Consider the following 57,494-nt stretch of genomic DNA (forward strand, 5'->3'; position numbering starts at 1 on the left):
TGCCACGGCAGCAGGCGCTTGAACTCGTCCACCAGCCCGTCCGCGACGATCCTAATTCCGCTCACGATCCCGACCACCTCTCGCATCAGTGAGAGGCCCTGAATCACAGGCGGAGTCAGGCCGTCAACGACAAGGGTTCAAACTGATAGATGCTCAGCATGCTATCCAACGATGTAAATCTAAATTACGATTCTGCTCAATTTTTACCCTGTCTCATTGTTAGAAGTAATCTACTATAATCTTGTATTATTTTTCTCAGTCGATTAGATAAAATTAAATCGGAAAATAAGAATAAAAAGTCAACGGTGGGTGTAAGATTTCACGGCGCGTCCAATCCAACGTAAAAAATAGGTCGACCGCCACGATAATGATTTGCGCATTAACTCGCGTGACGCAATTGTAGCGGCGAGATGCAGGCGCGCATCTGCCAGAAAAGCCTCGGCTTCTTGAATTTTATTTGAAAAATTATGAGACTCTTTCGCTCGAAACTGAATTTCTTTCGTCAAAGCATATTCTTTTTTCGTGACTTTTTTTGAAAGCCTATAGAATTCTATCTTACTGCGTTTCAATTTTTGAGAAACACATTTTAATTTCTCGCTTTTATCCAATATCTGATTTTGCAATTCCGCGGTCAAGTGCCTGTGTTCTATCTCGCTCGCCACCATGTCGTGGCTAATTTTTGCGACGGTAAAATTCTGAACTGCAGCGGCTTCTGCTTGCTGGGCGAGATCACGATCGCGCAGCCGGATTTCAACATTTAGGCGATCGACCGAGCGAATATTGGAGATATCGAGGGAGCCGCTCCAGTCCCGCAAGCGCTCTATCTCTGACGGCTTTTCAGCGAATTCATAGAGACAATTCAGCGCAAAATTTTGCTGGTGAAGCTGGCCGCTGCGTTGTGCGAGTTCGGCGATCCGTAGCGCAATCGGCAGATCAGACGATACGAGGTCTTCCGAAAACACTTCGCGATATAAAGGCTCGTCGATCACAGCGAAATGCTCAAGGACTTTAGATGCCTCGAAATTCGAGCGTAGTCTGTTCTCCTCGCTTGGTGCGCTTGCATTGGCATTATCGGCGCGGATACGAAAGGCACTCAGCGGCTCGGACAACATGCTGATGTTATGCCCCGCAATCAGCATCCGTATCCACATGTCGAGATCTTGAAGATTCGTCAGGCGCGGGTCGTACGTTCCGGCGTCGTCGTAGGCTTCGCGGCGGATCATCGCCGTCGGTGCGCACAGACAATTTCCGTGAAAGAAGAACTGCCTCAGCCACGTGCGGCGGCTGAAGTCTGGGAAACGAAGCGGCAGCGTGAAATCGTTAAAGGGGGGCGTCGGTAGCCCGCCCTCACCGACGGTGCGTGGCTGGCCGAACACCAGTGAGACCTGCGGATTCGCCTCGAGAAATTCAACTTGGCGGCGGAGGCGCCCCGGCAATGCCCAGTCATCAGAGTTCAAGATCGCGAGGTACCGGCCGCTGGCTCGCGCGATCGTCGTATTCATTGCCGTCGAGATACCGAGGTTGCGCGGATGCGCTTCCAGCTTGATGCGCGGATCGACAAAAGTCTTAAGAATTGACAGAGTGCCGTCGGTCGAGCCGTCGTCGGTTACTACGATTTCGAAGTCTTGGAACGATTGATCGAGTACGCTTTCAATCGTTTGGCGAACGTAAGCGGCGTGGTTGTAAGTTTTGACGAGAACCGACACCATTGGATTAATGCGTGTTGTCGCCGGCAACGATGCAAGTGGGCGGAGGGGCGCCGCCTCGACACGGGTCATCTCGCTGCGCTCCTCCCACCAGAGTGGCCGGACGCACGCATCGTTGGCTTCAAAACCGTCCGCTGCGAGATCAGTGGAGCAAGACTCCATCTCATTCCAGAACTCACGCAGTTTCTGCTTCGTCCAGAGGTAATGCTGGCCATAGCCTTCTGCGACATCGATGGTCCCAAGCCGTAATGCCTGCGCGGCCTCGCGACTCGCATTCCGTTCGAAGCCGAGATGCTTGTAATGCCAGAGCATTAGTGTGTCGCGCGAGGGGAACCGCAACTCACCGTCTGGCTCGGCTAAATGTCGTCCGGGACCGAAGCCTGTCTCACGCAGGGCGTTCGGGTCGAATATGCTGAGCTTGTTGAACGCGATCCGCGCCCTGCCGTTTGTCACCCGCCGGACAAGGAGACCATCGTCGGAGGGCATCTTCGGCGCATTCATGTCGAAGCCGAGGGCGGGGATCAGAGTGACCCCACATTCCCTCTGCTCGGCGAGATACTCCACCATTGAGCGATCGCGCAGATGCAGGTGTTCGTCGATGGCCGTGACGATCACCCAGTCCGCATGGCCGCGACTCGCCTTCCATGCTTCGTCTTGCATGACTTTGTGTGACAGCACGAAGGATTGTGCCTCCACGCGCTGGAAGCTCCTCACTTCGACGTTCGGATGGCGTGTCAGGATCTCGCGAGATCCATCCGTGGAGCCGTCGTCGTAGATGATGTAGCGGTCCACGAAGGGATCGTAGTGGCGAAAAAAGAAACCGAGCATGTCGGCCTCGTCCCAGCACACCGTGTAGAGGTGAACGACGGGCTTCCTCACGTGACGGGCGATCCCTTGTAGCCGCCGATCTCCCGCCGAACGATACGGGCCGGATTGCCGAGAACGAGCGTTGCTTGAGGAACATCGCGGGTTACGACAGAGCCAGCTCCTACGACAGCATTATCGCCAATCGTGATGTTCGGGAGGATCGTCGCGCCTGTGCACACCACTGCGCCCCGGCCGATCGTCACGTGGCCGGCCATGACAACGCCGGGCCCAATCGACACGAAGGCACCGAAACGGGCGTGATGTCCAACGCTGGCGCCGCGATTGACGAAGACGAACTCCTCGAATTCAGAGCCGCCGCCGAGGCTGCAGCCGGCATTGACGTAGCCGCCTGGTCCGATCTCGATCCGTCGCGGTTTCGGCACGCTCGGATCGACCAGAGTAAAGGGCCGCGCGAGACCAGCCTGCGCCGCCTCCCGCGCAGCGACCTGGCGGTGCGCCGGGGTGAACAGGGGCACGAGGAAGGGCAGCGTGCGCAGGACCTCGTCGAGATCGCCGATCGCGAGGGCGGGTAGATCGTCGGGCAGATGGCAGTCGCCGCTCCGATTGCGAATACCGGCCCGGATGGGCAGCGTTGCGCGATACAGACTCTCGACGACATCGATGAGGATCGGTGAGCCGGTGCCGAAGAGAAGGACGCCAGTCATCGGCTGTCGGCTTCGACGAAAGCCAGCACGGCATCGGCGATCCGATCCACTGCCCCTTTGGCGATTTCGGGCTGGATCGGCAGGCTCAGGAGGGTTTCGCTCAGAGCGTCCGTAGCGTGAAGGGACGAGGCTTCGCAGCCCAGGAAAGCGGGATGCCGATGCAGGCCTGGATTGTAGTGAATCGCGCTGCCGATCCCGGAGGCCGCAAGGTGAGCCATCAGCCCGTCACGATCTCGATATGTCAGAGCGAACTGGTGGTAGACGCAGCCTTCTAAGTCTGGCGGAAGGCCGAGGGCTGGGCAGTGTTCGAGACGTGCGCGATAGTGCGATGCAATCGTCCGACGTTCCGTATTGCTAGCCTCAAGATGTGGCAGAAGTGTCAGTAGGATCGCAGCTTGAAGCTCGTCCAGGCGTGCATTGAAACCGAGGGTACGGCTAATCCGTTCGCCCGGTGCGAAACCGTAATTCCGGAGCGATCTCAGGCGGTCCGCAAGGCCCGGATCACTCGTCACGATAGCGCCGCCATCGCCGATGCAGCCGAGATTTTTGGTCGGATAGAACGAATACGCTGCCGCATGACCGAACGTGCCGAGGCTCCGTCCATCCAAAGTGGCGCCATGCGACTGGGCGCAGTCCTCAACCACAACCAGCTGATGCCGATCCGCGAGCGCCATCAACGCTGGCATATCGCAAGGGTGGCCAAACAGGTGCACCGGCACAATGGCAGCCGAGCGGCCGTTGATGGCATCCGCCACCGCCGCTGGATCGATGCACCGGGTCCGTGGGTCGACCTCGACGAACTTTGGCTGGGCACCGCAGTGGAGGATGGCCTGAGCGCTACCGGCGAAGGTGAGCGCCGGTAGGATTACCTCGTCTCCCGGTCCGATCCCGAGCGCGCGCAAAGCGAGCGCAAGCGCATCCGTGCCTGAAGCGACACCGATGCAGTGGCTGCTGCCGTTGTACCGCGCGAAGGCTGTCTCGAATGACGCTACGGCCGATCCTAGGATGTAGCTGGTTCCACTGAGCACCGAGGCGACGGCAGCATCAATTTCGCGCCTGAAACGAGCGATGCGCTGAGGCGGCGCAGCCTGCGGAATCATGCGTAACAATCGGTCCTCATCAGATGCGGCTGGGCGCGGCTATAGTGGCGTGTGTCCTCGTAACGCGCCGACGCACAGACGAGAATGAGGGTTCCCGGTACGAACTCGCGAAGATGAATGATTACCCCAGCTCTAACCCAGAGGGCTTGATCGTGGGTGCACAAGCGGATGTGGGATTGCTCACGACCATTATCGACCTCAACGAGAACCGATCCAGAGAGAGCCACAATCAACTCGTCGCAGGAATTTGCGTGTCCTCCGCGAACAACCTCAGGTGCGTCGACCTTTATGAAGAAAACACGCTCAAGCGGGAAAGGAAGGTTTTTAAACTCTTCGAAAGCGACCAAGTCTCCGCGCGCATCAGTGTGAAGACAGTGCGCGAGCAATTGTGCACCTTCAATCAAGCGCATGATGCCTCCAATTTATGATTTTTCTGGGAGTATCATTAGCAGTTAGACCAACCATTTCAAGGTCAGGATAAATTAGTATCAAAAATTGCCGGAATATCCTGGTTGTAGATGCCTAGTAATCCTGCCCTGTTCCGGCAGGGTCTGCTCAGCGAACGGTTTTAGACCGGGCCTCGTTGAGCGGGGCTCACGCTGGGTGGCGGTCGAGAAAGGCCCATGGTTGTGTCTTCGGGTTCGGACGTTGACGCGGATGGGATGGCTGCTCCCGTGCCGATGCGGCCAGACTTCGATGCCGAGGCCCTGGGTGCCCGTTTCGAGAATGTGCGCGCGCCCCGGATCAGATCCGTCGCCCGCTGGCGCTGTCTGTGATCTAAGCGGGTAGCCCGCGCACCGCGTTCACCGACCACTTCGATGCGATCTGCCCGACCCGCGACACGGGAGCCAGGCTCGTCATGCCCCGCTGCACCACCCAAGCGATGAACCGGCACGCGGTCGAGATCGCAAACGCTGTCGGGCCCGGAGCGCACGCTGTGCTCCTGCTCGATCCGGCCCGGTGGCACAGGCCCGAATACGCTCATCGTGACCGGCACCCTCACTTTGCTGCCCCTGCCGTGGCGCGCCACTGAACTGAACCCGGTGGAAAGCCTCTGGCAGGGCCCGCGCGAGAATTCGCTCGGCAATCAGATCTTTGCTTCCTGCGAAGCCATCCTCGACCCTTCCTGTGACGCCTGGAACAGGCTCATCGAGTAGCCCTGGCGCATCAGGCCAATCGATCTGCGCGCCTGGGCCAACGGCTTCTGATCATTCAGGGTTCGTATGAATTTCGTGCGCTCATAACGTGCGTGCGAGCAAGTCGGGGCTGTCGATATAGTTCGGGTCACCGAATTCGGCGATGAAGCGCGCCCGCCAAGCGTGGCTCGCGTCGTCCCGCTGGATGCGGAGATCGACCTGTCCAAGCACGATGCGAGGACGAGGCGCAACGCCGAGCGCGTCGGAGACCCGATCGACCGCTTGCTGAGGATCGTGTGTCAGCTCCTCGTAAGACACTGTGACGGGGACGATGCCGGTGCGCGCGAAGAACATGTCCCAGCGGGCGTTGCGCTGGCAGACTTGCCCGATATAGGTACGGATCGCCTCCCCGTCGTAGCTGATCTCGCCTTGCACGTCCTCTGTGGAGCGAAACTGCCGAGACTGCATCGACCGCACCCAGGAGATCGCTTGTCCTGTCACATCGTCCCGGCGCAGCCGCACGAAGGTGATGTTGGGCAAAACCTCAGTCAGCTTCAAATGCGGCGTAACGCTGTCAAAGAGACCTGGGAAGAGTTTTAGGGCGTAGATCCCATTGGGTGTCGCGCCCATCGTCAAGATACGTTCGATCTGCTGCATGGGATCGTCCGGGTAGGTCGGATCGTCACGCTGCCGTCGCACGGGACCGTTGAAATACTCGCGCGGATGACCGAGAGCGCCGGTGCTGGTCAGGAGTTCGCAAAAGTAATTGCTGCCTGAGCGCGGGGCCCCACAGACCGCGTAGCCGCGTGTCGCGGCCTGGGGAGGCCCCACGATGGGCGTGACGCGCGCAGCGTTCCGCTGGGACAACAGGCGAGCGACAAATTTCATCAAAATAGGCTCAAGCGGGATCCTGGAACACATCGACATAGTTCGGGTCACCGCGCTCAGCCCGAAATCGGTCACGCCACGCAACGCTGGACGAGTCACTCTGTTGCCGGAACGTTGACGAGGTAAGATCGACGCTCGGACATTTTGGGAGGCCAAGGAAGGCCGTGACCCGCCCGATCTCACGATCAGGGTTTGCCAAAAAATCCTCATAGGTGACGTCGAGGGACGGCAAGCCGGTGCGGGCGAAAAACATGTCCCACCGGGCATTGCGCTGACAGATTTGGCGCAATCTTTGTGCGATCGCATCTCCGTCGTAAGCAACTTCGCCATGACTCGCGTCGGTGCTGCGGAATTGCTGGGTCTGGTTCGCCCGGACCCAGGAGATCGCCTGACCCAGGACGTCCCCACGCTTGAAGCGGAGGAAGCTCAAGTTCGGTAAAACCTCGGTCCAGCGCAGGTGCGGCGCGACGAGGTCGTGCAGGCCAGGGAAGGTCTTAAGGGCATAGATCCCATTGGGCGTCGCTCCCATCGTCAAGATACGATCGATCTGCTCGTGCGGATCGTCTGGATAGGTGGGATCATCGTAGGTGCGCCGCGCGGTACCGTTGAAGTATTCGCGTGGGCGTCCGAGTACGCCCGTGCTGCTGAGAACGTCGCAGAAGAAGTTACTGCCGGAACGTGGCAGCGTGCAGACCGCATAGCCTCGTAGCGGACTGGAAGCCGAAAGAGCGACCGTGTGGGGTGCTCGTACAAGAAAGAGACGGCGTAACAGCTTCATTTTGCCGTCGTTACACGCCCTCTCGGCTTCGCGCCAGATCCGAAGCGAGCAGAGAACCGCTGTCACGACATGAATGCGCGCCTATCAAATCAGGATATAGGCTAAGAATTACGGCAGATTACGAGATGTAATGTTATAATACATTCATCAGCCGATTGAAAATCTTCAGTCGCCGTCTCGGCACGAGCTCATTGAACACAGACGTTCCTGCCGCAACTGGAGCGCCATCCGACCGGGATGAACCGCTGGGACCTACCCCTCGCGGTTTAGATGTGATTCCTCGCGCGGCTTTCGCAGGAGTGGCGCATGCCATCGGCCCTATCCGTCGCTCTGCGCGACCGTGGGGTCGCCACCGTCGAGAGAGGCGCGTCTCGCCGTCAGGGCGCAGCGGCCCTCGCGTCGGCCCGGTACGCGACGCAGATCGACCGACTCCGGCGGCGGTCCAACGCGTTCAGCGCCAGCTCGACCAGCGGAGTGGCTCGGAAATGCGCCGATCATGACTGCCTTTGAAGAGGCGTCGGTGGTGGACGTGTTGATCAGCGTAAGCCGCGCGCGGCCATCTCCTCTGGCGCGTGCTCCGCTGCGGTTTGGCGCGCGATGACATCGGCTAAATTGATCGGCCTGTAATCGCACGCATCAGCGCCGACATCACAGGAACGGCTGGTATCGGCCAGGCATGCATGGGTGTGCCCGTACAGGTGTCTTGTCTCTCGCCAGAAACCCGGCCAACTCCGATGCGGATAGTGAGACAGAAACAGGCGCCGCGGCTGTCCCTCCGCGTCCGTCACCGTAATGCGCGCGCTCTCCATCGGCGGCTCGTACCACGGCAACTCCAGCACCCGGTTCGTATCGTGGTTTCCGCGCACAAGCCGCTTCATGCCGTTCAAGCGAGCGAACACGGCCGCGCAGTGCGACCTGCTCGCATCGGCCGCGAAATCGCCGAGATGCCAGATCTCGTCTTCGGGCTTAACGACCGCGTTCCAACGCGCGATCAAAGCCTCGTCATGTCCCTCGACAGAACCGAAGAGACCGCGCCGCCGCTGCACGAGAGCCGCGTCCCCAAAATGCGTGTCCGCCGTGAAGAATGTCGCCATGCGTCCTGCAGAAAAACCACGTCCGAAGGGTCGAGCGTCGAATCGATAATTCTCCCGACGTGGCGCCGACCACGGCGCTCTCAAGTGGGCGCGGCATTGCACCACTCTATCGCGATTTGGTCAGAAAGGGCTCCGTCGGCGACAAGCTCCAGGCCGAGAGCCATGGCAGTGTCGTTGGCGGAAAAGCGGCGAGGCCTGGTGGGGAGTGCTTGTGATTCACAGAGCCGGATCACGTCTTCCTGGAGCAATCCCGCTGCAGCAGTCCGGTCCAGGTGCGACCGGGTAAGAAATCGGTTGCGGCATGAAGCTTGACCGCGACCTCATGCGTTGCCGGGGCAGATTGATCCGCCGCTCCATCAGCGAGAAACCGATGCCTGCCTCTGAAAAGTCCATGGACCATCCCTTGTCGAAGGGGCGCCGGGCGGCTCGATGCGCGACCACCGCCCTCGGCGCCGCTTTGCTGGGAGGGACGCTGCTCGCCGGGATGACCTCGGCGCTCCAGGCGGCGGAAGCCTCTCCCTCGGGCGCATCGCGTGGTCCAGCGCTCTCCAAGGTGGCGGGCTTCGATCATCAGGTCACCGGCGTGACCGTGTCGAAGGATGGTCGGATCTTCGTGAACTTCCCGCGCTGGACAGAGGATTCCGAAGTCTCGGTCGCCGAGTTGAAGGACGGGAAACTGACGCCGTTCCCCGACGCAGGCTGGAACGCCTGGCGCAATGCCAAAAAGGATGAGATTTCGGCCAAGGACCATTGGGTCTGCGTCCAGAGTGTCGTCGCCGGCCCCAACGGGAACCTCTGGGTGCTCGATCCGGCCGCCCCTGCCATGGGCGCCACCGTCAAGAACGGCCCCAAGCTCGTTGAGATCGATCTTCGGACCAACATGGCGGCCCGGACCATCGCCTTCGACGAGGTCGCGGCGCCGCAGGGGTCCTACCTCAACGACGTACGGTTCTCGCCCGACGGGAAGACCGCCTATCTCACCGATTCTGGGGCGAAGGGCGCCCTTTTGGTGGTGGACCTCGACAGCGGCAAGGCACGCCGCGTCCTCGACGGCGATCCGACCACGCAGCCCGATGCGAGCGTGACCGTGACCTATGACGGCAAGCCCCTGCGGCGACCCGACGGACGCGGTGTCGAGTTCGCCGCGGACGGGATCGCCCTCTCACCGGACGGCAAGACGCTGTATTGGCAGGCGATCAAGGGCAAGACGCTCTACAGCCTACCCACCGAAGCGCTCGCTGGCGGCCTGACGACGGCGCTGATGCCGTCCGCCCTCGCCGACCAGAGTTTGGCTGGGCGCGTCGAGATCGTCGGTGAGAACGGACCTGCCGACGGCCTCATTATTTCTCGCCGGGATGGCCGGATGTACGTCACCGCGCCGCAGGAGGATGCGATCAAGGTGCGCGACCTGTCGGCGAAGGGCGCCCCACTGACCACCTTGATCCAGGACCAGCGCCTGCGCTGGCCCGACACCTTCGCTGAGGGACCGGACGGAACCCTCTATTTCACGACATCGCACATCCAGGATTCGGCGTTTTACAAGCCTGACGCGCCGATCGCCCTGCCGACCGAGTTGTGGAGCATCAAACCGGTAGCGCCCGATGCCACCGGCTCCACCAAGCCGGCGCGCTGAGAGACTCGGACGGAAATCGGGCGAGTCCACCATGGTAGACTCGCCCGACCAGAAGCACATTATCGCGTCCGGCAACGACCTCGTCACGGAATCGGTTGCCGCTCTGCTATGTGAGATATTCGACGTCCCGCATCGCGCCGCCCTATCCCTCGCCTGAAAGAATCCATCGTGAACGCGTTAAAAATGATTTTGGCCAAAATCGAAAACTGGATTGACCAGACCATCGCAAGCGTCACGAAAAGGGATGCGGATATCGCCCGCCGCAGAGCCGAATACGTCGAAGAGGTGCGCCAATTCAGAGCGCAGAGGAGCGCGGCCGGGGAAATAGTCCAGCACCCAAGCAGGCAGGATCACAACGCCACGTGATGCGAGCAAGACGGTCGGGCATGATCCGACCGCTCTCCAGGACCACGCAGACCAAGCGAATCCGCTGCGCGAGGCATTTCTATTTCAGCCTCCCTGCAGACTCTCGGCACAGCCCTCCGGGATCTCGCCGAACCGACCGAGGATCGTGACGCCCGCCAGAACGCGGCAGTGCCCGGCACCTGTTATGCTGGGCTCTTCCGGGCGCCTCTCGCTACGATCCCCACCATCGCTTCCGGTAACCCAACGAACCTCGCTGCCCTTGAGCAAAACGTCATCGAGGACAACACCCTGCTTCCAGGTGAGTGGGTTGGCGGCCAGCTTCATATCGAGCCCCCCAAAGCCAAGCGACTGGTGCTCCGAAGGCGTACGTGATCACGCTCCGAGTGGGCGATGAGATCCATGAAATCACGGTCTCGCAAGGCGACGCCGGGTAAAAGTGCTTCCGTCCCGGCGCAGTTCCCGGCCCCGGCCGCAGGTCACACGGAGACCCGGCCTACCGGACCTGCCCCGGTGCGCTGGCGCGGCTTCGCAGCGCTGCTGTGCCTGGCACACACCGATTGTGGGGGACGGTCATGCGGTCGCCGGAGCGCATACTCGCGCCCCGGCGGGTACCCGCCGCTGTGCTATGCCGGCGACATCACGCCCGAGATGGTGGCCGAACAGGGCGTGTCGCTTAAGGATCAGCCCTTCAGGGCCTTGTTGCAATTCGAGTAATAGCCGCCGCCCTTCTCGATCCACTTCATGCCCCCGTTGCCGGCACCGTTCGCAGCCACCTTGTTCGCATTGTACTGATCCAAGCACGTCTGCATCCGGCCCTTACCGGCAGCTTGGCTGGAATATTTCGGGTCCACGGCGCGCGGAAAGACGGCCGGGCCAGCCATCGGTGCTGGTGCGGGCTTCGCGGCCATGGGCGCTGGGGCCGGCGCAACCGGTTTCGCGACTGGGGCTGGTGCCGGAGCCGCAGTCTTAGTGGGAGCTGGCGCCATCGGGTTTGGAGCGGTCGCAGCAGCCGGTGCTGGCGCAGCTTCAGGCCCGCATTGGGCTTTGCGGAAGTCGTTCCACTTCACCGAACCAAGCGTGCCAGCCTGCTTGGCGGCCGCGTACTTCGTCGAGCATTCTTTCGATGAGAGGGCAGCGGCCGGCACGGCGGTAGCAACAGCGTAAGGCAGGAAGGATAGTGCAATGAGCGTGCGGCGCATGAGCGTTCTCCGGCGAACGCTCAAAGAAAAATGAACTTCGCTTCAGGGATTATATGGATGAACTTAATTTTTGAAAGCGAGAATGCCTGGGTTACCGAACACCTAACGGTCGCGTACGCGGCGCGCCGCTTGGTCTCTCCCGCGTCAGCCTGGACCATGCGCATTCATCTGTCTCTCAAGAGTTCGCTTTCTGCGACCTTCGGATTTCTCGCGCTCATATGCGCAGGCCAAGGCGCGCTTTCCGTGGTGAAGCTCGCGAGCATCCGCCAGTCGGTCACAGAGGTCGCTAGCAATTGGCTTCCCTCCGTCGTCACCATCAACGAGATCAAGAGCACCGTCGACGAGGTTCGAATTAAGGAGCTTCGCATGCTCGCCCTGTCGGACACCCCGGCGCGTGTCGAAGAAAACGAGGGGAAGCTCGCCGTAGCGCATGGGGAACTCGCCAAGGCTCGTAAGGTCTACGAACCACTGATTTCATCTCCGGAGGAGCGGGCGTTCTACGAGGCTTTCGCCACCGCTTGGAGTGAATACGAGCGAGTCGACACGCAAATGCGGCACTTGATGGCGACCGGCAATCACCCTGCTGCCACCGACCTGATGAGCGGGCGTGAAACCGTCGCTCTCTTTGACAGAATTCGAACCGCCCTCGTGCGCGATGTTGCGTTGAACGAGAGCGGAGCACAAAAAGACGCGGCCGCGGCAATGTCCGAGGCGAACTCCGCCGCGTTCGCTGCCTACGTGGCGGTAGCCCTGGCGCTCGCCGCCGCACTTGCGTCCGCAGCGTTTGCCTTGCTTCGGGTCTCCCGCCCAATCCAAGAAATGACCCGCTCCATGAACGTTCTGGTGAGTGGCGACACTCACGCTGAGATCCCGTTCCGGGCGCGTCGCGACGAGATCGGTGAAATGGCTTCGTCGGTTCAGCTTTTTAAGGACAATATGATCCGCACCCGTGCGCTTGAGGCCGAAACGGCTCAAGCCCGTCTGGCAGCCGAGGAGCAACGTAAAGTCGGGATGCGGCAGATGGCCGATAGCTTCGAGCAAGCAGTGGGAGGCATCGTCGGTATGGTGTCCTCCTCCGCCACCGAGCTACAGGCTACGGCGCAGGCAATGACCGCTACGGCTACTGAGACGGCGACCCAGGCCACGACGGTCGCTGCCGCCGCGGAGGAGGCCGCTGCCAACGTCAATACCGTGGCGGCTGCCGCTGAGGAACTTGGCTCATCGGTGCAGGAGATCGGGCGCCAAGTGTCCGGCTCCTCCGACCTGGCCCAGATGGCGGTCGGTGAGGCCGACCAAACCCTGCAGCTCGTTCAGGCGCTGAGCGAGGCATCCGCCCGGATCGGCGATATGGTCGGATTGATCTCCAGCATCGCGGGCCAGACCAATCTCCTGGCGCTCAACGCAACCATTGAGGCGGCTCGCGCAGGCGAGGCAGGACGCGGCTTCGCCGTGGTGGCTGCCGAGGTCAAAGAACTCGCCAACCAGACCGCCCGCGCCACCAGCGAGATCAGTAGCCAAATCACGACGATCCAAGGCGTGAGTGACAAGGCGGTTACGGCAATCGGCTCGATCGCCACACGCATCCGCGAGATCAATGGGGTGGCTACCTCAATAGCTGCGGCCGTCGAACAGCAGGGCGCCGCGACCCAGGAAATCGTACGCAACGTGGCCCAGGCCTCCACCGGCACGAGCGAGGTGACGGGCAACATCACGGGCGTGGCGCAGGCATCCGAGGAGACAGGGGCGGCGGCCAGCCAGGTTCTGTCGGCCGCCTCCGAATTGTCGCGTCAGTCCGAGCATCTTACGGCTGAGGTTGGGCGTTTTCTCTCGACCGTGCGCGCTGCCTGATCGATCCATGGCTCCCTTGCGCTGCTGTGCACCCCTGAGGGGCGTGCAGCAGCGCAAGGCTGATGCCTTCGACAAGCGCGAGGCCGCGAACTGAACCGATCCGAGGTTCTAGGGAAGGCGCGGCGGGCGTTGAGAGAACCGACACGTGGCCTAAGTCGCTAGGAGAACTCTGCCCCCCACTTGCACCCCAACAGCAAAAGGCCGGAATGCAGCGGACCCGGTGGTTCGGGTTGAGTAATTGATTTGAATGGTGCTGCTGGACAGGATTGAACTGTCGACCTCCTCATTACCAATGAGGTGCTCTACCACTGAGCTACAGCAGCTAACCGCCGGTTGGTGCGCGGGGCATCTCGACCGGACGGGAGGGGAATTAGCCGATCGAAGACGGCTTGGCAATCGCATGAAGGGGAGATGACGGCAGTTTCGTCATTCTCCGTGCGAGAACGTTTCCCCGCCAGTCGGATCAGGGGAGAAGTCCGGAATCACGCTTGGACGCCGCGCGGATGATCGCCGCCAGTCCGGCCTCCGCGACGGCCTCGGCCGCATCCGAGGGCGTGAACCAGTGATCCTCGCGCTCGTGCTGCTCGGGCCAGTGCTTGAGCTGCTTGCGCACCTCGAGGGGAAACACCTTGACCTGGCACAGCACCGCATCGCGGCTCTTCAGGCGCTTCTCATAGAGGTAGAAGCCGAGTGGACGCTTGCCGATGGACCCGATCAGGCCCGCTTCCTCATAAGCCTCGCGGGCCGCCGCCTCGAAGGGCTTGCGCCCCTTCATCGGCCAACCCTTCGGAATGACCCAGCGACGGCTCTCGCGCGAGGTGATCAGCATGATCATCACAGACCCGCCCGACGTGCGCCGATACGGCAATGCGCCGACCTGCCGCCTGGGCTCCTGTTCCGATTCTCCCAAGGCTGCGCTCATCGTCAGGCAACGTTCCGACGTATGGCGGGTTCGATGCGATCGTCTCGACAGGAGGCCACGTTCAACGAGTCTCACTCGGTATCATCGGCCTGGGCTCGCAATCGTCACGGAGGGGGCGTCGACACGCATAAGGGGAAATCCCCGTCGGGCTCAAGCCGAAACTTATCCGGCAAAACTTCAGCGGGCGGGCGCGTTGGGTCGTTAGCCTGAGTATGGCTTTCGTCCGGCACACGACAGGGCGGAAACCCGGCCGTCGGTCGCGAACCCGCGATCCGGAACGATCGTTCCGCCGCACCGGATGCCCGATCGTCGCGGATCGCCACTCACCCGGCGTTGCTGAGGTTCTCGATCAAGGCGTTGAGATCGGCGCGCATGGCCTGAACCTCGGGCTCCGACATGTTGAGCTGACACATCACGGATTCCCGCACCGCCGTGGCGTCGGCGCGCAGGGCCGCGCCCTGCGGGGTCAATGCGATCTCGACCTCACGCTCGTCACTGCGGCGACGGTTGCGCAGGAGAAGGCCCGCGGTCTCAAGACGCTTGAGCACCGGGGTCAACGTGCCCGAATCGAGGCGCAGGCGCCGGCCGATCTCCGAGACGGTGACGCCGTCGGTCTCCCACAGCACCAGCAACACCAGGTATTGCGGATAAGTCAGGCCCATTCGCTCCAGGAACGGGCGGTAGGACTTCGTCATCCGGTGTGCGGCCGCGTAGAGCGCGTAGCAGAGTTGGTTGTCGAGCAGCAGCGGATCGATGAGGGCCGCTGTCTTCTTCTCGCGGGGAGCGTCCACCATGCACACCATGCTACCTGATCCCCGGAACCAGCCAATGCGCCGGTCGAGTTACTGAATTCTGGACCGTCTCAGCTGAGTGAAGATAGCCGACACGTGAGGGGTCGGTATACGCCTGATTCGCCCCAATGCCTTGCAAAGGGAGAGATATCCCAGAGAGGCACGATCCGGACCAGCCAACCGTCGGTGTCGGTGTCAGGCGGGCGGCGCCCCGGCGAGCGCTTCCGGGATAACGGTTGCCGGCGGTCCCGCGGCGACGACGCGCCCCGCCTCGAGCACATGGACGATGTCCGCCTGGGCCAGGCTCGTCAGCCGATGAGCGATCAGGATGATCGTCCGCTTGCCGGACAGCGCCGCGATCGCCGCCATGATCGCGGCCTCGGTTTCGCCGTCGAGGGCGCTGGTGGCCTCGTCGAAGACGATCACGTCGGGATCATGGTAGAGGGCGCGCGCGATCCCGAGACGCTGGCGCTGGCCGCCGCTGAGGCGCACCCCGCGCTCACCGACTCCAGATTCGTAACCGTGCTCCAGCGCCGCCACCACGTCGTGGATGCCGGCGATCCGCGCGGCACGCTCCACCGCCGCCTGGTCCACGGCCTCGGAAGCCACGCCGAGGGCGATGTTCTGCGCCACGGTACCGTCGATCAGGAACACGTCCTGCGGCACGTAGCCGATGCGGTTCTGCCAGGCCGGCAGCGTGTCGGCGTCGAGCGGTGTACCGTCCACGGTGATCGTGCCCGCATTCGGCGTCAGGATGCCGAGGATCAGGCCGACGAGGGTCGACTTGCCCGAGCCGGTGCGCCCGACCAGCCCGACGGTGGTGTGGGCCGCGATGGTGAGGTCGATCCTGTGCAGGGTCGGCCGGCCCGGCGCGTAGTCGAAGCGGATGCCCGTCAGGCGGATCGCCTCGGCGAACGGCAGGCGCTCCGCATTGCGCGGGGTCGCTGCGCGCTCACCCGCCAACTCGTCCACCACCACCCGGACCGCGGGAAGATAGAAGCGTAGCTGCGCGAGTGAATTGAAGATGTTCTGGAAGGCCGGCAGCATGCGGTAGCCGGCAAAGGCGAACAGGCCGAGCAGAGGCAGCAGCCCGGCGGTGTCGAGTCCCTGCGCCAGCGCGAACAGCACCACGACGATGACGCCGCCGAAGGCGAGCGATTCGATGACGTAGCGCGGCAATTGCCCGGTGAGCAGGCTCGCGGCGGTGGCCCTGGCATAGGCGCGCGCCGGGGCGTCGAAGCCGCTGGCGAACTCATCCGCCCGGCCATAGAGCTTCAATTCGGTAAGCGCGCCGAAGGTCTCCTGCACTACCCGGTAGCGGCGCTCGTTGTCGGCCACCGCCCGTGCCCCGATCCGGGCGAGGCGGACCCGCATGACGAGATACAGCAGGACGTAGAGGCCGCCGAAGCCGCCGCCGAGGATCAGCGCGAGGCGGGGCGCATAGAAGATCAGGAAGGTGATCACCGCCAGCGCCGAGAAGCTGCGCGAGGCGATGACGGTGATGGGGGTGAGCACGCCGACCACGAGGCGGTCGGTCTCCGAGAGGACGTTTTTCGCGAGTTCGGCGCTGTTGGCGTGGGCGAAGAACAGCCGCTCGCGGGCAACGTAGCGGGCGAGCAGGCGCCGGGCGAGGCCGTAGCCGGTGAGATTGGTGAACAACAGCTGGGCGAAGGTCAGCCCGGCATTGACGACGCTCGTCGTCAGGATCGCGACGAGCGCGGCCACGCCCGTCGTCAGCAGAAAGGTCCGGTCATCGGTGAGATCGAGGGTGTTGCGAATCTGGGCGAGGTAGGGGATGCGCCCTGCAGCGCTGGGATCGCCGACCAGGGTCAGAAACGGCACCACCGAGGCGACGCCGACCACTTCGAGCAGGGCGGCGAGCGCCAGCCCCAGGGCGAGCAATCCCAGCCGACGCCTTTCGGGCGTCCGGAGGATGCGGACGAGATCGATCAGCGCGCGCATGGCACGAGGCCGTTGGCAGCGGGGCGGGAGGTGGCGGCTTGGGCGTTGGACATCAAGGCCAAGCGCAATAGAGGCCATGCTGCCCGGTGTCCACGAAGGCGGCACGGCGGGCGTGCCGCCTTCCCGGTCAGGGGCCAGAGCCCAGCGCGGCGCGGGTGACCGCGTCCGCACCGATGTCGCGGGTGCCATTCATCCCGAGGCTGTCGATGAGGCGCCCGCGCGCGCGGCTGACGCGGCTCTTCATGGTCCCCACGGCGACGCCGCAGATCTCCGCGGCCTCCTCATAAGTGAAGTTCTGGGCCCCCACGAGGACGAGGGCCTCGCGCTGGCTGAAGGGCAACAGGTTCAATGCGGTCTGAAATTCGCGCATCTCGACGCGAATCTCCTGCTCGGGCAGGCTCGTCAGGCGTTCGGCATGGACGCCGTCGGCGTCTTCCACCTCGCGCTTGCGCTTGCGCTGCTCGGAATAGAACAGGTTGCGCAGGATCGTGAACAGCCACGCGGTGAGGTTGGTGCCGCGCGTGAAGCTCTCCGCCTTGGTCCAGGCGCGCACGAGGGTGTCCTGAACCAGATCGTCGCTCCGGTCGAGGTCGTAGGTCAGCGAGAACGCGAAGGCCCGTAGCGCCGGGATCGCGCCGAGCAGGAGATTGCGCATCTCGTCGTCGGCCCCGTTCGGAGTGCCGATGGGCCGCATCGCCTGAGCCGTCATGAGGACACTTCCGATTCCGTACGGGTGGACAGGTCGGCGAGGAGGGCTTCGAACCGCGCCGGCATCGGCTGGTTCATCACGTCGCCGTAGAGGACGCGCAGATTCCGGCCGATCCGCCGCCGGGATTCCGCATCGATGCCGGCCCTGCCGCTCTCCACCTCGCGGGCCTTGGCCACAGACCGGCCGCTTGTCGTCCTGGCGGTGGGATGCGGATTGCTCTGGTCAATACTCATCGCTGCTCATCGCTTCGCGGCTGACGGCTGGTGCGTCTCGCCCACGCCTCCCGTCGGCGACGGGAGCATGCGGAGACGGACCGCCGGCATTTCGGGAGCGGTCCTAGCGATGCGCGATTTAACGCACTCTGACGAAAGCATTCAGCAGATCTTAATCTGCCGAGTGCAGCGCAAAGAAGTCCAGAAACATTGCAGAAAAGAAGCAATCTTTCGGCTCGACAAACCGATACTCGGCTGCAGTGCTTCAATGGCAAAGCTTCGCTGTCGATTGCCTGAACGAAACCGTTGATTCCGATGGTCTCGGCCGGTCTGTGCGCAAAGCGGCACGTGCGGAGCGGTGCGGCTATTCGGTGCGAAGGCGCGGCGGTTTATCGAACGTTTACCAAGCGCGCCCTAGGGTCGGGGGCGGGCACGAGCCTCGCGCCATGCCAGCCCTCTGAGTCGGAATGCGATGAGCCACTACACCGAGACGCTGGTGATCGGCGGCGGCCCGGCCGGGCTGACGGCGGCCTATCTCCTTGCCAAGGAGGGGCGGTCGGTGACGGTCCTGGAGCGCGATCCGGTGCAGGTCGGCGGCATCAGCCGCACGGTGTCCCATAACGGCTTCCTGTTCGATATCGGCGGGCACCGGTTCTTCTCGAAGTCCAAGGCCGTGGTCGACCTGTGGGACGAGTTGCTGCCGAACGATTTCATCGAGCGGCCGCGCCTGTCGCGGATCTTCTACAAGGGCAAGTACTACGCCTATCCGCTCAAGGCCTTCGAGGCCTTGCGCAACCTCGGCCTCATCGAGAGCATCGCCTGCGTCGGCTCGTACCTTCTTGCCCGCGCGCGGCCGATCCCGGAACCGAAGACCTTCCACCAATGGGTTCGCAACCGCTTCGGCGAGCGCCTGTTCTCGATCTTCTTCAAGACCTACACCGAGAAGGTGTGGGGTATGTCCTGCGACGCGATCTCGGCCGATTGGGCGGCCCAGCGCATCAACGGCCTCGACCTCGGTGCCGCGATCCGCGACGCCCTGGTGCGTTCGCTCGGTCTCACCAAGCGGCCGCGCGCCGGCGAACCGGTGATCAAGACCCTGATCCAGTCGTTCCGCTATCCCCGCCGGGGACCCGGGATGATGTGGGAGGCCGCGGCCGAGAAGGTGGTGGCCAAGGGTGGCCGCATCGTGCTCGACCGGGGCGTCGACGGCCTGCGCTACGATGCCCGCGCCAATCTCTGGACGGTGACGGCGCTCAGCGGCGCCGGCATCCGCGAGACCTACACCGCCCGCAACGTGATTTCCTCGGCGCCGCTCCGCGAACTCGTGGCTTCGATCACGCCGACCCCGATCAGCACCTTCAACGCCCGCGCGTTGCAGTACCGTGACTTCCTCACCGTGGCGCTCATCGCCCGCACCGACCGCGATTTTCCCGACAACTGGATCTACATCCACGATCCCTCGGTGCAGGTCGGCCGCGTGCAGAACTTCCGCTCGTGGTCGCCCGAGATGGTGCCGGATGCCGGCCATACCTGTCTCGGCCTCGAGTATTTCTGTTTCGAAGGCGATGGCCTCTGGACCGCGTCCGACGCGGATCTCGTCGCGCTCGCCAAGCGCGAGATCGGGCAGATCGGGCTGATCGATCCCGACGATGTCGTGGATGCCTGCGTGGTCCGGCAGCCCAAGGCCTATCCTGTCTACGACGAGGACTACAAGGCGCATGTCGACACGATCCGGCGCGACCTCGAACACGCCTATCCGACGCTTCACCTCGTCGGCCGCAACGGCATGCACAAGTACAACAACCAGGACCACGCGATGATGACCGCGATGCTCACGGTCCAGAACATCCTCGCCGGGACGCGCCGTTTCGATCCGTGGTGCGTGAACGAGGATGCCGAATACACCGAGGCCGGCGTGTCCGGCGCCCAGGACGCGCTTGGCAGCGAGCGCCTGGTGCCGTGCCGCGCCGCCTGACCGGGGGCTCGGCGAGGCGATGCAGGACGCGCGGTCCTCGACCATGTCGCCTAGCCTAGAGGATAGCAAACCCCGACCGCGGTGGCTCGCCGCCGTGCTCGCCGTCTGTGCGAGCGATGCGGTGATCGTCGCGGCTTTGTTCCTGCTGGCGCGGCCCTATACCGGCATCAGCCTCGATGCCCGGCTCTATATCGGCCGGGGGCTCGCCGACCTCGATCCCGGTGGGGTCGGGCGCGACGTGATGTTCTTGAACGATGGCCAGTCCGGCTTCAGCCTCTACACGATCGTGCTGCGCCACCTCGTCGGATGGCTTGGCGCCTCGACTGCGGCGATTGCCCTGAGCCTGGCCGGGGTTGCGGCCTGGTTCGCCGCTGCCGCGGTTCTGGCCGGCCGGCTCGCCCGCGGACGCGCCAAATGGGCGATCCTCGTCGCCCTCGCGGTGCTGCCGGCCTTTTACGGCTATACCGAGGTTCTGCGTGCGGCCGAGGCCAACGCCGTGCCCCGGCCCTTCGCCGAGGCCGGCGTGCTGTTGGGTCTGGCCGCCCTCGCGTCGGGGCGCCGCGTGCTCGCCTGCGCTGCGATCGGCCTCGCCTGCCTGTTCCATCCCATCATGGGCCTTGCCGGCGTTGCCGTGCTCGGGCTCTTCCTCGTCGTCGCGGACCGGCGCTGGCTCCTGGCCGCCCTGCTCGGCGCCGTCGGCGTGGCGATCGCTGCGGCACTCGGGCTGCCGCTGTTCGGGCGGTTGTTCACCGGCATCGATCCGGAGTGGCGCGCCGTCCTCGATGCCAAGTCGCCGATCCTGTTTCCGTCCCTGTGGCCTGGCGAGGCCTGGGGCCGCATCGCACTCCAAACAGCCACCCTCCTGATCGCCGCGACGCTGGTGGAGGGCCGGGCGCGCCTGCTCCTCGTCTGCGGCCTCCTCGTCGGTCTCGGCGGATTGGCCCTCACCCTGCTCGCCGGAGACCGCTGGGCATCGCTCCTCGCCGTGCAGGCGCAGCCGTGGCGGATGCTGTGGCTGACTGTCGTCCTCGCCACCGCCGCCCTGGCCGTCTGCGCCTTGGCGCTGTACCGGCGCGGGCCGGGCTTTCAGGTGGTGCTGGCACTGCTGACCCTCGGATGGATGTTCCTCGACGCCCCGGTCATCGCTTCCAGCGCCGCCGGTCTCGCCGTGCTGGCCTACGCGATGGCGTGGCGCGGGCTGATCGATCCCTCGCGGATCGTCGCCATCACCGCCTGGGTCGTCGTCGGCGTGCTGGTTGCGTTCAAGATCGGTCTCCAGGCCTGGGCGATCACCGCGATCCTCCAGGCCACGGTCGTCGGCAGCAATCGCGGCCTCGGCATGGTCCGAACCTGCGCCGTTCTGCTGCCCCTCGTCGCCCTCGGATGGGCGTTTCGCGCGCGCGTCGGTCCGCGCTCCCTGGCGGCAGCGGCCCTGGGCGTGGCCCTGAGCCTCGTCGCGCTCGGTGCGTTCGACGATCGCACCGGCTTCCAGAAGACGGTCGAGCGCGGCACTGCGCTGCCCGACCTCGCAGCCCGCGTCGCCACACGCCCTGGCGAGGTGCTCTGGATCGGCGGCGGCCCCGAAGCCTGGCTTCTGCTCGGGCGACCGAACTGGATCACCGCGATGCAGGGGGCCAGCGTGGTATTCTCGCGATCGCTCGCCATGATCTGGAGCGAGCGCATCCGCCGCTTGCTGGCCTTGGATCTCGCGACGCCGGACGACTACACCGCGTTCGTCTCCACCGTCACCGACCCGCTGCCGCGCCTCACGGCGGCCTCAATGGGCCGGCTCTGCGCCGCCCCCGATGCCCCGACCTGGATCGTGGCCCCGCTCGAAGTGCCGCTGGAGCCCGCGCTGGTGGATCGGGCGACGCTGTACCGGCTGCCGCAAACCGACGCGACGTTCGTCATCGCGGAGTCCGGCTTCTCGTGGCGCCGCATCGATACCTACGCCCTGCTGGCGTGTCGCTCCCAGAGCGTCATCGAGTAGCGGAAACGGCGCCCGGTGGTGCGGGCCCGACACGCCGTGCCCCCTGCGCCGGTCGACCGATAGGCGAGGCCGCTTGGCCCAGAGGGCGCAGGCGTCCTGCCGGGCTGTCCGCCTGACCGCACCGGCATCGGTCTGAACCGGCCGGGGTTGCGCTTCCGGGACGTGGCCCCGCGATCCTGATGCCATCCTTATAAGATCGTCCGTGCCTCCCTCTCGAACCCTAATGCGGTTCGCGGCCACATTGTGGAACCAGCGCGACCGGTCCCGTCATCGCCGCGCCGGACGGAAACGGACGCACCATGCTCGACATCGCCTTCATCGCCGCGGGGCTCGCCTTCTTCGGTCTCGCCGCCGCGTACGCCACCCTCTGCGAACGCCTCTAAGGGGGCCGCCATGACCCTCGATCTCACCCTCGGCGCCCTCGTGACATTGGGGCTGCTCGGATACTTGACCTACGCCCTCGTCCGCCCCGAGCGGTTCTGAAGGAACACGTCCCATGACCCTCAACGGTTGGATTCAGATCGCGCTGTTCTGCGCGGTCGTGCTGGCGCTCGTGAAGCCGCTCGGCGCCTACATGACCAAAGTCTTCACCGGCGAGCGGACCTTCCTCTCGCCCGTGCTCGCACCGCTGGAGCGCGGCCTTTATCGGGTCGCCGGCATCGATGCCCGCCAGGAGCAGCATTGGCTGGCCTACGCCCTCGCCATGCTCCTGTTCCACGTCCTGGGCTTCCTCGTCCTGTACGGGCTGCTCAGGTTCCAGGCGGCCCTGCCGTTCAACCCGGACGGCCAGTCCGCGGTCGGGCCGGACCTCGCCTTCAACACCTCTGCCAGCTTCATCACCAACACCAACTGGCAGTCTTACGGCGGCGAGACGACCATGTCGTATCTCACGCAGATGCTGGGCCTGACCCATCAGAACTTCCTGTCCGCCGCCACCGGCATCGCGCTGGCTGTTGCCCTGGTGCGCGGGTTCTCGCGAGCCTCGGCCAAGACGGTGGGGTCGTTCTGGGTCGATCTGACCCGCTGCACCCTCTACGTGCTGCTGCCGATCTGCGTCGTCTACACCCTGTTCCTGGTCTCGCAGGGCATCCCGCAGACGCTCGGTGGAGCCGTTGAGGTCACCACCCTGGAAGGCGCCAAGCAGACCCTCGCGGTCGGTCCGGTGGCGAGCCAGGTCGCGATCAAGATGCTCGGTACCAACGGCGGCGGGTTCTTCAACGTCAACGCCGCCCATCCGTTCGAAAACCCGACCGCGCTGTCGAACTTCGTCCAGATGGTCTCGATCTTCGCCCTCGGTGCCGCGCTGACCAACGTCTTCGGCCGCATGGTCGGCGACGAGCGGCAGGGCTGGGCCATCCTCGGGGCCATGGCGATCCTGTTCCTGGCCGGAACGGCGGTGGTCTACTGGGCCGAGAGCGCGGGCAGTCCGGTCCTCAATTCATTCGGGCTGACCGGCGGCAACATGGAGGGCAAGGAGGTCCGCTTCGGCATCGTCGCGTCCGCCCTGTTCGCGGCCATCACCACGGCCGCGTCCTGCGGCGCCGTCAATGCCATGCACGACAGCTTCACCGCCCTCGGCGGCATGATCCCGCTGATCAACATGGAGCTCGGCGAGATCATCGTCGGCGGCGTCGGCGCCGGCCTCTACGGGATCCTGATCTTCGTCATCGTGACGATCTTCGTGGCCGGCCTCATGGTCGGGCGCACGCCGGAATATCTCGGCAAGAAGATCGAGGGACGGGAGGTCAAGATGGCGATGCTCGCCATCCTGTGCCTGCCCCTGATGATGCTCGGCTTCACGGCACTCGCCACCGTTGTGGCCGCCGGCCTCGCCGGCCCCGCCAATGCCGGTCCGCACGGCTTCTCCGAGATCCTCTACGCCTTCACCTCGGCGGCGGCGAACAACGGCTCGGCCTTCGGCGGACTGACGGCGAACACGACCTTCTATAACACCACTCTCGGCATCGGCATGCTGTTCGGCCGGTTCTTCGTGATCATCCCGGCCCTCGCCATCGCCGGATCGCTCGCGGCCAAGAAGACCGTGCCGGCCTCCGCCGGAACCTTCCCGACTCATGGCGGCCTCTTCGTCGGGTTGCTGGTCGGCGTGATCCTCATCGTCGGCGGCCTGACCTTCTTCCCGGCGCTGGCCCTCGGGCCCATCGTCGAGCACCTCGCCGGCGGCCTCGGCCAGACCTTCCCGGCGGGAGGCTGAGATGCGTCACGTCCTCCTGCCGCGCCCTGCTCCCCGGCGCAGTCCCATGCGCCGTGCCCTGGCCCTCCACCGACCGCGATCGCCGTCCCGGAGCCGGATCGAACGGGACCGGGAGACCATCCGGCTCTCGGACGTCATCCTCGCCATGCTCGGTCTGACCCTGCTCGGTGCCCTCGGACTCATGGCCGGGGCCGGACTCCTCGGCCGCGTCCTGGCGCCCTGAATCGCTCTGCACGGCGCGCCATCGCGCCGCCTCTCAGACGCCTCTCACTCCGGACAACCGCAATGGCCCGCCCAAACGCAACCCGCCTGTTCAGCGCTGCCCTCGTCGGGCCGGCGCTCATCGGCGCCGTCACCAAGCTCGACCCCCGCACCATGATCAAGAACCCGGTCATGTTCGTGGTCGAAGTGGTGGCGGCCCTGACCACCGTCCTGTTCCTGCGCGACGTAGCGATCGGAGGTCCGAACCTCGCCTTCTCGGGCCAGATCATCCTCTGGCTGTGGTTCACCGTCCTGTTCGCCAATTTCGCCGAAGCCGTCGCGGAAGGCCGCGGCAAGGCCCAGGCGGACAGTCTGCGGCGGACGCGCACCGAGACCCTGGCCAAACGCCTCACCGGCGTCGGCCGTGCCTACGACACGGTGCCGGGCAACGACCTCAAGGTCGGCGACGTGGTGTTGGTCGAGGCCGGCGACATCATCCCGTCCGACGGCGAGGTGATCTGGGGCGTCGCCTCGGTGAACGAGGCGGCCATCACCGGCGAATCCGCCCCCGTCATCCGGGAATCGGGCGGCGACCGCTCGGCGGTGACCGGCGGCACCCAGGTGCTCTCCGACGAGATTCGCGTGCGCATCACGGCGGCGGCCGGATCGACCTTCGTCGACCGGATGATCGCCCTGGTCGAGGGGGCCTCGCGTCAGAAGACCCCGAACGAGATCGCGCTCAACATCCTGCTCGCCGGTCTGACCATCATCTTCATCTTCGCGGTGGCGAGCATCCCGAGCTTCGCCTCCTATGCCGGCGGCGCGATCCCGCTGATCGTGCTGGTGGCCCTGTTCGTGACGCTGATCCCCACCACTATCGGCGCGCTGCTCTCGGCCATCGGCATCGCCGGGATGGACCGGCTGGTGCGCTTCAACGTGCTCGCCATGTCGGGACGCGCCGTCGAGGCCGCCGGCGACGTCGACACCCTGCTTCTCGACAAGACCGGCACCATCACGCTGGGCAATCGCCAGGCCACCGAGTTCCGGCCCGTGCGCGGGGTGTCGGAGCGGGACCTCGCCGACGCGGCCCAGCTCGCCTCCCTCGCCGACGAGACTCCGGAGGGCCGCTCCATCGTCGTGCTCGCCAAGGAAAAGTACGGCATCCGGGCGCGCGATATGGCGAGCCTGAACACGACCTTCGTGCCCTTCACCGCGCAGACCCGGATGAGCGGCGTCGACATCGACGGGTCGTCCATCCGGAAGGGGGCGGTCGAGTCGATCATCGCCTCGGTGAGCCCGCAGCCGGCGATCACCCGTGGATCGGGCGCGGCTCTGGCCTACAGCCCCGGTGCGGCGAGCGAGACCGTGCGCGAAATTCAGACCATCGCCGAGGACGTCGCCAAGGCCGGCGGTACCCCGCTGGCGGTGACCCGCGACGGCCAGCTCCTCGGCGTGGTCTACCTCAAGGACATCGTGAAGGGCGGTATCCGCGAGCGCTTCGCCGAACTGCGCCGGATGGGCATCCGCACGGTGATGATCACCGGCGACAACCCGATGACCGCCGCCGCCATCGCCGCCGAGGCCGGCGTCGACGACTTCCTCGCCCAGGCGACCCCGGAGGACAAGCTGGCGCTGATCCGCAAGGAGCAGGCTCAGGGCAAGCTCGTCGCCATGTGCGGCGACGGCACCAACGACGCCCCGGCGCTCGCCCAGGCCGATGTCGGCGTCGCCATGAACACCGGTACGGTGGCCGCCCGCGAGGCCGGCAACATGGTCGATCTCGATTCCGATCCGACCAAGCTCATTGAGATCGTGGAGATCGGCAAGCAGCTCCTGATGACCCGCGGCGCGCTGACGACCTTCTCCATCGCCAACGACGTCGCCAAGTACTTCGCCATCATCCCGGCGATGTTCCTCGTGCTCTACCCGCAGCTCCAGGCTCTCAACGTCATGGGTCTCGCCTCTCCCGAAAGCGCGATCCTCTCGGCGATCATCTTCAACGCACTCATCATCGTCGCGCTGATCCCGCTGGCGCTGCGCGGCGTGACCTACCGGGCGGTCGGCGCCGGCGCCCTGCTGCGCCGCAACCTCCTGATCTATGGCCTCGGGGGCATCCTGGTGCCGTTCATCGGCATCAAGGCCATCGACCTCACCATCACCGCCCTGCACCTCGTCTGAGCCGCCGCGACCCGCCACATCCGAGATCCATCATGTTGAACCAGCTTCGCCCCGCCCTCGTCCTGATGATCGCCCTGACGGCGGTCACCGGGCTCGCCTATCCCCTCGCGATGACCGGTATCGCGGGGGCGATCTTCCCGGCCAAGGCCGCCGGCAGCCTCGTCGAGCGGGACGGAAAGCCCGTCGGCTCCAGCCTGATCGGGCAATCCTTCACCAGCGAGCGCTACTTCCAGGGGCGCCCCTCGGCGACGAGCGCCACGGACCCGGCCGATGCCACGAAGACCGTGCCGGCGCCCTACAATGCCGCGAACTCCTCGGGCTCCAATCTCGGACCGACCAGTGCTGCGCTCGCCGAGCGCGTGAAGGCCGATCTCGCCGCGCGTCAGGCCGAGAATCCCGGTCGCCCGGTTCCTGTCGATCTCGTGACCACCAGTGGATCGGGCCTCGATCCGGACCTCTCGCCCGACGCCGCCCTGTTCCAGGTGTCCCGGGTCGCCAAGGCGCGTAACCTGCCCGACGATCGGGTGCGCGGGCTCGTCGAGTCCCAGGTCCAGGGCCGCCTGCTCGGCATTCTCGGCGAGCCGCGCGTGAACGTGCTGGCTCTCAACCTCGCCCTGGATGATCTTGCGAAGGACAGTTCGGGCCGGAAGTAACGTCAGCGAATGAGCAGACACGCCACCTCGACCCACCACCGGGACCCGGATCGCCCCTCGCCCGACGCGCTGCTCGCAGCCGTACGTCGGGAGGAGGGACAGCGCGGCCGCCTCAAGATCTTCCTCGGCGCCGCGCCGGGAGTCGGCAAGACCTACGAGATGCTCACCGTCGGCCGCGCCCGGCTCAAGGCCGGAACCGACGTGGTCGTCGGGGTGGTGGAGACGCACGGGCGTGCCGAGACCCTGTCCCTCGTCGAGGGCTTCGAGGTGCTTCCCCGGCGCGCCGTCGCGTATCACGGCAAGACGCTGGAGGAGATGGACCTCGATGCGCTCCTCGCGCGCCGGCCTGCCCTGGCCCTGGTCGACGAACTCGCCCACACCAACGCCCCGGGCTCGCGGCATCCGAAGCGCTACCAGGATGTCGAGGAACTGCTCGATGCCGGCATCGACGTCCACACCACCCTCAACATCCAGCATGTGGAGAGCCTCAACGACGTCGTCGCGCAGATCACCCGCATCCGGGTCCGGGAGACCGTGCCCGACGGCATCCTCGACCGGGCCGACGACATCGAGGTGGTCGATCTCAACCCGGACGACCTCATCCAGCGCCTGAAGGACGGCAAGGTCTACGTGTCCGGCAACGCCGAGCGGGCCCTGAAGCACTATTTCTCGCGCGGCAACCTGACGGCCCTGCGGGAACTGGCGCTACGCCGCACCGCCGACCGGGTCGACGACGAACTTCTGAGCCACATGCGGGCCAACGCCATCGCGGGTCCATGGGGCGCGGGCGAGCGCGTGCTCGTCTGCGTCAGCGAGGACCCGCGTTCGGCCGGCCTGGTGCGTCATGCCAAGCGCCTCGCCGACCGGCTGCACGCGCCGTGGACCGCCGTCACCGTCGAGGGGCCGCGCAGCCTCACCATCGACGAGGCTGCGCGCGACCGCATCGCCGACACCCTGCGGCTCGCCGACCGTCTCGGCGGCGATGCCGTCACCCTGCCGGGCGGGCGCCGGGTCGCCGACGACATTCTCGCCTATGCGCGCTCGGCCAACGTCAACCACATCATCCTCGGCAAGGCCGATCGATCGCCGCTGTTCGAACTCCTCAACGGCTCGGTGGTGCACGACATCGTCCGCCGATCGGGCAACATCAGCATCCACGTCATCACCGGCGAGGCGACGAAGGCCGATCCGGTCCCGTCGAAGACCGTCGCCACGGCCCCCGTCACGCCGGCATTCGAGGCGTTCCCCTACGTGCTGGGGCTCCTCGCTACGGCGGCGGCCCTCGGGCTTGCCCTCCTGCTGGAGCCCACCCTCGGCGTCGAGAATGCCGACCTGATCCTGCTGACTGCCATCGTCGCGGTGGCGGTGCGCTCCGGCCTCGGCCCGTCGCTCCTCGCCGTGGTGGCGGCCTCGCTGTCCTACAATTTCTTCTTCTTGCCCCCGGTCTATACCCTCACCATCACCGACCCGACCAATATCGCCGCGTTCTTGCTGTTCACGGTGGTGGCGGTGGTGGTCTCGAACCTCGCCTCGCGGTCGCGACGGGTGGCGGTGGTCTCGCAGAACCGGGCCCGCGCCACGGAACGGCTCTACGGCTTCAGCCGCAAGCTCGCGGGCTGCGGCACCCTCGACGACGTGCTGTGGGCAACCTCTGCGCAGGTGGCGGCCATGCTCAAGGTCCGCGTGGTGCTCCTGCTTCCCGAGAACGGCGTCGTTGCGGTCGCCGCCGGATTCCCGCCCGAGGACATGCTCGACGCGGCGGATCTCGGCGCCGCCAAATGGGCCTTCGACAACGAGCGGCCGGCGGGCCGCGGTGCCGACACCCTGCCGGGGGCGAAGCGGCTGTTCCTGCCGATGCGGACGGGACGCGGCATCGTCGGGGTGATCGGCCTCGATGCGGACGGCACCGGCCCCATCCTCTCTCCCGAGGACCGACGCCTGTTCGACGCCCTCGCCGATATGGGCGCGCTCGCCATCGAGCGGGTCCGGCTTGTGGAGGACCTCGACCGGGCCGAGCGCGCCGCGGAGACCGACCGCCTTCGGCAGGCCCTGCTGACCTCGATTTCGCACGACCTGCGCACGCCGCTGTCATCGGTGCTCGGGGCGGCCACGACTCTGCGCGACCTCGACGACGCCCTGCCGCGTGACGCTAAAAGCGACCTCCTCGCGACCATCATCGCGGAATCGGAGCGGCTGAACCGCTTCATCGTCAACCTGCTCGACATGACCCGGCTGGAGGCAGGGGCGGTGGCCGCGAACCTCACCCTTCAGGATATCGGCGAGACCGTCGATACCGCCTTGCGGCGGATGGGTCCGATCCTCGGAGACCACCGCGTGGTGCTCGACGTCCGGCCGGCCCTGCCGGCCCTGCGTCTCGACCCGGTCCTGTTCGAGCAGGTGCTGGTCAACCTCCTCGACAACGCGGCCAAATACGCCCCCGAAGGATCGACGGTGACCATCGCGGGCGCGGTTCACCAGGGCCAGGTCTGCCTTCAGGTGCTGGACGAGGGTGGCGGTCTGCCCGAGGCCGATGTCGAGCGGGTGTTCGACAAGTTCTATCGCGTTCGCAAGGGTGACAGCGTCCGGGCGGGGACCGGTCTCGGCCTCGCCATCGCTCGCGGGTTCGTGGAGGCGATGGGGGGAACGTTGACGGCCGCCAATCGCCGGGACCGCACCGGCGCCGTCTTCACCATCGTCCTGCCGGTGCCTGCGGCCGGTGAGAGCCAACCGGACATCGCCGCATGAGTACGAGCATTCTGGTCATCGACGACGAGCCGCCGATCCGGAAGCTCCTGCGGATGGGTCTGGCGACGCAGGATTACGCGATTCACGAGGCGCCGAATGCGCGCACGGCCCTCGACATTCTCTCGCGGGAGACGGTCGACCTGATCATCCTCGACCTCGGGCTGCCCGACATGCGCGGGCACGATCTGCTGCGCCTCATACGCAAGGACCATCGCGACCTGCCCGTCGTCGTCCTGTCGAGCCGCGACGACGAGCCGGGCAAGGTCGAGGCCCTCGATCTCGGCGCCGACGACTACGTGACGAAGCCGTTCGGCATGGGCGAGTTGCTCGCCCGCATCCGCGCCGCCCTTCGCCACCAACTCGCCGTTCAGGGCGAGCGCCCCCTGTTCGAGGTCGATGGCCTCAGCGTCGACCTCGTCCGCCGATTGGTCCGGGTCCGTGGCGTCGAGGTGAAACTCACGCCGCGCGAATACGACTTCCTGCGTGTCCTGGTGCAGCATGCCGGCAAGGCGCTCACCCACGCCCAGCTCATGAAGGAGGTCTCGACCTCGTCCGACCCGCAATACCTGCGGGTGTATATGCGCCAGCTCCGGCTCAAGCTGGAGGCCGATCCCGAGCGGCCGCGCATCCTTCTCACCGAGACCGGCGTCGGGTACCGGATGCGGGCACCGGACGATGACATCCGTACCTGAAGAAACGCGCCCCATCGCCGAGGCAACCTCTCCGTACCCATCCCCCCGAACAGCGTCGGAGTGAACACCGTGAGCGATCCTGGCCCACCGAAACCGGGCTTTCCGGCATGACCATCGAGGAATTCCTGGCGCCGGAGCATGTGGCCGTCGGGGTCCGCGCGTCCAGCAAGCCTGTGCTCATGGCCGACCTTGCCCGCCGCGCCGCGCAGGCGCTCGCCGGCGATGCGACGCTCATCCGCACGGCCTTGGACAAGCGCGAGATTCTGGGCTCCACCGGCGTGGGGGATGGCATCGCGCTTCCGCATGCGCGGATCGACGGGGTGGTGCGGCCGTTCGGTCTGCTGATGCGTCTGCGGGAGGCGGTCGCCTTCGACGCCATCGACGAGCGCCCCGTCGATCTCGTCTTCCTGCTGCTCCTGCCGTCGGATCCGCAAGCCGTGCAACGGATGACGCTTGCCTGCGTCGCCCGGCGGTTGCGCGCACCCGACGTCGCTGCCGCGATGCGTGGCGCCCGGGACGCCGCCGCCCTCTACGCGATCATGCTTGGCGCCGAACCCATTCGCTGAGGCGAGGGACCCGGCCGCTCTCAGATCCGGAGTTCGACCCGGTCCGTCGCGATCACCACCGCGTCGGGGCGACGGTCGGTGGCATCGATCGCATAATGCATCGCGTCGTGACGGGTCCGGAACAGACCGCCGGCCAAGCCGTGGATCTCGACGGCGACCCACCGCCCTTGCGGGTCCTGACCGACGATGAATTGGGGCGCCTCGGCAATAAGAGCGGCGACTGGAAGAGCGGCGACTGGGACAGCGAGGGACATGGACCGGCTTGGGGTTTGCGCGATCCATCGTCGGGACCGCGTCTACAAACTGCGCCGGACCGCATAAGGGTTCGAGCCGGAGCCGGCGATGATGAAATAAGGGACCCATCAGGATTCGCCGCACAGGGCATCCGACGGCATACCGCACCCCCGTGTCGTCAGGCACTGCAGGTGCCGGGGCGTACGCACGAAAACGGCGCGCCGCGGCGCGCCGTCTCCGGGGTATCGATCGGTTTAGACTTAGACCGCGCGGGCCTGATGCAGCTTGGCGATCTGTTCGGTGCTGTAGCCGAGGTCGCCCAGGACCTCGTCGGTGTGCTCACCGAGCAGGGGGGAGGACTTGATGTCGACCGTCATGTCCGAGAATTTGATCGGGCTGCCGACCGTCAGGTACGAGCCGAGCTTGGGGTGCTGGACCTCGACCACCGTGCCGCTCTCACGCAGCGACGGATCGACGGAGAGTTCCTTCATCGACAGAACCGGAGCGCACGGGATGTCGAACTTGCGCAGGATGTCGACGGCCTCGAACTTGGTCTTGTCCGCGAGCCACTCCTCGATGGTCTTGAAGATGTCGAAGATCTTGTCCTGACGGGCGCGGGCGGTGTTGTAGGCCGGATCTTCGATCCACTCTTCCTTGCCGAGCGCTTTGCAGATCGGGGTCCAGGCGTGGCCCTGGATCGTGAAGTAGATGTAGGCGTTCGGGTCGGTCTCCCAGCCCTTGCACTTCAGCACCCAGCCCGGCTGGCCGCCGCCGCCGGCATTGCCGCCGCGCGGCACCACATCGGTGAATTCACCGTGCGGATATTGCGGATACTCTTCGAGGTAGCCGAGCGCATCGAGGCGCTGCTGGTCGCGCAGCTTCACGCGGCAGAGGTTGAGCACCGAATCCTGCATCGAGACGGCGACCTTCTGGCCCTTGCCGGTCTTGTTCTTCTGGTGGAGCGCCGTGAGGATGCCGATGGCCAGATGCATGCCGGTGTTGGAATCACCGAGCGCCGCGGCGCTGACGGTGGGCGGGCCGTCCCAGAATCCGGTGGTGGAGGCCGCACCGCCGGCACATTGCGCGACGTTCTCGTAGACCTTCAGGTCCTCGTAGTGATGCCCGTCGGAGAAGCCCTTCACCGAAGCGACGATCATGCCCGGGTTGAGTTCGTTGATGCGGGCCCAGGTGAAGCCCATGCGGTCGAGGGCGCCGGGGCCGAAATTCTCCACCAGCACGTCCGATTGCTTGATCAGCGTCTCGAGGACTTCCTTGCCTTCGGGGGTCTTGGTGTCCAGGGTCAGCGAACGCTTGTTCGAATTGAGCATGGTGAAGTACAGGGCGTCGGCACCCTCGACGTGGCGGAGCTGCGACCGTGTCACGTCGCCGGAACCCGGGCGCTCGACCTTGATCACGTCGGCGCCGAACCAGGCCAGCAACTGCGTGCAGGCCGGACCGGCCTGGACGTGGGTGAAATCGATGATCTTGATTCCCTCGAGCGGCTTACTCATCGCGACGTTCTCCCTATCAGATGATCTGATGACGCTTGTTGATCGGGTTGTCTGACGCTCGGTTCGATCCGAGATGTTTTCTTGGCCCGTCTTCACGTGTTGCGACGACTTTGGGCGTGTTGAGGTGATTGCGTTCGGGCGCTTTCAAGCAACGCGGGCTTCGAGTTCCGCGATGCGCTGGCGCATCTGGCGTTCGTCGCCCCACCGTTTGGTCTCGTCCCGGATGATGGCCGCGACCCCGACCACCGTATCGTCGGCCCCGTGGAGCAATCCGACCGTGAAGGCGATCGACAGGGACCGGCCGTCCTTGTGCAGGGCCGGTACCCGGAGGACGTCCGCGCCGTAACGGGTGATCCCGGTGCGCATGGTCTTGGCGTACCCGTCCCAATGCCGCTGGCGCTGACGTTCCGGCGTGATCAGGTCGAGGGATTGGCCGAGAGCCTCGGCCGGCGTGTAGCCGAAGATCCGCTCGGCAGCCGGATTCCAGACAACGATCGCTCCGTCGGCATCCGACACGACGACGGCATCGCCGGCTGCCGCAATCAATTGACCGAAATCGATTTGCTGTGACATGGGGCTGCCGACCGCTTCTCTGCTGTATTCATCCCTTTCGCCCGATGGGCGATAGCGCGTTCAGCACGTTTCAGCCTGTCGCGGTCGTTTCGTGCCGTACGAGGCTGAGGTCACGACAGCTTAGCCGCGTCGCGGTGGGGCCGGCCTGTGCTGCGGATGTTTGTGATCCGTCATGGCTATGATTTCCTCCACTGTTTCGGACAGCATCTCGGCTGTCCGGCGGCGTATCGTGGCGTCGCTTTTGTGCGCGCTCTCTGTTGGTATTTGGTATGCCAACGCGATATGGGTGTCAACAGAGCCGGTCGAGGGTGACCGATCAGACGCCACCGTGGTCTGGCTTCACGCGCCGAGCGGCGTATCCGTCACGACGAACAAGATCGATTCACCCGAAACGAAAACCCGCGTTCAGGAGGAGACCCGAGATGGACAACGGGCCGAGCATCACGATCACCCAGGTCGAAGGTTACAAGTTCGTCGTCGATTTCGGCCGGATGCTGCCGAGCCTCGCCGTCGACGAAGCCCCGCCGATCGGGGGCGGCGAAGGGCCGTACCCCGAGCAGCTCCTCGTTGCCGGCGTCACCAATTGCTTGTGTGCCAGCCTGATGTTCGCATTGGGGAAATACAAGCAGGATGGCGGCGGCATCACCGCGGACGCCAAGTTCCAACTCGAGCGCAACACGGAGGGCCGTCTGCGCATCAGCGGGATCGAAGTAGCGATCGCATTGGGCGCCGCGACGGAGGCGATGCCACGGATCGACAAGGTTCTGAATCAGTTCGAGCGGTTCTGTACTGTGTCCGAGAGCGTCAAGGCCGGTGTTCCCGTCACGGTGTCCGTGCGCGACAGGACCGGTATGCTGTTGACGTGATGTGGGGAACGCAGCCCAAGACTGCCTCCGACACCCGATTGGGACAGGAAATGCCATGACAACCACCGAGACCACCACCGAACGCGCGCACGACCCGGAGGATCTCGCACGTCTCTTCATCGCGCGGGCCAATGCCGGCGATACCGAGGGGCTCGTCGCCCTCTACGAACCGGATGCGGTACTGGCGGCAGGCGCCGTCGTGGCCACGGGGCACCAAGAGATTCGGCGCTTCTACACCGACCTGTTGGCGCGGCGGTCGGAATTTCCGAGCGTCGAGGCGTTGCCCGCCCTTCGGAACGGCCTCCTCGCCATGACCTTCGCCCGTCTGCCGAACGGTACCATTTCGGTGGAGACGGCCCGTCAGCAGGCCGATGGCGGCTGGCTGTGGGTCATCGATCAATTGAAGATCAAGCCGCTCAGCCCGGCGCAGCGCGATTGACCGGCTGAAACCAGTTCCGGGAGCCCGGATTCGGTGCGCCGGTTTCGATGTGGCTGCGGTTTCGTCTCGGTCGACCGGGCCACCGCAGTCGAGAACGCATCAAGGAGGGCGGCATGATCGATCCCCGGCTCGCCGGCCGGCTCGGCTTCGCACATCGGCTACCGACCAAGGCACCGTTGCCAGTGGGGCGGACCGCGCTCGGCCTCTTCGCCGAGCGTGATGCGGTGCTGGTCGTACCGCCCGGCATCGACCCGCGCCGGCCGGTACCGCTCGTAGTGCTGTTCCATGGCGGCGGCGGCAGTGCCGAAAAAATCCTGCCGATGCTGGAAGCCCATGCCGCTGAGCGGGGTTTCCTGCTCCTGGCTCCCCAATCGCTGTTTCCGACCTGGGACCTCGTGATCGGCGGCCACGGGCCGGATCGCGAACGGCTCGATCTCGCGCTGACGGAGGTCGCGTCGCGCTTCATGCTCGACCCGACGCACCTCGCTTTCGCCGGTCATTCCGACGGAGGGAGTTACGCGCTCTCCCTCGGGCTCGCCAACGGGGATCTCGTCACCCACGTCGTCGTCTCCTCGGCGGGCTTCATGGCGGCTCTCATGCAGACGGGGGCCCCGCGCATCTTCCTCTCTCACGGGACCGCCGACACGCAGATTCCCATCGACGGGAGTGCCCGCGTCCACGCAGCACGGCTCGCGGCGGCCGGCTATGACGTGACGTTCGTCACGTATGACGGGCCGCATGCCTATCGGCCGGAGGTGGTGGCGCAGGCTGTGGATTTCCTCTTCGCCGATGCCCAGCAATCCGTTCCCTCCGAGAGTAGTCGGACCCAATAGGCTGCGACGGTACCGAGGCCGCGTCCTGTCTTGGTCACAGACCGGCTGGGTTCTGCTGCCCAATGTCGCTGGCGCTCACAGGGAACGTCATCGCAGGCCGGGTCACAACACCGTGAGATGCTAAGCATTCTTAATAGGTTGAGCCCTAGCGAGGTGCTTTACGGGAACCGGATATGTTTCGTGCAAGCGTCTTGCCCCTTCTTACGCTTGCCAAATCCGTTACGATTGCCTTGCGGCCGCGGTCTCTCAGCCTGCTCGTCCTCTCCAGCGTTCTTCTGGCTGTGCTGATTGCTGTCTCCGCCGCAGCATTCATCGTCGATCTGCACGACCGCGCCATCGATGACAGCGAACGTAACCTGATCAGTCTGTCCACGGTGCTCGCCGACCAGGCCGATCGGGCGCTGCAGGCGATCGAACTCGTTCAGGAGGCCGTCATCGAGGAAATTCGCCTCGCCGAGATCGTCGATGAGGAGCACTTCATCGCGCAAATCTCGACGTTGGCGATGCATCAGGCGCTCAAGGCCCGGACGAGCGCTTTGCCGCAGGTGAATGCGATCACGCTGGTCGACCAGACCGGAAAACTGCGCAACTTCACCCGCTACTGGCCGATCCCCGATGTCAGCATCGCGGATCGCGACTACTTCAAAGCCATCGTGGCGGATCACGCCATGCAGCGGATCGTCAGCCAGCCCGTCGAAAATCGCGGCGATGGCACATGGACCATCTATATCGCCCGCAAGATTTCCGGCCCGGACGGTAAGTTTCTTGGTCTGGTACTCGGTGCCGTCGAGCTTCAATACTTCACGAAACTCTACCGGCAGATCGCGCCCGCACCGGACTACGTCATCTCGATGTTCCGCAACGATGGCGTGCTGCTGGTTCGGCATCCTCACCGGGACGGTACCATCGGGCGTGGCTTCCAGCGCGCTGGGGCCTCCCTCATCACCGCCAGGGGTGCATCCGGCGGCGTCTTGCGCAACGTCAGCCCCATCGACTCGCAGGATCGTCTGATTGCCGCGCGGTCACTCGCGAATTACCCGGCCATCCTGAGTGTGAGCCGCACCGCAGCGGCGAGCCTCGCGCAATGGTGGCGACAGGCAACGGTTCTCGGGGCGGCGGCTGTGTCGCTCGATCTCGGCCTCTTGGGTCTGGTCATCCTCGGCGTCCGCCAGGCCCGAAGCCAGGAGGATCTGCTGCGCGCCAACACGGCACAAGCCGCGGCGGAAGAGCGTGAGCGGGGCGAACGCGACCTGCGGACCCAGTATGCGCGATTCGGCATTGCCCTCAACAACATGACCCAAGGTCTGTGCCTGTTCGACGGTGACGACCGGCTCATCGTCATGAACGCCCGGTTCGTCGGGATGCATGCGATCCCCACCGCGTTGCATCGCAGGGGGACGGCGAGGGCGGACATCCGCGCGCATCTGGCGATCCAGGGCGGCGCCACCAGCGGCGCGTGGCCGTTCCATCTGCGCGAAGCCACCGACGCCGGCAGCCAATCCGAGGCGCTGGCCTCGTTCACCTGGGACCTGGCCGACGGCCGTGCCATCGGCGTCGTCTATGCGGAGATTCCGGGCGGGGGCTGGCTCTGCACCCACGAGGACGTCACCGACCGCGCCCGGAGCGAGGCACAGATCGTTCACATGGCGCGACACGACGCACTGACGGGCCTCCCGAACCGGGCCTACCTGCGCGAGCGCATGGAGGCGGTGTTGGCGAGCCGACCACGGGGGCAGGGCGGCGCGGTGCTGTATCTCGATCTCGACGGCTTCAAGATGGTCAACGATACGTTCGGCCATCCGGCCGGCGATGAACTGCTCCGGCACGTCGCACACCGCCTGCACGTCGCCAAGCACGATACCGATTTCGTGGCACGCCTCGGCGGCGACGAATTCGCCATCGTCCAATCCTGTCCGGATCAGCCGATGGCCGCGTCTGTCCTGGCTGCGCGGGTGGTCGAGATGCTCGAGGCTCCCTTCACCATTCAGGGCCAGGAAATCGTCATCGGCACCAGCATCGGCATCGCCACCGCCGAGCAGACCGGTGTCACGAGCGATACGCTGCTGCGCCGGGCCGACGTCGCGCTCTATGAAGCCAAGGCTGCGGGCCGGGGCACCTGGCGCTTCTTCGACCTTGCCATGGATGCGGCGATCCAGCGTCGGCATCATCTCGCGCTCGACATGCGGTTTGCCCTGGCGGAGGGGCAGTTCGAACTGCATTACCAGCCCGTGGTCGAGACGCGGACGCACGCCTTGCGGGGGTTCGAGGCCCTGCTGCGCTGGCACCACCCCGAACACGGGCTCGTCAGCCCCGCCGAATTCATCCCTCTCGCGGAGGAGACGGGACTGATCAAGGCGATGGGCGCCTGGGCCCTGGCGAAGGCCTGTGCGGATGCCACCTGCTGGCCCGACCCGATCAAAGTCGCGGTCAATCTTTCGTCCGTGCAATTCGTCCGCGGCAACCTCGTCGACGAGGTGCAGCAGGCGCTCGCGGCGTCCGGCCTCGCGGCGAGCCGCCTCGAACTCGAGATCACCGAGTCCGTGCTTCTCCGAGACAACGACGAGACCTTCGCGGTCCTGCATCAGCTGCGGGCCCTCGGCCTGCAGATCTCGATGGACGATTTCGGAACCGGCTATTCGAGCGTGAGCTACCTGCGCCGGTTTCCCTTCGACAAGCTCAAGATCGACCAATGCTTCATCCGCAACCTCGAGCGTGACGATGGAAGCATCGCCATCGTCCGGGCCATGATCGGGCTCGGCAAGGCGCTCGCCATGAACGTCATCGCGGAAGGCGTGGAGACGGTGGAGCAGGCCAGCATCCTGCAGGCGGAAGGCTGTGACGAGTTGCAGGGCTACCTGTTCAGCAAACCGCTGCCGCTGCTCGCCACCCCCGGCATCATCGAACGGCACGCCTTCGCCGCGGCGAAGGCGGACTGTGAAGGCGTGCCGGATCAGCCGCGGAGGCACGCCGTTCACAGGGCGGCGTGATCCGCCCGGCACAGGGGCAGCGCTCTATGCCGGCATGATCTGACAGACATCGCCAACGCAGACCACGGTGGGCGACGCTGCTGGGATCGCCTCCGCGGCGCCTTCGCACCGCACGATCAGATCGGCGATCCGCGCCAGCACAGCCGCCGCGTCGGCCTTCGTCGCCCAGTCCCGCGCCGATTGGGCGCGTGCGAGCGCTTCGCGCGTCCGACCCGAGGCGAGCAAGGCTTCCGCCAGGTTCTCCTTGATCTGGGCCATCGCGTAGGGCGGCGAGCTCTGTTGCGCCACGCTGTCCTCGGACTTCAGCAGGGCATCGACGGCGAGCCGCGCCAGGGTATCGTCGGAAAGGGGCGCATTCTCGCCAGCGCCGGCCCGGTAGGCCTTAAGCAGCGTCATGCCCACGACGAGATGCAGCCCGGGGGATTGGGGGGCGACGACCTCGATGAGGTGCCGCGCGTAGGCCTTGTGCCCCGCCTTGTCCACGGTGAACTGAAGCCCGAGCTTGTACAGCCCCCATGCGGCTTCGAGTTCGGGATGACACGCGAAGGTCTCATCGTAGGCGTCGATGGCGCCGGCCAAGTCGCCCGCGTTCCGGCAACGCTCGACGGCGGCATTCATCGCGGCGGCTTCCCGGACTTTTTGTGCGACGATCTCGTCACGATGGGCCTTCGCCCGGGCGGCGAGGTCCCAGGTGTCTTCGACGACGGCGTTGAGCGCGTCGTCGATCTCCATCGGATGCCCGATCCAGGCGATCCGGCCCGCCCGATCGACGATGAACGCCGTGGGAATTCCCATCTGATAGGCGGCGCGACACCACGCGCGATGCATCCAGCCCCGACCACCCAGCTCATCGGGTGGCAGGTCGGTGGCGACCGTGTAGCCCAAGGCGTCGCCCCTCTCCTCGACGAAAGCCCTGACCTTCTCCGGGTCCGGCTCCATCACGGCGACACCGAGAATCCGCACCTGCGGATAGGTGGCCTGCAGTGTCGTGAGGTGCGGAATACTGCGCAGGCAGGGGCCGCACCACGTGGCCCAGCACTCCACCACATAGACAGTGCCGGGTTCAAATGCCGGGATGGGGGCGCCCTTCAGGAATCCCGAAACCCGGAGCGCGGGAGCGGGATCGCCGATCAACAATTCCGTCTGTGACATGGGAAACAGGTACTCTTGAGTGGGTTTTCGCACCCGAAGATCAGCCCCTGATGCGGATGCGCAGGACAAAACATTGCGGGTAACCCGTCTCGCTCGACGGATTTTGTTGCGTGCCGAGCGAACCGTCTCGCTCGACGATGTTGTGTAGCGAAATCGGAAAAGGGTCAGCGCGCACCCGTACCTGCGCTATGTGTTGAGTTACCATCAGAATCAGCCAACACCCGAGCGTTGTGTGTAATCCATTGGCGTCACTGCACTTGTAGAAGGATGAGGAGCGCCGCAGCGACGCTGTTTTTTCGCGAGGGCCGCTGACGGTTTTTCGGCCTTGCCCCACAAACCGAGAAATAGAGTGCGAACGGGGTGTCGGTAATGAAGAACGGTTCCAGCCATGCACGCAGGCTGCGCGTCGCCATGCTGTCGACGGCGGCTCTTGGGCTCGTGTTGGCTGGCCGCGTAACACCCGTCTTCGCGCAGGCCGTCCATACCTTCGAAGTGCCGCGCGGCGATCTCGCCACCGTCGTCACCCGCATCGCACGGACGGCTGGCACGCCGATCGCCTTTCCGGCCGGGCTCGCTTCGGGCCGGATGGCGGGACCGATCCAAGGCAGCATCTCCGTACAGGGTGCCCTCGCGCAAGCATTGGCAGGGACGGGTCTGCAGGTTGCGCCCGGCCCGGCCGGCAGCCTCACCATCCGGGCCGCGACCGGGCCGTCCGCAGCGGCGGCCGGCGGCGATGTCGCGGCGATCGACGTGACCGACGAGGCCGCCGCAAACCGTTATGGCGATGTCGGCTTCCAGGCCGGCGATGTCGGCCTCGGTTCGCGTATCCCCAATGCGCCGGCCAAGGAAGTGCCGATCACCATCAACACGATCACCTCGAAAGTGCTCCAGTCGCAGGCCGTGACGACCGCGACCGATGCGGTCCAGAACGTCTCAGGCGTCTCCATCGGCTCATCCTCCGGCGGCGCGACCGCTTTCACGATCCGTGGCTTTACGGTCAGCGATGTGACGGTGAATGGGTTGGGCGCGACAGGGTTCGGCAATTCCGGATTCACGCAAATTCCGATCGACGAGGTCGAGCGCGTCGAAGTGCTGAAGGGGCCGACATCCATTCTCACGGGTGCGACCACGCGCGGCGGCGGCATCAACATCACGACGAAGCGGCCCACCGATCGCGTGATCCAGGATGTCAGCGTTCGGTACGGCTCCTATGGCTACAAGACGCTGGCGTTCGATTTCGGCGGTCCGCTCGCTGGAACCGAGGGGTTGACCTACCGGTTCAATTTGTCTGGCAACAAGGCGGACGAGAACTACGCCGGATATCGCGATGCTCGCGAGTATCTGATCGCGCCAAGCGTGCAATGGACAGACGGAAGCACCACGCTTCTGGCAGGCGTTCGCTACAGTGAGCAGAGTCGGAGTCCGATCCAGTATACATTCATTCCGCGGCTTGGGGCCGATCCGAACAATCCCATTATTCATATTCCGCGCGGCACGACACAGTTCAATCCGAATCTACACTATCTCGATCAGACGATGGCGGTCTTCTCCGAGCAATCGCACGACTTCGGGGACATCCTTGGGATGAACCTCGTGTTCAATAACAAGATACGGTATGAGACGTCAGCGAATGATATCAATTCGTTCGCTTGGCTGGGAAGTCGTGCTCCCAGAGATCCTGCGGGTAATTACAATGCTCGGCAAGTCAATTCAAAATACAGCTTCAACCGCCTTGTTGAACAATTTGATCTGACGGCAACGTATGACGCAGGTTTCGCGCGGCAAACGTCCAAGTTCAGCGTCGATTATAAAACTATTGATCTCAGTCAATCAACGAACAATGCTCCAATTACCAGTATCAATCCGGTGCTCGGACTGCCACAGCAGGCGCTGTTTAGACCCGAAAATTCGATCGGTACGGCCTATACCACGGTCAATGGAACGGGTTTGGGCTATCAATATCTTGAAAAATTCGACACTCTGGATAACCGGCTGCACATCCTCGGGCAGGTGCGCTACGACGATTATCGCTACCGTAACGGTTCTGGCATTACCGGCAATGATCGTGCCTCGGTTGCCAAGCCTACGGGCATATCCTGGACGGCCGGAGGGGCTTTCGACGTAACCCCCTACTTCACTGCCTACGGCAACCGTTCGGCTGGCTTTCTTCCAACCTATTCGGTCAATAACCTGACCGGTCTAACCGCGGAGCCGGAGCAGCAGGATCTGTATGAGTACGGAGGGCGGTTCTTCCTGCTGGACAAAAAATTAACTCTAACCTTGTCCTATTTCGATCTGCGGGCGACAAACGTTTCAATCTGTGACGCCATATTGGGGTGCAATTTTGTCCAAGTGGTGCCTGGTCAAAGTAGCAAAGGCGTCGAATTCGATATACAGGGCGAGATTTTCCCCGGCTTTAATATCATCGGCTCTTTCTCATCGACAAAAGTGAAATACGAAAGCCCGCTGTTTTCGCTTCCTTTCGCCGGCACTCCCCAATACACAGCTAGCCTCTGGGGCTCCTATACGATCCAGGATGGCCCGATGCATGGCCTGACCTTGGGATTTGGAGCACGCGGCAATTCGAACAGCCCCACTAACTATGGGGGCGACACGAGCGCCTTCAATGTCCCGGGCTACGTCACCGCCGATGCCATGATCGGATACGATTTCGATCGGTGGTCCTTGCAGTTCAAAATCAATAATATGATGAATAAATATTACTATCAGCCCAGTTATTCCGCAAATTATATCGGAATTGGCCAAGGTAGAAACTTTCTATTTTCAGCGAAATACTCGTTCCAATAAAATAATTGATGGTACATCTGCAAAATAGGCTCGTTTCGACGGTTATTATCTTATGCCGGCGGCAATCCGTATTCGGACGACCTGATATCCTCTTAGAAGTCAGGTCATAAGGTCTTCGTAATGAAAGTGCTGGGTGCTCTTCTTGCAAGCCTGGGATGTCTTCACGGTGCGCTGGGCTTAGCGGCCGGCTTCGGGCTTGAATTTGCCATCGCGTTGTTCTGTGTGCTGGCCGGCATAGCCACGATGCGAGCCACGGATTTCCGGTTCGCGAAGGTCATCATCGTCTACTTCACCACCGAGGCGCTGGCCGGTGATCTGCTGGCCGTCGCCCAGAATCTGGAACTGGTTCCGGTCCAGCTGGAGATCAGGAAGCTGGCGGCGTTCGTCATCACCGTCTGCGTGTTCTCGATCGCGACCTACGCCGTCACCTTCATTCCCATCATCCGCAAGATCTTCGCCATCGCCGACCGCTACTTCCTGAACAAGGCGCCGGTTCGGCTGCCCATCCTCGGTTCCGTGATCACGGAGGGCAGCATCGGCGCCGCTCTCCTTTGGCTCATCATCGCGATCCAGCAACTGGAGGTGCTCTGGCACGTCAACATCTCCTATGCCACGGCGGCCATCTCGGATGCGCTGCAGAGCTATGATCAGGACAAGTTCTGGCACGCGCTGCTCATCCAGTTTCCGCTCTACATGGGCCCCTACATCGCGGCCTTCGTCGTCTCCGGAGTTCTCGGCAGCGTCCTCGGCATTCGTTGGCGCCGGACCCTCACCACCGATTACGAGCAGCGCTGGCTCTCCGCGCACACCCACTACAAGATGATCGTCGCCGGTGTCGCGGTGGACAACCCGGATCAGCGGATTCAGGAGGACATCCCGCGCTTCATCGATGGAAGCCATGGCGGAAGGCTCGGGCTCTTCAAGTTCGTCACCGGCTTGATCCAGAACTTCAGCAGCCTGATCACCTTTGCGATCCTGCTCTGGATTCTGTCTGGAAACTTCAAGATCGGCGGCTACGAGATTCCCGGCCTCCTGCTCTGGGCGACCTTCCTCTATGCCGCGCTCACCACCGCTGCCACAGCACTGGTCGGGCGCTCGCTCGCGTCGCTCCTCTTCGCCAACCAGCATTACGAGGCGAACTTCCGCTTCGGTCTGGCGCGGCTTCGCGAATACAGCGAACAGGTCGCCCTCCTGGCGAGTGAGCCGGCGGAGCGGAAGACATTCAATGATCAGATGAACCTGATCGTCAAAAATCTCTACGCGATCATCATCAAGCAATCGATGTTGAGTGCCTTCACCCAGACCTTGTCGAACATCAACGCCTATCTACCCTATATCGTCCTCGGGGGCGCATACTTCACCCGGGAGGTGACACTCGGCACGATCATGCAGTCGATGGTGGCGTTCAGCGCCGTGAATGGCGCCCTGACCTACTTCACCTCGTACTACGTGGCGCTCGCGGATTTCGGGTCGTCGGTGAAGCGTCTCACGTCCTTCGATGAGGCCATCGCCATTGCCAGCAACGAGGCGATCTCAGGAAGCGTCCGCCAGTCCGCCGGCGGCACGATCGAGCTCAGGACAGCGTCTGTTCTGCTCCCGAACGGGGAGGCTTTGTCCGAGCCGCTCACCCTGACGCTGCGCCCCAACGAGGACCTCATCCTCACGGGGCCGTCGGGCTCCGGCAAGTCGACCCTGTTCCGGCTGATCGCGGGCGTGTGGCCCTACTGGTCCGGGACCCTCTGCAAGCCCGAGGCGTGCAATCTGCTGGTGCTTCCGCAAAAGCCCTACATTCCGACCGGATCGCTGCTGCAGGCGGTCTGCTATCCCGCATCCCCCGAGGTCTACGATCGCGCGGAGGTCGAGTCGGTGATGGCTGCCCTCGGCCTGGATGCGCTCATCCCAGACCTCGCTCTCGACGACAATTGGGCGCATCGCCTCTCCGGCGGCGAGCAGCAGCGGTTGGGTGTGGCGCGCGCGCTTCTGGCAAAACCGGCCTGGTTGTTCCTCGACGAGGCCACCTCGGCCCAGGACAAGGCCAACGAGGACCGCATCTACCAGCTCCTGAAAGTGCGGCTGCCGAAGACGACCATCGTGTCGATCGCACACAAGGAGCGCCTGGTCAGTCGTCACGATCGTCATCTGCAGATCGAGAAGAACACCGCCGGCCGCTTCACGCTGCACGAAGCGCCGCGGGTCGGACGAACCCCGGACTCAACACACCGAGCGGTCGAGACGCTCGCCTGACCAGTTTCCCGACGATGCGTCCGCGTCCTTCGGTCTGCATCGATCCCGATCCGCCGCCGGGCGCCGTCACGCGAACGCGCCGGCCCCCGAACCGCGCGCGCCGCGCAGAAGTGTCCGCCGTTCCATGTCTTCCCGAAAGCCCTCGTCCGCCCCGCAGCGCCCGGCCGTGGACCGCGATTGGCTGACCCATGCCCTCGCCCTCATGGAGGCGGAGGGCGCACGCAGCGCCGACACGCATCTCCTGCGGGTTCCCCTCGGGGGATGGCCGGGAATCGACCTTTATGTGAAGGACGAATCCGCCCATCCCACCGGAAGCCTCAAGCATCGGCTCGCCCGGTCGCTGTTCCTCTACGGCCTGTGCAACGGCTGGATCGGCCCCGGCACCACCATCGTCGAAGCCTCGAGCGGCTCCACCGCGGTGTCGGAGGCATATTTCGCGGCGTTGCTCGACCTGCCTTTCGTCGCCGTGATGCCGGCGAGCACTGCCGCCGAGAAGGTGACGCAGATCGCCCGCTACGGCGGCCAAAGCCACTTCGTCGTGGATCCCGGTGCCGTCTACGCCGAGGCCGCGCGGATCGCGGCCGAGCGCGGCGGCCACTTCATGGATCAGTTCACCCATGCCGAGCGGGCCACCGACTGGCGCGGCAACAACAACATCGCCCAGTCGATCTTCGACCAGATGGCACGGGAGCGCTTTCCAATCCCATCCTGGATCGTCGTCGGCGCCGGCACCGGCGGGACCTCGGCGACCATCGGCCGTTTCATCCGCTTTCGAGGCCATGCCACCCGCCTTTGCCTTGCCGATCCGGAGGCCTCCGTCTTCCACCGCCATTTGGCGGATGCGAACGTGACCGCGATCTGCGGGCCGGGCGCGCTGGTGGAGGGAATCGGTCGGCCCCGGCTCGAGCCCTCTTTCCTGCCGCAGCTCATCGACCATTGGGTCGCCGTACCCGACGCCGCGAGTCTCGGAGCCGCCCGCGCGCTCACAGCCGTGCTCGGCCGCTCCTGCGGCGGCTCGACCGGGGCGAACCTCGTCGCGGCCGCCCAGTTGATCGCCGAAATGGCGACACGCGGCGAGACCGGATCGGTGGTCACGCTCCTGTGCGATTCCGGCGAGCGGTATCGCAGCACGCATTTGAACGACGCCTGGACCAGCGCCCGCGGCCTCGACGTGCAGACCCCCATGCGGGCGATGGCGGCGTTCCTCGGGAGCGGAACGCCGCTCGACTCCGCGCCCCCGGTCGCCGGCCGGGTCCTCCCGTGACACCCTCCGACGCTCCCGCGATCAAGCCCGGCGGCGCGAGCCCGCACGCCCCCTACGAGGATGCCTTGGCGATCCTGATCGGAACGCTCCTCGTCTCCCTCGGCATCCTGATCTACGCAAAGGTCCTGCTGGTGACGGGGGGCGTCACCGGCATGGCCCTGTTGATCGCCTACGTGACGCCGGTGGGCTTCTGGATCAGCCTCTTCGTCCTGAACCTGCCCTGCTACTGGTTCGCGTGGCGGTGGCAGGGACGCAGCTTCCTGCTCAGGACCATGGCGGCGGTCGGCATCGAATGCTTCGTGGTCCACCAGGGCCCGGCCTGGATCGACATTGCCTGGATCGATCCACTCTGTGCGGCGGTCGTCGGTGGGGCCCTCATGGGCGTCGGCCTCATGGGCCTGTTCCGCCACAACACCAGCCTCGGGGGGATCGGCGCGCTCGCGTTCTACCTGCAGGAGCGCCACGGCATCCGCGCCGGATACGTCCAGATGGCGTTCGATGGCTCCATCATGCTGGCCGCCACCGCCGTCCTGCCCGCGCAGAACATGCTCCTCTCCATCATCGGCGCGCTGGTGATGAACGGCGTACTCGTCATCTACCACCGCTCGGACCGCTACGTCGGCGTCACCTGACCGAGCCCGACAGTCCGGATGCGCTGTTTCCTGAAAATCTCCTTCATGGAAGTGTCGCTTTTCGCGCCTTATCCGACAAACCCATCGGAACCCACAGTAAACACCGCGACAAAGGTCGAGACGCGATGCATGTACCGACGCACCCCTCAGTCAGGTTGCTGCAATCCCGCATGGCGAAGATCGTCGTTCGGGTCGCGGCCGTGGCGGTCCTCGCCGGAGCGCTCGGGGCGTTGCCGGCACTCGCACAGGACACGGCGCCGGTGGCTGTCACGGCCGCCGCGCAGCCTGCCGAAAGCGTAGTGCCGCCGGCCGACATGCCGGCTCCGGTCGCCGAAGAGGCGGCGGTGGCCACCAAGGCGGCGCTACCGGCTGCCGCCAAGGAACAGCACGACCTCACGCCGATGGGCATGTTCCTGGCGGCGGATCCGATCGTCAAGAGTGTGATGATCCTGCTGGCCGCCGCCTCGGTGGCCACCTGGACGATCCTGTTGATGAAGGGCCTCGGCCTGCTCCTGGCCAAGCGCCGCATGCGGGTGTCGATTGCGGTGATCCGCGAGGCGGGGACCCTGTCGGACGCCTTGGCCAAAGTCCGCCCTGGCGTCGCCAAACACCTCCTCAGTGAGACCGAGGATGAGATGGCGCTCTCACGCGGCCTGCCGAGCGACGGCGTCAAGGAGCGCGTGCAGATCGCGCTCCAGCGCGTCGAGACAGCCGCGGCACGCGGCATGGCCACCGGCACCGGCATGCTGGCCACGATCGGCTCGATCGGCCCCTTCGTCGGCTTGTTCGGCACCGTCTGGGGCATCATGCGCAGCTTCATCGGCATCGCGCAGTCGAACACCACCAACCTCGCGGTGGTCGCCCCCGGTATCGCCGAGGCCCTGCTCGCCACCGGTATCGGCCTCGTCGCGGCAATCCCGGCGGTGGTGATCTACAACTCGCTGACCCGCTCCATCGGCGCCTATCGGATGATGACCGGGGACGCGGTCGCCCTGATCCTGCGTCATCTCTCGCGCGAGCTCGATCGTCGCGAATCCGGCTCGTATGCCCAAAAGCACGCCGGCGTGCGCCTCGCAGCGGAGTGAGATCATGGCCGTACGAATGGGATCGGACCAGTCCGACGACCTCGCAGAGAACGCCGACATCAACATCACGCCCTTCATCGACGTGATCCTCGTCCTGCTGATCATCTTCATGGTGGCGGCCCCTTTGTCGACCGTCGACGTGGCGGTGGAGCTGCCGACTTCTTCCGCACCGATGCAGCCACGCCCGGACAAGCCCATCTTCGTCAGCGTCAAGGCGGATCTCGCCGTGGCCCTGGGCGAGACTGTCGTGGCGCGGCCGGCGCTCGGCGCTGCCCTCGACGAGGCGGCCAAGGGCAACAAGGACGAGCGCATCTTCTTGAGGGCCGACAAGGGTGTGCCCTATGGTGAGCTGATGCAGGTGATGAACCTGCTGCGCGCTGCGGGCTACCTCAAGGTCGGTCTGGTGGGTCTCGAGGAAGTGGCGAACGGGGGGCAACAGTGATCCGCCCGCCGCCGGAGAGCTTCCAAACGGCAAGGGATGTCATGCGTTCGCGTGAACGCTACGGCCCCTCGATAGGGGTGCGGGTCGTCACCTGGGGTGCCACGGCACTCATTGCTCTGGTGATGCACGTCGGCATCTACCTCCTGGTGATGCGCAAGGACGGCCAGCCCTCGGAAGCTCCGCCTCAGCCACCGGCGGCGGTGATGATCAACATGTCTCCGATCCCCATGGCGGCGAAGTCCGAGACCGACAACGCGGCCGAAGGCCCCGAAGCACCCGATTCCAAGCCGGCCGAAATGACCGAAGCCGAGGAGGCGCCGCCGCCGCCGGATCTCGTTCCCCTGGTCGCGGCGCCTCCGCCGCCGCCCGACGTGAAGCCTCAGGCGGCTCTCCCGACCACGCCTCCGAAGAAGGAGACGAAACCGCCGGAGAAGCCGATCAAGAAGGAGATCGAGAAGAAGGACAAGCCGAAGAAGCCCGTCGACAAGAAGGAGAAGCCGCAGGTCGCGTCCAAGAGCGGTGGCGGTCCGAAGTCGAACCGCAACGACGCCGTCACGGCGGCCTCGGCTGCCGGCTCCGCGGTGAGCGAGGTCTCCCGGGCGAGTTGGCTCGGAGAGTTGCGGAGCAAGATCGTGCGGGCCAAGCGCCGTCCGTCTGAAGCGCGCGGCAAGTTCGGTGTGGCGTTGGTGAGCGTGACCTTCAGTGCCAACGGCGTCGTTTCCAGTGCGCGGCTCGTCTCGTCCTCCGGCGTCCCGTCCCTCGATACCGAGGCCGTGGCGGTGATGTATCGCGCGTCGCCCTATCCCGCTCCGCCCGGTGGCAAGGTCACCACCATCAGCATCCCCCTCAACTTCAACTGACGCCGCGACCGGCGTCGGGACTGCTTGGACAGATTTTTCGGTCAAGCACCCGCAGCCGCACCGGCCAGCTTGGCTGCCGGGATCGTGACAGAAGGAACGGATCCATCATGGCCTCCTCCGCAACCCTGAGACGCGACCCTTCGGGCGAGGCGGTCGACGCTGCGCCTCGCGCCGCTCCCGTTGCCACCTACCGTCTTCAGAACGGCCTGCAGATTGTCGTCATCCCGGATCGGCGCAGCCCGGTCGTGACGCACATGGTCTGGTATCGCACCGGTTCGTCCGAGGATCCGATCGGAAAGTCCGGCATCGCGCACTTCCTCGAACACCTGATGTTCAAGGGCACCGCGATGCATCCGGCCGGCCATTTCGGCAAGATCCTGGCGGGGGTGGGCGGCCAGGAAAACGCCTTCACGTCCCACGACGTCACGGCCTACCACCAGCGCGTTCCCAAGCAGAATCTCGCCACCTGCATGGCCTACGAGGCCGACCGGATGAGGAACCTGGTGCTCGACGACGCCACGGTCGCCTCCGAGCGCGACGTGGTCCTGGCCGAGCGCGGCATGATCCTCGATTCGAAGCCCGCGAGCCTGCTTCAGGAGGCCCTGGAGGCCGCGGCCTTCCCGGCCCATCCCTCGGGGCGGCCCGTCATCGGTTGGCGCCACGAGATCGAAACCCTCGGCCGCGAGGATGCGCTCGCCTATTACCGACGCTACTACGCGCCGCAGAATGCCATCCTGGTGGTTGCGGGCGATGCCGAGCCGCAGGCGGTCCTGGAAATGGCGGAGGCCGCCTATGGCGCGATCCCGCCGTCGGATGCCCCGCCGGAGCGCAGGCGGGTTCAGGATCCGCCGGCCCGGATGCACCGGCAGATCACCCTCGCCGATACGCAGGTGCACCAACCGCAGCTCATGCGGCTCCACGCCGTCCCATCCTACATCTCGGGGGCTCCCGGCGAGGCCGAGGCCCTGGAAATGCTCGCCTTCCTGCTCGCCGGTGACCCCACCTCCGTCCTGCACACCCGCCTCGTCCAGGAGCGCAAATGCGCGACCTCCGTCGGCATCTCCTACTGGGACACCGCCATCGATCGCTCGCGCTTCCTGATCACCGCGACCCCGGCGCCCGACGTCTCCCCCGAGACGCTGGAACACACCCTGGAGGACGTTCTGCGCGATCTCCTGAAGACCGGCTTCGAGGCCGATGCGATTAAGCGGGCAAAGACCCAACTCGTGGCGAGCGCACTCTATGCCCTCGATAGCCAGGTCAGCCTCGCCAACTGGTACGGCATGGCCCTCGCCTGCGGCATGACGCTGGAGGATATTGCGGCCTGGCCGGTCCGCATCGAGGCGGTGACCGCCGAGCACCTGCATGACGCTCTCCTGAAGCTCGACCGGCGCAGCGCCGTGTCGGGCTACCTCCTCGAAGCCGCCGCGGCGGCCTGAGATACGGCGGCCCATCCTCATGACGATCCACATCACCCCGCCCATCGCGGCCGAATCCTTCGCCGAGCGGGTGCGGCCGGTCCGCAGTCCCGGCGGAATCGAGGCATGGCTCCTCGAGGACCACACCCTTCCCATCCTGTCGATGAGCTTCGGCTTCAAGGGGGGCGGCACCCTCGATCCTGAGGGCAAGACGGGGATCACCCGCCTGCTCGCCGCCCTGCTCATGGAGGGGGCCGGGCCCTTCGCGGGGGGGGGCCTTCCGGCGCGCGCTCGGGGACGAGGCGATCCGCCTGTCCTTCGGAGGGCAGATCGACAGCCTGCAGGGCCGGCTTCAGACGATGGGGCGGAACACCGACCGCGCCTTCGAGCTTCTGGGCATCGCCCTGCATGCGCCGCTCTTCGCCCCGGAAGCGCTGGCCCAGATTCGCGAAGCCGCCGAGGCTCGGGTCCGTAAAGACCTCGGCAATCCCAATCAGGTGGCCATGGGGGCGTTCTTCGCGCACGGCTTCCCGGGCCATCCCTATGGCCGTTCGGTGGATGGCGACCTCGTGACTCTCGCGGCCATCGACCACGCGGATATCGTCGCCCACCACCGGCGCACGATCACGCGGGGCAATCTCCGGGTCGCGGTCGTCGGCGCCATCGGGGCCGACGCGCTGGGTGACGCCCTCGATCGGGCCTTCCTCGACCTTCCGGTGGCGGAGAGCGCACCGCCGCCGCTCACGCGCATGGCCGGCCTCGGCGAGCGGATCGTCACCCGCCTCGATGCCCCGCAATCGACGATCTATTTCGGTCGCCCCGGCATCATGCGGCACGATCCCGACTTCGCCGCCGCCGCCGTCGCCAATCATTGTCTCGGCGGCAGTCAGGTCACGAGCCGCCTGTTCCGGGAACTCCGGGAACTCCGGGGTCTCTGCTACGCGGTCTGGACCGGCCTCTACGTGCCGGACGCGGCTTGCGGGATCGTGGGATCGACTTCGACCCCGAATGCCAAAGTTCCCGAGGCCCTCGACGTCATCGCGGCGGAGATCGCACGCCTTGCCCGGGATGGCGTCGATGCGGAGGAACTCGCGACGGCGAAGGGCTATCTCGTCGGGTCGCACAGTCTGAGATTCGACTCGTCGTCCTCGATCGCCAATCATCTGCTGACGCTGCAGCTGGAAGGGCGGGCGCGCTCCTGGCTCGACGCGCGCAACGCGGCGATCGCGGCGGTGACCCGCGAGGATGTGGCCCGCGCGGTCCACCGCCTCGTCGGCGACGGGTCGTTGCTCGTGACGATCGCGGGCGATCCACCCGCGGCGTGAGCATCGGGCCGGGAAGGACCGGGCCAGGCTTGCGGGCACAAGACCGAACCCGATCGGCACCCCGCCGGGCGGCATCAGGATCGCGCTTTGAGGCGAGGACCATCCATGAAGACGATCATTCCGGCGATGACCCTGGTGGCGGCACTCGCGCTTCCCGATCTCGCCGCCGCGCAACAGTCCACGTCTCCGCAGGGGGCTGGTGTCGCACCGGGGTTTACCGATCCCGCAACCCCACCGCGCTCCCAGAACCTGAGGCGCGGGGAAGTTATGTCCCGGACCGACGTGCCGCCCGAAGCCCAACCGCCCGGCGCCGGGCGGCCGCCCCGTTCGGAGGCGGCCATCGGGCCGGATCTGATGTATTACGTCTTCGCGCCGATCGGTGGGATGGTCGGGCCGATCACCGAGGGGATCCACCGCTTCGATGCCGCCATCGCTCCGATCAGCGAAGCGCTTCAGCCGATCGTCGGCCCCCTGGATTTGCCGCCGCCTGAGCCCGCGATCACTCCCGAGCCTGCCGTTACCCACGCACTCCGCCCGCGCAAATAGTCTGCGATCCGAGGGGCCCGGCTTCACCGTTGTGCCGGTTTTGTCGACACCGGTCCCGTCGTAGGCGGCTGGTCGATCGTGCGCGCCGCAACCGGGACATCGACCTCGATGCCCGTGCGTATCACGGTGATGGGCGTACCGGTGGTGAAACAGGCCGGGGCTTCGTTGAATCGGATGGTCTGGATATTGGTCAGCGTGTCCACAGGCCCGGTAGCCTTGTTGGTGACGACTGCGCTGGCGGCGCTCGATCCGGCGAAGATTGCCGTGTTTGTGCCTCCGCCGCCGTCGATCCTGTTGCAGTCGGCGTTGGCGTAGATGTTGCCGACGCCGACGATCACCGTGTCGATCCGGGTGCCATAAGCGATGCCGATATTGTCGATGAGGGTGCCGACGGAGCTGAATGTGCCGGGGTTGAGGTTGATGTTCGAAGCTGTGCCTTAATCCAAACAGTCGAGGACGTGGCCAGTGCCAACGTCCTAGATCGTGACAGTCGGAGCCGTACTGCAGCTAAAATCGCACTATTTCTTCGATGTTCCGGAAATATTGCAGTCGACGCCGTAGGTCTGGCCGCCGGCGGATGTCGACGTCCGCGACGCGCCACAGAGACGCTGCATCGCCGCGATATCCAGCCTCATCGGCGTCTGGGATTCTGTCCTCTTGGAGCCAGAGACGTTGTCCTGCAAAGCCTATGGCGTTGGGGTCGTTGCTCAACTTGAAGACGAAGCTTCGGCTCGCATTGCAATTGGCGGGATTGTTGCCCTCCAAGTCCTGAATGATTCAGCGGCAACGGCCCCGGCGGCGCCCATGCCCGAAATGTACATGATCTCGGCTTCCTGTTCCTTCGTCTGCACCATCATATCGATCTCTCGCCTTTTCATTGGCGGTCGAGACCACAACTCTGCACTCAATTTCCTTTTTTTGGAACGAGTTGCCAGAAACGAGACCGTAGAAGTCTAAAAAGGTAAGACTTCCACACGCGTGCGAAGGCGTGGATTCCCGGTGAGCCAAGCGAAGGTGACACCGCGATGCGGAAGAGAGGGCCTCCGAGATTTTCTTCGCGACCCGCTGTCGCTTTTTCACTCTTCTTCGACAGGGTTTACGAGTGCTCCAAAGGTGGGATCGCCGAAGGTGGCTGGCAGCGCCACTGGATTACCTGACCAGTCAATGGCTTTGGGCGGCGATTGATGTGGGCTGTAGGAATTTCAGTATCACAGCACAAGTTTGGAGTTTTTACTATGGCTACAAAAGTTTATACAACAGCGGTTGGCCTAAAACCAACGGGTACTCCGGGTCAATTCTCTGTATATAGTGTCGGCCCTGGAACATACACCATTACAGATAGCAGTGATTCGGCGTTAGACAACACTGCAATACTTGGTGATGTTTCGGGAGATAAATTTGTTGCTACAAATACCGCAAGTTTTAGAGCAAAGGATACGCAGGATCTTGTTTATTACGGTGAAACTTCAGGTAAACAAGGATTGATTGGAACATTCCAAAACAAAAATACGCAAACAAGCTATGCGATGTATACAAACAATAGTTACAGCTTTAATCAGATAGTTAATACTGACAATGGTCCCTTCGCTCTCTGTTTCTGTTCCGGCACACTGATCCGCACATCCGATGGTGAGGTGGCAGTCGAGGATCTGCGCGTAGGCGACTTTGCCGTCACCGTCTCCGGAGCACTGCGTCCAATTACCTGGATCGGACACCGCCATATCGAAGGTGAGGCACTCACCGCCGACCAGCATCCCGTTCGGGTGCGTGGTGGTGCCTTTGGAGGCGGCCTACCGGCGCGCGACCTCACCCTGTCGCCCGGCCATCCCGTTCTCGTCGGAGCCGAGGACGACAGGTCCGGCGGTGTGCTCGTACCGGTGATGTGCCTGATCAATGGCACCACCATCGACCGGGTCGCGAGCCAAGCCATCACCTATTGGCACGTCGAACTCGAGAGCCACGACATTCTGCTCGCCGAGGGCCTCCCGGCCGAGAGCTTCCTCGATTTCGGCTGCCGCGCCTTTTTCGACGAGGCCTCGGACCACGCTCTCCACAACCCCGACTTCATCGTGCCGGGCCTCTCGGCCCGCTGCCGCCCGGTCGCGGTGGATGGTCCCCTCGTCGAGACTGAGCGCGCGCGTCTCGACGCCGTGTTCGCAGCAGGACTCACGGAGCACAGTGCTTGGGACGATATCGCGGCGCTGACCTGGCTGGCGACCTGCCCGGACGAAATCTCGCTTACGAACCCAAAGTCTGAAGTGCCCGCTCCGAAATCACAGCGCTTCTTCGACAAACTGCGTTTTGGCCGGTGGTCTACCGTCCGAAATGCCGCTTGAACGATCGAGTATTTCAGCAAAAACAAACTACTGAAGGGCAGTCATCATGTCATCCGGACCTTCTCCCACCGTAACGTTCACCCGCCGAACCCTCCTCAACGCCCCGACTAGCGCGACCGGCACCTACACGGCGTCGAAGGATAGCTATGTCGGCACCTACACGTTGACCGATGTCCCCGATGCAGGGAAAGCCGATGCCCTGACACAATTGGGCGATGTGACGAGGGATGCATTCACCGGCAATAATGGCACTAGAGACTTTAGCCGGACCTACGTCGGCGAGACGTCGGACAAGCTAAACGTTGTTTTTGTTTCGAACAGCGCGCGGCCGACCTATTTCATTTATTCGAACAATAGTTATTTGGCCGGATCTACTGTAACGATCGATCGAAGCGCTTTCGCCCTCTGCTTCGGTTCCGGCACGCTGATCGCGACGGCGCGCGGCCAGGTGGCCGTGGAGGATCTGCGCATCGGCGACCTGGCCGTCACCGCTTCTGGCGCCCAACGCCCGATCACCTGGATCGGCCATCGCCACCTCGAAGGCAAAGCGCTTGACGCCGATAAATACCCGGTGCGCGTGCGCGCCAACGCTTTCGGACATGGCCTGCCTGCCCGCGACCTCACCCTCTCGCCCGGCCATCCCGTCCTCGTCGGGGCTGATGCGGACGCTGGCGGCGGCGTGCTTGTGCCGGTGATGTCCCTGATCAACGGCACCACCATCGATCGGGTCGCGCCTGAAGCCGTCACCTATTGGCATATCGAACTCGACAGCCACGACATCCTGCTCGCCGAGGGTCTCCCGGCCGAGAGCTTCCTCGACTTCGGCTGCCGCGCCTTCTTCGACGAGGCTTCCGACCACGCGCTCCATAACCCCGACTTTGTGGTGCCCGGTCTCTCTGCCCGCTGTCGCCCGGTCGCGGTGGATGGTCCCCTCGTCGAGGCCGAGCGCGCGCGCCTCGATGCCGTATTCTCGGCCGCTCTCGCTGCTCAGTGCGCCTGGATCGATACCGACACCCTGTCCAATCTCGCCGCCTGATACGAAGAGGATCCGGCATGGATATGGACGCTGAGAAGGCTGCCATGCATGCCGGATCCCTCTCTCTCGACGCCTTCTTGCGACGCCGGAGCGGCGACCGACGCCTCGCTCGACTCACCCATGACGTTGCCCTCCCAAAGGGCTACGGGCTGGAATTCGGGCCGGCAGCCAATCCGACTTCGCTGCCGGATGGGCTGAAGGTTTCGTATGTCGACCACGCCAGGGACGCCCATGCCGGACTGGCGGGCGCGGCGCCGATCGATCACGCCTGGGCGGGCTCCGGTTCCCTCGCGGCGGTGCTCGGGCAGACAGGTTACGATTTCGCCATCGCAGCCCAGGTTGCGCAATATGTGCCTAATCTGCTCGGCTGGTTCCGAGGTATCCACGCGGTGCTGCGTCCGGGCGGCGTGCTCAATATCGCCCTGCCGGACCAGCGCTTCATGTTCGACGTAGGCCGCGCCCACAGCACCATCGCCGAACTGGTCGAGGCAGATCTGCTTTCCTACACCCGGCCGAGTCCGCGGCAGCTCTTTGCGCATACCCACGAGGCGCGTGCGCTCGAGCCGGCCCAGATCTGGGCCGGCGAGGATCCGGCGCAAGCCCCGCGCTTTTGCGGCGAGGCGTCGCTTTCCCTCGCCTTTCTAAGAGCCAAGGAGGAGATCGAGACGGGGCATTACGTCGATTGTCATTGTTGGGTTTTTACACCCCTGTCGTTCCTCGACGCAGTTGAAGGAGCGACGTTACTCGGTTTGTTCCCGTTCGTTCTGAACCAGATCGGCGGGTCGGAACCGGGCGCATTCGAATTCTACGTCTCGATGCGCCGCGCTGTCGAGGAAGATCCGCAGACGCGGAGCGGGATGCAGAGCACCGCGATCTCCCATTTGCGCACCATCCTGGAGCGACAGCGCCGCATGGCGGCGCTGATGGGCAAGTGTTGATCCCGATCGCTGGCTTAGGAGACTGAAGCGAAGATCGATCCGGAGCCGTCGCCCATCATCCTCAGCTGAAGCAGCCGCGGTGAAAGCGAGGATCCAGATCCGTTGTGAGTTCCGCCGGACCGATCTCCGTGGACCTTCAGAGCGAGGCACGGTGCGGCGGTGCTGCCGCCGATTATCGAGCCGTTCGACCGCAATCTTTTCTCTCCCGGTGCCGAGCCCTTCGGCCCATCGCTGGCCGGGGGGGCTCAGCGCAAATTGGGCGATGCGTCGCTCCTAATCACGAGTCGCCCCAGGCGAAGCGGTTTGGCGGCGTTTTCGAGTGGTGGCTCCGATGGCCGTGCCCGGCGAGGAGCGAGTTCACGACCTTTGGGCGTGCGCGGCTCCCCAATGCTGCCCCTCACTTTTTCCGATCGGCCCGGTGTCACATTTGCCGGCTCGTTCGACACATCATACGGGCCCTCGAGCGTCGCGGTGACATTCGATGAGGGGTGGCTGGAGGGGGATGTGAGAACCGTTGACGGTACGCGCCAACGCCTTCGGCCCGGACTTGCCGGCGCGCGATCTCTCCTTCTCGCCCCGGTCACCCCATTCTGGTGGGCGCCGAGACAGATGCCGGCGGCTGCATGCCGGTCCCAGTGATGTGCCCGATCAACGGCAATACGATCTCCCGGGTCGAGCGCGCTTCGGTCACCTATTGGCACGTGGAACTCGACGCGCACGACATCCTTCTGGCCGAGGGCCTTCCGGCCGAGAGCTTCCTGGATTTCGGGTGCCGCGCGTTCTTCGACGATGCTTCCGACCACGCGCTTCACAATCCCGACTTCGTGGTGCCGGGCCTGTCGGCGCGGTGTCGTCCTGTGGCAGTGGACGGCCCAGT

At 64.7% G+C, this 57,494-nt stretch carries 50 protein-coding genes, 1 tRNA gene and 1 pseudogene (1 of these 52 running past the window's edge); 33 read left to right on the top strand and 19 right to left on the bottom strand.

Annotated features, from left to right (window positions below; translation table 11 throughout):
* Positions 1-299 precede the first annotated feature (299 nt).
* The 3 genes from G3T14_RS10755 to G3T14_RS10765 are packed head-to-tail and all read right to left on the bottom strand — an operon-like array spanning position 300 to position 4,338.
* Positions 300-2,585 carry a glycosyltransferase gene (locus G3T14_RS10755; RefSeq protein WP_163642538.1) on the bottom strand — a complete coding sequence of 762 codons (2,286 nt, stop codon included), beginning with the start codon at positions 2,583-2,585 and terminating at the stop codon, positions 300-302.
* A complete protein-coding gene (locus G3T14_RS10760; RefSeq protein WP_163642540.1) occupies positions 2,582-3,238 on the bottom strand; it encodes an acetyltransferase in 657 nt (218 codons plus the stop codon). Before G3T14_RS10760 ends, G3T14_RS10755 begins: the two co-directional genes overlap by 4 nt.
* The gene (locus G3T14_RS10765) at positions 3,235-4,338 is read right to left on the bottom strand and encodes a DegT/DnrJ/EryC1/StrS family aminotransferase (RefSeq protein WP_163642542.1); all 1,104 of its coding nucleotides are present in this window, start codon (positions 4,336-4,338) and stop codon (positions 3,235-3,237) included. The genes G3T14_RS10760 and G3T14_RS10765 overlap by 4 nt, the downstream gene beginning before the upstream one ends.
* Positions 4,339-4,451: 113 nt before the next feature.
* Between G3T14_RS10765 and G3T14_RS25000 the strand changes: the two genes are divergently transcribed.
* Both G3T14_RS25000 and G3T14_RS25005 read left to right on the top strand, forming a co-directional pair.
* The gene (locus tag G3T14_RS25000; protein WP_246733202.1) at positions 4,452-4,766 is read left to right on the top strand and encodes a hypothetical protein; all 315 of its coding nucleotides are present in this window, start codon (positions 4,452-4,454) and stop codon (positions 4,764-4,766) included.
* Positions 4,767-5,152: 386 nt separating this feature from the next.
* Positions 5,153-5,495: pseudogene (locus G3T14_RS25005) on the top strand (IS630 family transposase); the annotation flags it as partial.
* Positions 5,496-5,576: 81 nt separating this feature from the next.
* Here G3T14_RS25005 and G3T14_RS10780 read toward each other — a convergent pair.
* From G3T14_RS10780 to G3T14_RS10790, 3 genes are all read right to left on the bottom strand, one after another.
* Complete coding sequence (locus tag G3T14_RS10780) at positions 5,577-6,362, bottom strand: Stf0 family sulfotransferase (RefSeq protein WP_163642548.1); 786 nt, start codon at positions 6,360-6,362, stop codon at positions 5,577-5,579.
* A gap of 10 nt (positions 6,363-6,372) precedes the next feature.
* Positions 6,373-7,140, bottom strand: coding sequence for a Stf0 family sulfotransferase (locus G3T14_RS10785; RefSeq protein WP_163642550.1), 768 nt, complete (start codon positions 7,138-7,140; stop codon positions 6,373-6,375).
* 536 nt (positions 7,141-7,676) lie between these two features.
* Positions 7,677-8,234: a metallophosphoesterase gene (locus G3T14_RS10790; RefSeq protein WP_163642552.1), complete on the bottom strand. Its 558-nt coding sequence runs from the start codon at positions 8,232-8,234 to the stop codon at positions 7,677-7,679.
* A gap of 484 nt (positions 8,235-8,718) precedes the next feature.
* Here G3T14_RS10790 and G3T14_RS10795 point away from each other — a divergent pair, with 484 nt between their 5' ends.
* Together G3T14_RS10795 and G3T14_RS10800 are read left to right on the top strand one after the other, a co-directional pair.
* Complete coding sequence (locus tag G3T14_RS10795; protein WP_246733236.1) at positions 8,719-9,867, top strand: major royal jelly family protein; 1,149 nt, start codon at positions 8,719-8,721, stop codon at positions 9,865-9,867.
* A gap of 168 nt (positions 9,868-10,035) precedes the next feature.
* A complete protein-coding gene (locus G3T14_RS10800; RefSeq protein ID WP_163642554.1) occupies positions 10,036-10,233 on the top strand; it encodes a hypothetical protein in 198 nt (65 codons plus the stop codon).
* 84 nt (positions 10,234-10,317) lie between these two features.
* On the opposite strand, the gene G3T14_RS10805 is transcribed toward G3T14_RS10800, so the two are convergent.
* Positions 10,318-10,557, bottom strand: coding sequence for a hypothetical protein (locus tag G3T14_RS10805; RefSeq protein ID WP_163642556.1), 240 nt, complete (start codon positions 10,555-10,557; stop codon positions 10,318-10,320).
* Between the two features lie 356 nt (positions 10,558-10,913).
* On the bottom strand, positions 10,914-11,432 hold the full coding sequence (locus tag G3T14_RS10810) for a hypothetical protein (protein WP_163642558.1): 519 nt from the start codon (positions 11,430-11,432) through the stop codon (positions 10,914-10,916).
* A gap of 156 nt (positions 11,433-11,588) precedes the next feature.
* Here G3T14_RS10810 and G3T14_RS10815 point away from each other — a divergent pair, with 156 nt between their 5' ends.
* Positions 11,589-13,280, top strand: a complete 1,692-nt coding sequence (locus G3T14_RS10815) for a methyl-accepting chemotaxis protein (protein ID WP_204262795.1) — start codon at positions 11,589-11,591, stop codon at positions 13,278-13,280.
* Positions 13,281-13,528: 248 nt separating this feature from the next.
* On the opposite strand, the gene G3T14_RS10820 is transcribed toward G3T14_RS10815, so the two are convergent.
* The 6 genes from G3T14_RS10820 to G3T14_RS24700 form a co-directional block, all read right to left on the bottom strand.
* Positions 13,529-13,603 (bottom strand) — tRNA-Thr (locus G3T14_RS10820).
* Between the two features lie 140 nt (positions 13,604-13,743).
* Positions 13,744-14,202, bottom strand: coding sequence for an NUDIX hydrolase (locus G3T14_RS10825; protein WP_163642560.1), 459 nt, complete (start codon positions 14,200-14,202; stop codon positions 13,744-13,746).
* A gap of 323 nt (positions 14,203-14,525) precedes the next feature.
* Entirely contained in the window at positions 14,526-14,996 is a 471-nt protein-coding gene (locus G3T14_RS10830) for a MarR family transcriptional regulator (RefSeq protein ID WP_163642562.1), read from the bottom strand.
* Between the two features lie 192 nt (positions 14,997-15,188).
* Positions 15,189-16,955: an ABC transporter ATP-binding protein gene (locus tag G3T14_RS10835; protein ID WP_163642563.1), complete on the bottom strand. Its 1,767-nt coding sequence runs from the start codon at positions 16,953-16,955 to the stop codon at positions 15,189-15,191.
* Positions 16,956-17,082: 127 nt separating this feature from the next.
* Positions 17,083-17,664 (bottom strand): sigma-70 family RNA polymerase sigma factor, encoded by a 582-nt coding sequence (locus G3T14_RS10840; protein WP_163642564.1) that lies wholly within the window; start codon positions 17,662-17,664, stop codon positions 17,083-17,085.
* Positions 17,661-17,897, bottom strand: a complete 237-nt coding sequence (locus G3T14_RS24700; protein WP_204262787.1) for a NepR family anti-sigma factor — start codon at positions 17,895-17,897, stop codon at positions 17,661-17,663. Before G3T14_RS24700 ends, G3T14_RS10840 begins: the two co-directional genes overlap by 4 nt.
* Positions 17,898-18,348: 451 nt before the next feature.
* On the opposite strand from G3T14_RS24700, the gene G3T14_RS10850 reads away from it, so the two are divergent.
* From G3T14_RS10850 to G3T14_RS10895, 10 genes are all read left to right on the top strand, one after another.
* Positions 18,349-19,851, top strand: coding sequence for an NAD(P)/FAD-dependent oxidoreductase (locus G3T14_RS10850; RefSeq protein ID WP_163642565.1), 1,503 nt, complete (start codon positions 18,349-18,351; stop codon positions 19,849-19,851).
* Positions 19,814-21,841 (top strand): hypothetical protein, encoded by a 2,028-nt coding sequence (locus G3T14_RS10855; protein ID WP_163642566.1) that lies wholly within the window; start codon positions 19,814-19,816, stop codon positions 21,839-21,841. The genes G3T14_RS10850 and G3T14_RS10855 overlap by 38 nt, the downstream gene beginning before the upstream one ends.
* Positions 21,842-22,234: 393 nt before the next feature.
* Entirely contained in the window at positions 22,235-22,324 is a 90-nt protein-coding gene (locus G3T14_RS10860; protein WP_036267122.1) for a K(+)-transporting ATPase subunit F, read from the top strand.
* A gap of 13 nt (positions 22,325-22,337) precedes the next feature.
* Positions 22,338-24,053: a potassium-transporting ATPase subunit KdpA gene (gene kdpA, locus G3T14_RS10865; RefSeq protein WP_163642567.1), complete on the top strand. Its 1,716-nt coding sequence runs from the start codon at positions 22,338-22,340 to the stop codon at positions 24,051-24,053.
* A 1-nt stretch (position 24,054) separates the two neighbouring features.
* Positions 24,055-24,276: a hypothetical protein gene (locus G3T14_RS10870; RefSeq protein ID WP_163642568.1), complete on the top strand. Its 222-nt coding sequence runs from the start codon at positions 24,055-24,057 to the stop codon at positions 24,274-24,276.
* 62 nt (positions 24,277-24,338) lie between these two features.
* Positions 24,339-26,432, top strand: a complete 2,094-nt coding sequence (kdpB, locus tag G3T14_RS10875; protein ID WP_163642569.1) for a potassium-transporting ATPase subunit KdpB — start codon at positions 24,339-24,341, stop codon at positions 26,430-26,432.
* A gap of 32 nt (positions 26,433-26,464) precedes the next feature.
* Entirely contained in the window at positions 26,465-27,085 is a 621-nt protein-coding gene (locus G3T14_RS10880; protein ID WP_163642570.1) for a K(+)-transporting ATPase subunit C, read from the top strand.
* Positions 27,086-27,094: 9 nt separating this feature from the next.
* Positions 27,095-29,830, top strand: a complete 2,736-nt coding sequence (locus G3T14_RS10885) for a sensor histidine kinase KdpD (protein ID WP_163642571.1) — start codon at positions 27,095-27,097, stop codon at positions 29,828-29,830.
* Positions 29,827-30,522: a response regulator transcription factor gene (locus G3T14_RS10890; protein WP_163642572.1), complete on the top strand. Its 696-nt coding sequence runs from the start codon at positions 29,827-29,829 to the stop codon at positions 30,520-30,522. Before G3T14_RS10885 ends, G3T14_RS10890 begins: the two co-directional genes overlap by 4 nt.
* A gap of 107 nt (positions 30,523-30,629) precedes the next feature.
* Positions 30,630-31,088: a PTS sugar transporter subunit IIA gene (locus tag G3T14_RS10895; RefSeq protein ID WP_163642573.1), complete on the top strand. Its 459-nt coding sequence runs from the start codon at positions 30,630-30,632 to the stop codon at positions 31,086-31,088.
* A gap of 20 nt (positions 31,089-31,108) precedes the next feature.
* Here the strand turns inward: G3T14_RS10895 and G3T14_RS10900 are convergent, their stop codons facing one another.
* From G3T14_RS10900 to G3T14_RS10910, 3 genes are all read right to left on the bottom strand, one after another.
* The gene (locus tag G3T14_RS10900; protein ID WP_163642574.1) at positions 31,109-31,342 is read right to left on the bottom strand and encodes a hypothetical protein; all 234 of its coding nucleotides are present in this window, start codon (positions 31,340-31,342) and stop codon (positions 31,109-31,111) included.
* Positions 31,343-31,582: 240 nt separating this feature from the next.
* A complete protein-coding gene (gene frc / locus G3T14_RS10905; protein ID WP_163642575.1) occupies positions 31,583-32,833 on the bottom strand; it encodes a formyl-CoA transferase in 1,251 nt (416 codons plus the stop codon).
* Positions 32,834-32,977: 144 nt separating this feature from the next.
* The gene (locus tag G3T14_RS10910) at positions 32,978-33,406 is read right to left on the bottom strand and encodes a PAS domain S-box protein (RefSeq protein WP_163642576.1); all 429 of its coding nucleotides are present in this window, start codon (positions 33,404-33,406) and stop codon (positions 32,978-32,980) included.
* Between the two features lie 422 nt (positions 33,407-33,828).
* On the opposite strand from G3T14_RS10910, the gene G3T14_RS10915 reads away from it, so the two are divergent.
* From G3T14_RS10915 to G3T14_RS10930, 4 genes are all read left to right on the top strand, one after another.
* Positions 33,829-34,272 (top strand): OsmC family protein, encoded by a 444-nt coding sequence (locus tag G3T14_RS10915; RefSeq protein ID WP_163642577.1) that lies wholly within the window; start codon positions 33,829-33,831, stop codon positions 34,270-34,272.
* 55 nt (positions 34,273-34,327) lie between these two features.
* Positions 34,328-34,711, top strand: a complete 384-nt coding sequence (locus tag G3T14_RS10920) for a nuclear transport factor 2 family protein (protein ID WP_163642578.1) — start codon at positions 34,328-34,330, stop codon at positions 34,709-34,711.
* Between the two features lie 113 nt (positions 34,712-34,824).
* On the top strand, positions 34,825-35,544 hold the full coding sequence (locus G3T14_RS10925) for an esterase (protein ID WP_163642579.1): 720 nt from the start codon (positions 34,825-34,827) through the stop codon (positions 35,542-35,544).
* A gap of 230 nt (positions 35,545-35,774) precedes the next feature.
* Positions 35,775-38,531: an EAL domain-containing protein gene (locus G3T14_RS10930; RefSeq protein ID WP_246733204.1), complete on the top strand. Its 2,757-nt coding sequence runs from the start codon at positions 35,775-35,777 to the stop codon at positions 38,529-38,531.
* A gap of 24 nt (positions 38,532-38,555) precedes the next feature.
* Here G3T14_RS10930 and G3T14_RS10935 read toward each other — a convergent pair whose 3' ends face one another.
* Positions 38,556-39,683: a TlpA disulfide reductase family protein gene (locus tag G3T14_RS10935; RefSeq protein WP_163642581.1), complete on the bottom strand. Its 1,128-nt coding sequence runs from the start codon at positions 39,681-39,683 to the stop codon at positions 38,556-38,558.
* Positions 39,684-40,052: 369 nt separating this feature from the next.
* On the opposite strand from G3T14_RS10935, the gene G3T14_RS10940 reads away from it, so the two are divergent.
* The 10 genes from G3T14_RS10940 to G3T14_RS10985 all read left to right on the top strand — a co-directional run bounded on the left by G3T14_RS10940 (position 40,053) and on the right by G3T14_RS10985 (position 52,307).
* A complete protein-coding gene (locus tag G3T14_RS10940; protein WP_163642582.1) occupies positions 40,053-42,491 on the top strand; it encodes a TonB-dependent receptor in 2,439 nt (812 codons plus the stop codon).
* A gap of 243 nt (positions 42,492-42,734) precedes the next feature.
* Entirely contained in the window at positions 42,735-44,735 is a 2,001-nt protein-coding gene (locus tag G3T14_RS10945) for an SbmA/BacA-like family transporter (RefSeq protein WP_163642583.1), read from the top strand.
* 124 nt (positions 44,736-44,859) lie between these two features.
* Positions 44,860-45,999 (top strand): PLP-dependent cysteine synthase family protein, encoded by a 1,140-nt coding sequence (locus G3T14_RS10950; RefSeq protein WP_163642584.1) that lies wholly within the window; start codon positions 44,860-44,862, stop codon positions 45,997-45,999.
* A complete protein-coding gene (locus G3T14_RS10955) occupies positions 45,996-46,631 on the top strand; it encodes a YitT family protein (RefSeq protein ID WP_348645257.1) in 636 nt (211 codons plus the stop codon). The genes G3T14_RS10950 and G3T14_RS10955 overlap by 4 nt, the downstream gene beginning before the upstream one ends.
* 170 nt (positions 46,632-46,801) lie before the next feature.
* Positions 46,802-47,716, top strand: a complete 915-nt coding sequence (gene exbB / locus G3T14_RS10960) for a tonB-system energizer ExbB (protein ID WP_246733205.1) — start codon at positions 46,802-46,804, stop codon at positions 47,714-47,716.
* Positions 47,717-47,720: 4 nt separating this feature from the next.
* Positions 47,721-48,158, top strand: a complete 438-nt coding sequence (exbD, locus tag G3T14_RS10965; protein WP_163642586.1) for a TonB system transport protein ExbD — start codon at positions 47,721-47,723, stop codon at positions 48,156-48,158.
* A gap of 41 nt (positions 48,159-48,199) precedes the next feature.
* The gene (locus G3T14_RS10970; RefSeq protein WP_204262788.1) at positions 48,200-49,018 is read left to right on the top strand and encodes a TonB family protein; all 819 of its coding nucleotides are present in this window, start codon (positions 48,200-48,202) and stop codon (positions 49,016-49,018) included.
* A 107-nt stretch (positions 49,019-49,125) separates the two neighbouring features.
* Positions 49,126-50,457: a pitrilysin family protein gene (locus G3T14_RS10975; RefSeq protein ID WP_246733207.1), complete on the top strand. Its 1,332-nt coding sequence runs from the start codon at positions 49,126-49,128 to the stop codon at positions 50,455-50,457.
* A gap of 338 nt (positions 50,458-50,795) precedes the next feature.
* On the top strand, positions 50,796-51,761 hold the full coding sequence (locus G3T14_RS10980) for a pitrilysin family protein (RefSeq protein WP_246733208.1): 966 nt from the start codon (positions 50,796-50,798) through the stop codon (positions 51,759-51,761).
* 105 nt (positions 51,762-51,866) lie between these two features.
* The gene (locus G3T14_RS10985) at positions 51,867-52,307 is read left to right on the top strand and encodes a hypothetical protein (protein WP_163642588.1); all 441 of its coding nucleotides are present in this window, start codon (positions 51,867-51,869) and stop codon (positions 52,305-52,307) included.
* A 23-nt stretch (positions 52,308-52,330) separates the two neighbouring features.
* On the opposite strand, the gene G3T14_RS10990 is transcribed toward G3T14_RS10985, so the two are convergent.
* Positions 52,331-52,645, bottom strand: a complete 315-nt coding sequence (locus G3T14_RS10990; protein ID WP_246733209.1) for a hypothetical protein — start codon at positions 52,643-52,645, stop codon at positions 52,331-52,333.
* An 897-nt stretch (positions 52,646-53,542) separates the two neighbouring features.
* On the opposite strand from G3T14_RS10990, the gene G3T14_RS10995 reads away from it, so the two are divergent.
* From G3T14_RS10995 to G3T14_RS11010, 4 genes are all read left to right on the top strand, one after another.
* Positions 53,543-54,643: a Hint domain-containing protein gene (locus G3T14_RS10995; RefSeq protein WP_204262789.1), complete on the top strand. Its 1,101-nt coding sequence runs from the start codon at positions 53,543-53,545 to the stop codon at positions 54,641-54,643.
* A gap of 163 nt (positions 54,644-54,806) precedes the next feature.
* Positions 54,807-55,679, top strand: a complete 873-nt coding sequence (locus G3T14_RS11000; RefSeq protein WP_246733210.1) for a Hint domain-containing protein — start codon at positions 54,807-54,809, stop codon at positions 55,677-55,679.
* A gap of 23 nt (positions 55,680-55,702) precedes the next feature.
* Complete coding sequence (locus G3T14_RS11005; protein WP_246733213.1) at positions 55,703-56,617, top strand: class I SAM-dependent methyltransferase; 915 nt, start codon at positions 55,703-55,705, stop codon at positions 56,615-56,617.
* 593 nt (positions 56,618-57,210) lie between these two features.
* Positions 57,211-57,494, top strand: the 5' portion of a protein-coding gene (locus tag G3T14_RS11010) for a Hint domain-containing protein (protein WP_348645258.1). 103 nt of this gene lie beyond the right edge of the window; only the first 284 of its 387 coding nucleotides appear in the window; the start codon lies at positions 57,211-57,213; the stop codon falls past the right edge of the window.

The sequence above is a fragment of the Methylobacterium sp. BTF04 genome, from assembly GCF_010692745.1.
Classification (GTDB): domain Bacteria; phylum Pseudomonadota; class Alphaproteobacteria; order Rhizobiales; family Beijerinckiaceae; genus Methylobacterium.

Excerpts from the sequence above, each read along its gene's own strand:
- G3T14_RS10805 (WP_163642556.1), bottom strand. The coding sequence starts at position 10,557 with ATGAAGCTGGCCGCCAACCCACTCACCTGGAAGCAGGGTGTTGTCCTC.
- G3T14_RS10890 (WP_163642572.1), top strand. The coding sequence starts at position 29,827 with ATGAGTACGAGCATTCTGGTCATCGACGACGAGCCGCCGATCCGGAAG.
- kdpB (WP_163642569.1), top strand. The coding sequence starts at position 24,339 with ATGGCCCGCCCAAACGCAACCCGCCTGTTCAGCGCTGCCCTCGTCGGG.
- G3T14_RS10945 (WP_163642583.1), top strand. The coding sequence starts at position 42,735 with ATGCGAGCCACGGATTTCCGGTTCGCGAAGGTCATCATCGTCTACTTC.
- G3T14_RS10810 (WP_163642558.1), bottom strand. The coding sequence starts at position 11,432 with ATGCGCCGCACGCTCATTGCACTATCCTTCCTGCCTTACGCTGTTGCT.
- G3T14_RS10760 (WP_163642540.1), bottom strand. The coding sequence starts at position 3,238 with ATGACTGGCGTCCTTCTCTTCGGCACCGGCTCACCGATCCTCATCGAT.
- G3T14_RS10940 (WP_163642582.1), top strand. The coding sequence starts at position 40,053 with ATGAAGAACGGTTCCAGCCATGCACGCAGGCTGCGCGTCGCCATGCTG.
- G3T14_RS10795 (WP_246733236.1), top strand. The coding sequence starts at position 8,719 with ATGACCTCGGCGCTCCAGGCGGCGGAAGCCTCTCCCTCGGGCGCATCG.
- G3T14_RS10920 (WP_163642578.1), top strand. The coding sequence starts at position 34,328 with ATGACAACCACCGAGACCACCACCGAACGCGCGCACGACCCGGAGGAT.
- G3T14_RS10825 (WP_163642560.1), bottom strand. The coding sequence starts at position 14,202 with ATGAGCGCAGCCTTGGGAGAATCGGAACAGGAGCCCAGGCGGCAGGTC.
- G3T14_RS10895 (WP_163642573.1), top strand. The coding sequence starts at position 30,630 with ATGACCATCGAGGAATTCCTGGCGCCGGAGCATGTGGCCGTCGGGGTC.
- G3T14_RS10900 (WP_163642574.1), bottom strand. The coding sequence starts at position 31,342 with ATGTCCCTCGCTGTCCCAGTCGCCGCTCTTCCAGTCGCCGCTCTTATT.
- G3T14_RS10870 (WP_163642568.1), top strand. The coding sequence starts at position 24,055 with ATGCGTCACGTCCTCCTGCCGCGCCCTGCTCCCCGGCGCAGTCCCATG.
- kdpA (WP_163642567.1), top strand. The coding sequence starts at position 22,338 with ATGACCCTCAACGGTTGGATTCAGATCGCGCTGTTCTGCGCGGTCGTG.
- G3T14_RS10980 (WP_246733208.1), top strand. The coding sequence starts at position 50,796 with ATGGGGCGGAACACCGACCGCGCCTTCGAGCTTCTGGGCATCGCCCTG.
- frc (WP_163642575.1), bottom strand. The coding sequence starts at position 32,833 with ATGAGTAAGCCGCTCGAGGGAATCAAGATCATCGATTTCACCCACGTC.
- G3T14_RS10970 (WP_204262788.1), top strand. The coding sequence starts at position 48,200 with ATGCGTTCGCGTGAACGCTACGGCCCCTCGATAGGGGTGCGGGTCGTC.
- G3T14_RS10935 (WP_163642581.1), bottom strand. The coding sequence starts at position 39,683 with ATGTCACAGACGGAATTGTTGATCGGCGATCCCGCTCCCGCGCTCCGG.
- G3T14_RS10830 (WP_163642562.1), bottom strand. The coding sequence starts at position 14,996 with ATGGTGGACGCTCCCCGCGAGAAGAAGACAGCGGCCCTCATCGATCCG.
- exbB (WP_246733205.1), top strand. The coding sequence starts at position 46,802 with ATGGCGAAGATCGTCGTTCGGGTCGCGGCCGTGGCGGTCCTCGCCGGA.
- exbD (WP_163642586.1), top strand. The coding sequence starts at position 47,721 with ATGGCCGTACGAATGGGATCGGACCAGTCCGACGACCTCGCAGAGAAC.
- G3T14_RS10860 (WP_036267122.1), top strand. The coding sequence starts at position 22,235 with ATGACCCTCGATCTCACCCTCGGCGCCCTCGTGACATTGGGGCTGCTC.
- G3T14_RS11005 (WP_246733213.1), top strand. The coding sequence starts at position 55,703 with ATGGACGCTGAGAAGGCTGCCATGCATGCCGGATCCCTCTCTCTCGAC.
- G3T14_RS10880 (WP_163642570.1), top strand. The coding sequence starts at position 26,465 with ATGTTGAACCAGCTTCGCCCCGCCCTCGTCCTGATGATCGCCCTGACG.
- G3T14_RS10765 (WP_163642542.1), bottom strand. The coding sequence starts at position 4,338 with ATGATTCCGCAGGCTGCGCCGCCTCAGCGCATCGCTCGTTTCAGGCGC.
- G3T14_RS10925 (WP_163642579.1), top strand. The coding sequence starts at position 34,825 with ATGATCGATCCCCGGCTCGCCGGCCGGCTCGGCTTCGCACATCGGCTA.
- G3T14_RS25000 (WP_246733202.1), top strand. The coding sequence starts at position 4,452 with ATGAATGATTACCCCAGCTCTAACCCAGAGGGCTTGATCGTGGGTGCA.
- G3T14_RS10995 (WP_204262789.1), top strand. The coding sequence starts at position 53,543 with ATGGCTACAAAAGTTTATACAACAGCGGTTGGCCTAAAACCAACGGGT.
- G3T14_RS10975 (WP_246733207.1), top strand. The coding sequence starts at position 49,126 with ATGGCCTCCTCCGCAACCCTGAGACGCGACCCTTCGGGCGAGGCGGTC.
- G3T14_RS10885 (WP_163642571.1), top strand. The coding sequence starts at position 27,095 with ATGAGCAGACACGCCACCTCGACCCACCACCGGGACCCGGATCGCCCC.
- G3T14_RS10850 (WP_163642565.1), top strand. The coding sequence starts at position 18,349 with ATGAGCCACTACACCGAGACGCTGGTGATCGGCGGCGGCCCGGCCGGG.
- G3T14_RS10815 (WP_204262795.1), top strand. The coding sequence starts at position 11,589 with ATGCGCATTCATCTGTCTCTCAAGAGTTCGCTTTCTGCGACCTTCGGA.
- G3T14_RS24700 (WP_204262787.1), bottom strand. The coding sequence starts at position 17,897 with ATGAGTATTGACCAGAGCAATCCGCATCCCACCGCCAGGACGACAAGC.
- G3T14_RS10985 (WP_163642588.1), top strand. The coding sequence starts at position 51,867 with ATGAAGACGATCATTCCGGCGATGACCCTGGTGGCGGCACTCGCGCTT.
- G3T14_RS10780 (WP_163642548.1), bottom strand. The coding sequence starts at position 6,362 with ATGAAATTTGTCGCTCGCCTGTTGTCCCAGCGGAACGCTGCGCGCGTC.
- G3T14_RS10785 (WP_163642550.1), bottom strand. The coding sequence starts at position 7,140 with ATGAAGCTGTTACGCCGTCTCTTTCTTGTACGAGCACCCCACACGGTC.
- G3T14_RS10910 (WP_163642576.1), bottom strand. The coding sequence starts at position 33,406 with ATGTCACAGCAAATCGATTTCGGTCAATTGATTGCGGCAGCCGGCGAT.
- G3T14_RS10840 (WP_163642564.1), bottom strand. The coding sequence starts at position 17,664 with ATGACGGCTCAGGCGATGCGGCCCATCGGCACTCCGAACGGGGCCGAC.
- G3T14_RS10835 (WP_163642563.1), bottom strand. The coding sequence starts at position 16,955 with ATGCGCGCGCTGATCGATCTCGTCCGCATCCTCCGGACGCCCGAAAGG.
- G3T14_RS10950 (WP_163642584.1), top strand. The coding sequence starts at position 44,860 with ATGTCTTCCCGAAAGCCCTCGTCCGCCCCGCAGCGCCCGGCCGTGGAC.
- G3T14_RS10915 (WP_163642577.1), top strand. The coding sequence starts at position 33,829 with ATGGACAACGGGCCGAGCATCACGATCACCCAGGTCGAAGGTTACAAG.
- G3T14_RS10790 (WP_163642552.1), bottom strand. The coding sequence starts at position 8,234 with ATGGCGACATTCTTCACGGCGGACACGCATTTTGGGGACGCGGCTCTC.